Raw genomic sequence first — 54,407 nt, 5'->3', positions numbered from 1 at the left:
TCCATCCCTCTCCGACCGGTCATCGGCCAACGATAGCATCGGCTGGCGCGTGCCGCGGAATCCGGGCCCGGCAGTGCCCGGATCGCGAACTGCACGGTCGGGAGCGGTCCTGCCGGATCACGCTCGCCGCAGACCCCGCGAATGCCGTGGTCGACACCTTCCCTGTCGGACAGTCTCCATACAACTACAGCGACATGACCGGCCGCGTGGTGCGCACGATCACCAACCGGCAGGGAACCTGGGAAGCGACCTTCGACGGCGGCGAAGCGGACTTTGCCTGGACGAAGATTCGTGTGGACCTTCGCCCAGGTCTTGCCCGACAAGACCGCCGCCGCCTTCGAGATCAGGACTGCCAACGACAAGGTCTCGCTCGGCGCGCTCGACTGCGTCGAAGTGCAGAACGACACCGAGTCGACAGGGGTCGTCGGGCGCTACCTGAAGCTTCGGGTGCGGCTGACCTCGGAAAGCGACTCGGTCACGCCCGAAGTCGCCTCGATCGGCATCAAGTGATGCCCTGCGCGAACCGGTCCGTCGGGGACCGGTTCGCGCCCTACCATTGCCCGAAGAACACGCCCGCCTGCTTGTGGCGGTCGGTGCCCGCCTCGACGAAGTCGTGCGACACCGAAGTCCTGCGCTTTCGCCGCGTGAACCAGTCGAGCAGCCGACCACGCAACTCGCGCCTGGTTTCGACCGTCGACTCGTCTCGGCCGAGGTCGTGGAACTCCTCCGGGTCCCGCTCCAGGTCGAAGAGCTGCTCGGGCGCGTCCAGCCAGTAGACGTATCGCCAGCGCGGCGTGCGCACCGACCACGCGTAGCACCTGTCGACCTCGCGGCCAAGGCGCCGCCTGGCGGCCTTGAAGCTGTAGTCGAGCTCGGAGAACACCGCATCCTTGCGCGATGCATTCGCCGGGTCGCGCAACCAGGGCAGGATGCTCTCGCCCTCGATCCGATGCGCGGGGATGTCCAGCTCCAGCGCGTCGAGCACCGTGGGCACCAGGTCCACGCCCTCGACGAAGGCGTCGCAGTGCGTGCCCCGGGTCGCATCCGCCGCGGGATCCGGATCGCAGACGATGAAGGGCACCCGCTGCACCGTGTCGTGAAACAGCTCCTTCTCGCCCAGCCAGTGATCGCCGAGGAAGTCCCCGTGGTCGGAGGTGAAGACGACCAGCGTGTTCGCGAACAGCCCGCGTCGCTCCATGTATTCGAAGAGCCGGCCGAGCTCGTCGTCGAGCTGCCGGATGAGGCCTTGGTAGGCAGGCCGAACCGTGCGGATGCAGGCGTCCATCTGGAAGCTGACGCTCTCCTCGCTCTGCCGGTACGCGGCCACGACCGGATGCGGATCCACCAGCTCGTCCTCGCTTCGCACCACGGGCAGGCACTGGTCCGGAGTGAACACCGCGTGGTAGGGGGCGGGCGCCATGTAGGGCCAGTGCGGCTTGACGTAGCTCAGGTGCAGCACCCAGGGTTCGTCGCCCATGCGCTTCATGAAGCCCAGGGCCTGGTCGGTCATGTAGGCGGTCTCGGAGTGCGCCGCCTTGACCCGGGCCGGCAGGCCGACGTTGCGCATGTGCCAGCCGCTGACGACCTTCCCGCCGGCGTCGACCCCGGAGATCACGTAATCGCTCCAGGGATCGTCGCCCAGGTAGCCATTGCGCCGAAGGAAGGCCGGGTAGCCGCTTTCGTCGCCCGGGGTGTGATGGCCATCGTAGCGATCGATCTCCTCGAAGCCGCCCCGGGCGAGCAGCGTGCCGAGCTCCGACTCGCCGTCGATCCGCAAGCGATCGAGCCCGACCCGGTCGATCATCACGTGGGTCTTGCCGGCCAGCACCAGCTTGCGACCCGCCCCGCGAAGGTACTCGCCGAGCGTGACCTCCCCGATCGGCAGCGGCACGCGGTTCCAGGTGGCGCCATGGCTGCTCGGGTAGCGCCCGGTGTAGTAGCTCATCCGCGACGGGCCACACACGCCGCTGTTCACGAAGGCCCGGTCGAAGCGGACCCCGCGCGCGGCAAGCGCATCGAGATTCGGCGTGCGCAGCCAGGGGTGGCCATAGCAGCCCAGGTGGTCCCACCGGAGCTGGTCGCACATGATGAAGAGGACGTTCCTCATTGCCGGTAGCCGGAGCGCTGCACCACCGGCGCCCACTGCGCCCGATAGGCATCGAGCGAGGCGGCGGTCCGCGCGGCATTCGCCGAAACCGGCTCCATCTTCGCGGCCGCGAACCGGGCGCGAACCGCCTGCTCGGACATGACTCGCGCCACGGCCTCCGAGAGCAGCCGGATCTTGTCCGCGGGCATCCCGGCCGGGGCGAACAAGGTGTTCCATCCCGTTGCGACCAGGTCGATGCCGATCTCGCGGAAGGTGGGCACCTCCGGCGCCCCCGGCGAGCGCCTCTCGCCCGACACCGCCAGGATGCGCAGCCTGCCGCCGGCGTGCTGCGGCTCGAGCGTGTCGAGCGTATCGACCGCGAGCGGCACGTGCCCGCCGATCAGATCGGTGGCGAGGGGCGCGGAGCCCTTGTAGCCGATCACCTGGGCATCGACGCCGGTCTTCTCGCCGAGCATCAGGGCAAAGAAATGCGGCAGGCTGCCCGTGGCGGGCACCCCGAAACTGCTCTTCTCCGGATTGGCCCGCATCCAGGCAAGAAGATGGCCGAACTCGCGTACCGGCACCGCGCTGCCGACCGCGACCGCGAACTCGTAGTTGGTGACCTGCGAGACCGGCTGGTAGTCCTTGACGGGATCGTAGCCCACGTTGCCGAACACCAGCGGCGCCACGACCATGATCGCCGGGTTGGCCAGCAGCAAGGTGTTCGACGCCCCTTCGTTGCGGACCTGCTGCGCTGCCAGCCTGCCGCCCGCGCCCGGGCGGTTCTCGACGATGACCGGCACGCCGATCTCGGTGGACAGCCGCTCCGACAGCAGCCGCGCCGCGCGGTCCGAGGACCCCCCTGGCGGATACGGCACCACGATCTTCAGGGGACCGCCCTGAAGGGCCTGCGCGCCTGCGGGCACGCCGGCGACCAGCAGGGCAAGTGCAAACAGGCTCGCCGTCCACTTCTTCATCCCAATCTCCTCGCGGGCGTCGCGCCCGATGCGCGGGCCTTGGGCCCGTCTTGTCGCTGGACCGGCCGGGATCAGGCTCCCGCGCCGAGGTCAAAGGCCGGATCCACCGGCACCTGCAGCCCGGTCGCGAGCTGGTTCGTCTTCGCCGCCAGCGCGATCACTCGCAGCAGGTCGGCGTGCTGGGCGTCGGTCATGCCCCTGGCGCGCGCCGCGGCGGTGTGCGAGTGCACGCAGTACGAGCAGCCGTTGGTGACCGACACCGCGATGTAGACCAGCTCCTTGGTCAGCGGATCGAGGGCCGAGGGCGTGGCCATCACGGCCTTGGCCTCCGCCCAGGTGCGCTCGAGCAGCTCGGCGTCGAAGGCGATGTAGCGCCAGAAGGCGTTGATGAAATCCGACTTGCGGGTGGCCCGGATGTCGTCGAAGACCGCCCGCACGCGCGGATCGGACTCGGGGTCGGGACGCGCTGCAATCGTGGACATGCTCAGCTCCTTCCGATCTCTGCCAGGATTTCGTAGGACCGCAGCCGCGCCGCGTGGTCGTGGACCGCGCCGCTGGCCATCAGCTCGTTCGCGCCGGTCTGCTCGACGAAGCGCGCGAGCTCGCGCGTCACCGTTTCCTTCGAGCCCACGAACGAGCAGGCCAGCATCCGCGTGACCTGGGCCTTCTCGGCGGGGCTCCAGTAGCGCTCGATGTCGTCGATCGGCGGCGACAGCTGCCCGCGCTGGTTGCGGACCATGTCCACGAAGCGCTGCTGGATGCTGGTGAAGAGCCGGCGCGCCTCCTCGTCGGTGTCGGCGGCCACCACGTTGATGCCCGGCATCACCCAGGGCTTGTCGAGCTGCGCGGAAGGCTGGAAGCGCTCGCGGTAGATGCGGATGGCGTCGTACAGCGCATCGGGCGCGAAGTGCGAGGCGAAGGCGTAGGGCAGCCCGTAGTGGGCCGCCACCTGCGCGCCGTACAGGCTCGAGCCGAGGATCCACAACGGCACCCGCAGGCCTGCCCCCGGCACCGCCCGGATCCGCTGGCCCGGCTGCACCGGCTCGAAGAAGGCCTGCAGCTCGAGCACGTCCTCGGGGAAGCGGTCGGCCGAGTGGAAATCGCGGCGCAGCGCGCGCAGCGTGGCCTGGTCGGTGCCGGGCGCGCGGCCCAACCCCAGGTCGATGCGCCCCGGATAGAGCGATTCCAGGGTGCCGAACTGCTCGGCGATCACCAGCGGCGAGTGGTTCGGCAGCATGATGCCGCCTGCGCCGACGCGGATCGTGCTGGTGCCGCCGGCCACGTAGCCGATCACCACCGAGGTGGCCGCGCTGGCGATGCCGGTCATGTTGTGGTGCTCGGCCATCCAGTAGCGGCGATACCCCCAGCGCTCGCAATGCCGGGCCAGGTCGAGCGTGTTGCGCAGCGCGTCGCCGGGCGTGTCGCCGACGCGGATGGGAACGAGGTCGAGTACGGAGAGCGGGATCATCCCGCGATGCTACCGCGACAAGCGCGCCAGCACGAAGGTGAGCGCCAGCGTCGGCAGCGCCGAGCCCAGTTGCGTGGACACCTGCGGCAGCAGGTGGAAGCAGGCCACGCCCAGCAGCCAGATCGCCACCGCGCCGCGGTTGACCCGCGCGGCGCCGACCAGATTCGCCACGTCGCCCCGGCCGCCCAGCCGGCCCAGGATCACGCCGTACAGCGGCACGAAGACCGAGCTGAGCATCAGCAGGAAGGGCTCCAGGCTGTGCATCGGCAGCACCATCGCCAGCCCGGTGCAAAGCACCGCCAGCGCGATGCCCCAGGCCCGGGTCCCCCACTTCGGCACCAGGCTGTGCCCGGCGACCGAGCCCGAGTACAGGTCGCCGTAGGCGTTGTCGACCTCGTCGACCAGGATCAGCCCGAGCGCGATCAGCCCGCCCTGCGCCAGCAGCAGCGCGGCCACCAGGTCGGTCGAAGGCGTGGTCAGCGCGACCAGCACGCCCAGCGTGTAGCACCAGGCGTTGGCCACCGCGTAACCCAGCCAGGTGCCGCGCAAGGCGCTCGCGCCGTCGCGGCCGTGCCGCGAGAAGTCGGCCACCAGCGGCAGCCAGGAGATCGGCATCGCGATCACCAGGTCGAGCGCGCCCATCGTGCTCATGCCGCCCGAGCCGCCGCGGTTCCAGATCTCGCTCCAGCCCATGGCCTGCGCCTTGCCCAGGAACTGCCAGCTGAGCCACAACAGCGACAGGATCACCAGCGGCAGCGCGAAGCGGCCGATGAACTTTCGAACCAGCGTGACCATCGAACCGGTCAGCAGCCCGATCAGCAGCAGGCCGAACGCGATGGTGACGAGCGCCAGCGGCAGCGCCACGCCGGCCCGCTGCCCGATCGCGAGCACCCCGTCGCGCATGACGACCATCTCGAAGGTGGTCCAGCCGATCAGCTGCACGATGTTCAGCAGCACCGGCAGGCGGGCGAAGCTGCTGCCGTAGGCCGCGTGCATCAGCCCCGCGCTCGACAGGCCGCTGTCGCAGCCGAGCTTCGCGGTCCAGGCGAGCAGGCCGGCGCCCAGCACCGAGCCCGCCACGATGGCCAGCATCGCGGCCTGGGTGCCCAGCGCCGGCACGAGGAAGGAGCCGACCTGCATCACCAGCAAGCCGACGCCCAGGCTCAGCCAGAGCGATGCGTGGTCGCGCCAGCCGAACAGGCGCTCGGCGGCGGAAAGCGGAATGAGGGCGGTGTTGCGGGCGATCGTCGTCATGGTGGCTTCCCTGCGCGGGCATTACCCCGATCAGGTTCGAAGGGTTTGCTCTCAGCCGCGCGCAGACAGGCAGGTTCGCGCGCAGCACCCCCAGCAGAACACCGGCGACCGAGAGCGGCCACCGGGCAGGCGCAAGTGTAGCCGAAGACCTCGATCGCCGAAGGTCCCGGCTCAGGGCCGTACCGGGAAGTCGGGGAAGACGATCCCCTCGCGCTCGAGTTGTCCGACCAGGCCGACCTCCCAGCTCAGATACTCGGTCATCGCCTTGCCGAGTTCGTCGTGGTCGTAGGGGCTGTACCAGACGTCGTCGGGTTCGCTGGCGAGCCGCTCGAAGCCGGTGGCCAGCGGCAGGCCCGCGGCTGCCCAGGCCCGCGTGCCGCCGGCGAGCACGCGCAACTTTCGCCCGGGCGCGGCCGCGATCGCGTCGGCGGCGGCCAGCCTGGCGAAATCGCCATCGTCCGATGCGAGCACCAGCTCGCCTTGCGGGGGCAGCTTGGCGAAGGCCTCGCCGAAGCGCGCGCGCACCGCGAACCAGGCCCCCGGGATGTGCCCCACGCGATAGCGAAGGCTGCTGGCCAGGTCGAGGACGACCGCCGCGCCCGCATCGACCAGCCGCTGCAGCTCGCCGACCGAGACGCTCTCGCAGGCCGGGAGTCCGTCGCCGCCGAGCGTGGCCGCCGGCCCGGGCCCCTTCTCGAGCGCGAGCCCCGCGGCCCGCAGCCCGCCGCCGAGCACGCAGGCCTCTTCCCAGCCCATTTGCCTGAGCCACGACGCGGTCATTCGCGCGCGCACGCCATTGTCGTCGACCAGCACGATTCGGGCGCCGCGCGTGCCGGCATAGAAATCGGTCGATTGCACCAGCTGGCCGCCGGGCGCGTGACGCGAACCGGAGAGGTGTCCTGCCTCGTACTCCTCGGGCGTGCGAACGTCGAACAGGTACAGCGTTCGCCGGTCCGCCTCGCGCTGGAGGGCCCGCAGTCGCTCGGCGTCGATCTCCCGAACCCCGAAGCGCTCGGCCACCCGGCGCGAGGCCTCGATCGCCTGCGCGAGGCCCTCGGGCGTCGGGGGCGGTGCGACCGCCCGGCTGCCGTGCGCGAGCGTCTCGCCGGCGAGGTGCCAGCCGCCCGTTCCGTTCCGCAGCGCGACGACCCGGTTCGGAACCCCGGCGTTGATCAGCGACTGCGCCCCGATGATGCTGCGCGTGCGCCCGGCGCAATTGACGACGATCGTCGTCGCCTCGTCGACCAGGCCGAAGGCACGGTGGACCAGCTCGGCGCCCGGACAGTCGATCCCGCCCGGCAGGCTGAAGCGATGGAACTCGTCGAAGGGCCGGCTGTCGAGCACGACCACGGGTCGTCCCTCGGCCCGCCAGGCAAGGAGCTCGGCGGGATCGATGCTCGGCGTGCCGTCGCGATGCTCGATCACCTCGCCGAAGGCCTTGCTCGGCACGTGCACGCCCGAGAACACCTCGAAGCCGGCCGCGCGCCAGCCCTGGAGGCCGCCCTCGAGCATCGACACGTCTTCGTAGCCCCAGGCTGAAATCCGCTCGACCGCGCGCCGCGCGAGCTCGCCGCCATCGCCGTCGGTCAGCACGATACGGGTGCCGAGCCTCGGCACCAGCAGGCCGAGCCGGCGCTCGAGGTGGCTGAACGGCGCGGGCACCGCCCAGAACGCATGACCGCGGCTGAACACGCCTTCCTCGCGCACGTCGAGGAAGGCGATCTCCTGCCCGTCCGAGAGCATGGATCTCAGCCGGCTGGCCGGCACCCTGCGGCTCTTCTTCATCGGGGTCTCCTGGGACGCGTCACGCGGCAACGAGCACGATCTTCACATGACTTCTCGGCCGCCCCCGACCGGCGTCCCGCTAAGGCACCAGGGCATCGAGCTCCGGTCGCATCGAGACGCTCTCCTGCGCGGTCGCTTCGTTGCGCACCCCCACGAACACCGCCGGGACGGCGCTCCGGTTGACCGCAACGTGCGGCACCTTGGCCGGCACGAACAGGTAGTCGCCGGGCCGGGCGAGCGCGCGATGCGCGAGGCCCTCGCCGCTCCACAGCTCGACCTCGTCGCCCGAAAGCATGTAGAAGGCCGATTCGTGGCGCTCGTGGACATGCGCCCGGGTTCTCTCGCCCGGCGGGAGCGTGACCAGGCCGAGGAACAACGAGGTCGAGGCCACGGTCTCGGCGCTGATCCCCGGGGCGTAGACGGTTCCCTGCTCGCTGCGATAGGGCGTGGCGCCGTCGACGACCCTGCAGGTCGCGCCGGTGATGTCGGTCGAAGCGTTCATGCTGCCTCCTTTCGCGGTGGACGCGAAGCCGCACCATCGCGGCCCGCGACGCCCAGCATCGCGCCGCCGCTCGCCACAGTCCCGAAGCGCGGCCGAAATCCTGCAAAATCTTCCAAAGCCCATCCCCGGAGATGGCCGATGCGCGCAAGGCGATTCCAGTTCGGGCCCTACGTCCTTGACCCCGGCCGGAGCGTGCTGCTGCGCGACGGCGCGCCGGTGGCGATCGGAAACCGCGCGTTCGCCCTGCTGCGGGCGCTCGTCGAGGCAGACGGCCGGGTCGTCACGAAGGAAGGACTGCTCGAGGCCGCGTGGCCCGGCCTGATCGTCGAGGAGGGCAATCTTTCGGTCCAGGTCGCCGCGCTGCGCAGGCTGCTGGGCGAGGCACCCGGCGGCGGCGAGTGGGTCGTCACCGTTGCGCGAGCCGGCTACCGCTTCGCGGCGCCGGTCGCGGCGCTGGACGACCCGGCCGACGACCTGACCGGCCCTGTCTCGGCAGGCCTCGCGGGCAGGCCCTCGATCGCCGTCCTGCCCTTCGCCGACCTGGGCGGCGACCCCGGCACCGAGTACTTCGCCGACGGCATCGCCGAGGACCTGATCACGGCGCTGTCGCGCTTCCGCTGGTTCTCGGTGGTCGGCCGCAGCGCCAGTTTCGCGTTTCGCGGCAGCACGCACGGTCCCGCCGAGATCGGCCGCCGGCTCGGCGTGCGCTACGCGCTCGAGGGCAGCGTTCGGCGCTCGGCCGGACGGATCCGGATGTCCGTGCGCATGCTCGAGACCGCAAGCGGCAACCAGCTTTGGGCCGATCGCCACGACATCGCCGAGGGCTTCGCGCTCGACGAGATGTTCGCGGTGCAGGACCGCATCGCCCTGCAGGTCGCCGGGGCGATGGAACCCGAGCTGCTCAGGTCCGAGTCGGCGCTCGCGGCCCGGCGGCGACACAGCGGGAGCGCGACCGCCTGGGACCGGGTCCACCAGGGCGCGTGGCTGTTCCACCACGTCGTCCGCGACGACCACCTGCGGGCCCGCGAGCTGTTCCGCGAGGCCGCCCGGCTCGACGCGGACCTGCCCGAGGCCCGCGTGTGGCTGGCGCGAGTCAGCGCGGGGATCGTCGCCTACGGCTGGAGCAGCGACGAATGCGCCGACCTGCGCGAGGGCGTCGATGCAGGCCTGAGGGCCGTCCAGCTCGATGAGCTGAACCCTTACGCGCACTACGGGCTGGCGATCGCGAGCGTCTACGCCGACGCCTTCGAGCCGGCAATCCGGGCCGCCAGGCAGGCGATCGAGCTCAGCCCCGGGTTCGCGCTCGGACACCTCGTGCTCGGCATGGCCCGCCTGTTCGCCGGCGATGCGCGCGGCGCGCTCGCGCCGCTTCGGAAAGGGCTCGCTCTGAACCCGCACGACCCGCAGAACTTCGTCTGGAACAACCTGCTGGCCTGGGCACTGCTGTTCGCCTATGAGCCGCGCGACGCGCTGGCCGCCGCGACGCGTGCGCTCACGATCCGGCCCGACTGGGCACCGGCCGCCGAGGCCGCAGCGGCCTGCCACGCCGAGCTCGGCGAGCTTCAGGTCGCACGCCCCTTCCTCGGACGCGTCGTCGCGAACGCTCCCGGCGACGTCATGGCGCCCCTCAGGCGCCAGAACCCCGACTGGGCCGAACGGATGCGTGCCCTCGCCACGCGCGGCGGCCTCTGACCCGCCGCGGCCGCGGGTCCGCATCGCCGCCTCGCAAGGCTGCCCTTCGCTCAGCCGAACAGCCAGCTGCAGATCGCCACCGTGGCGATCACCGCCACCACGTCGGCCGTCAGCGCGGCCGCCAGCGCGTGCCGCATCCGCCGCACCTGGACCGCGCCGAAGTACACCGCCAACACGTAGAAGGTCGTCTCGGTCGAGCCCTGCAACGTGGTCACCAGGTAGCCCACGTAGCTGTCCGGCCCGGTGGCCGGATCCTGGATGATCGCGGCCATCACGCCGTAGGCGCCCGAACCCGACAAGGGTCGCAGCAGCGCCATCGGCAGCGCCTCGGCCGGCAGCCCGAAGCGCGCGGTGAAGCCGCCGAGAAAGCCCACCATCGCGTCCAGCGCGCCGCTCGCCCTGAACATGCCCACCGCGACCAGGATCGCCACCAGGTAGGGAATGATCCGCAGCGCGACCTGGAAACCCTCCTTCGCGCCGTCGACGAAGACCTCGTAGACCGCGACCCGGCGCAGCGCGCCGAACAGCAGGAAGCCGACCATCAGGCCCGGCAGGATCCACGGCGACACGACGCGCCCCCAGACGATCGTGGCCGGGATCAGCGCCACGATGCCGGCCAGCGCGAGCACCGACGCCCAGAGCGGATAACCGCGGCCGGCCGCCGCGAGATCAGCGCCGCCGGAGCCGCCGCCCGACCCGGCGCTCGCGTCGCCGGCATCCGCCCCGCCGCCCTCGCGCACCCAGGGCCGGTCGATGGCCGCGGCAGCCGGGTCCGCCGGTCCGAGCGGGGCGAAGCGCTGGTAGAGCTTGGCGGCCACGATCGCCGCGATCGTCGAGCAGGCGGTCGCGAACAGCGTGGTCGGCAGGATCGCCGCCGGGTCGGCCGAGCCGGCCGCCGCGCGGATCGCGATCACGCCGGTGGGCAACAGCGTGACGCCCGAGGTGTTGATCGCCAGGAACAGCGCCATCGCGTTGGTGGCGGTCCCCGGGCGCGTGTTGAGCTTGTCGAGCTCCTGCATCGCGCGGATGCCGAAGGGCGTGGCCGCGTTGCCCAGGCCCAGCGCATTGGCCGACATGTTCAGGATCATCGCGCCCATCGCCGGATGGTCGGCCGGCACGTCGGGAAAGAGCCGGGTCATCAGCGGTCGGATCAGCTTCGCGATGATGACCAGCAGGCCGCCGGCTTCGGCCACCTTCATGAGGCCGAGGAAGAGCGTCATCACCCCCACCAGGCCGATCGCCAGCTCGACCGCGCCGCCGGCCGAGGAAATCATCGCGGCCGACAGCGCCTCCATCGGGGACTTCGCGCCGGCGGCCGGCACGTGGCCGAACTGCCGCCACGCAGCGGCGCCGAAGGCGATCAGGACGATTCCGAGGAAGATCCGGTTCATTGCGGGCCGTGGCTGGAAAATGCCCGATCATAAGGGTCCGCCCGCCTCCCAGGACTGGCCATCCCGTGATCAGGTTCTACCGCAACACCGCCCCGGACCCGATGAAGCTCGCGCGGCTGCTCGACGAGATCGGCGCGCGGCCGGGCGCGCCGCCCGAGGGCGCCCGAACGGAGCGCGCATGAGATCCGTGACACTTCCCTCCGGCAAGACCGTGCCCTGTCTCGGCCAGGGCACCTGGACGATGGGCGAGGGGCCGTCGGCCCGCGCGCGCGAGATCGCCGCGCTGCGCACTGGCCTGGATCTCGGCCTCACGCTGATCGACACCGCCGAGATGTACGGCGAGGGCCTCGCCGAAGCGCTGGTGGCCGAGGCCATCGAGGGCCGCCGCGACGAGGTCTTCATCGTGAGCAAGGTCTACCCGCACAACGCCTCGCGCCGCGACGTGGCGGCGGCGTGCGAGCGCAGCCTGGCGCGCCTGGCCACCGACCGGATCGACCTCTACCTGCTGCATTGGCGCGGATCGGTGCCGCTGGCCGAGACCGTGCGCGGCTTCGAGGACCTGCAGCACGCCGGCAAGATCCGCCACTGGGGCGTCAGCAACCTGGACCTGGCCGACATGCGCGAGCTGTGGTCCGTGCCCGGCGGCGCGCAGGCCGCGACGAACCAGCTGCTCTACAACCTGGAGCGCCGCGGCGTCGAGTGGGACCTGCTGCCGTGGCTGCGCGAGCGCGGCGTGCCGGTGATGGCCTATTCGCCGATCGAGCAGGGCCGGCTGCTTCGGCACCGCGGCCTGCGCGCCTTCGCACAGCGGCACGGCATGACGCCGGCGCAGGCCGCGCTGGCCTGGCTGCTGCGCCGCGAGGACGTCATCGCGATTCCGAAGGCCTCGAGCCCGGAGCGGGTGAAGGAGAACGCCGGCGCGATCGCGCATCGGCTCGATGCGGCGCAGCTCGCGGAACTGGATGCCCTGTTCGCCCCGCCGGAACGGGCGGTGCCGCTCGAGATGCTCTGAAAGGTCGCTACGCGTTCCCCGGCCCGCACCCCGTCCATGCCTGCCGGGGCCGAGGCGGCTTAAGATCCCGGATTCGACCGACCGACAACGACGAGGAACCTTCGCCATGGCCCTGAAGCTTCACGTGATCACCGTCAGCACCCGCCCCGGCCGCGTCGGCCCCTCGGTAGCGAAATGGTTCTCGGGCTTCGCCGCCGCACACGGCAAGTTCGACGTGCGGTCGGTGGACCTGGCCGAGTTCGCGCTGCCGGTCTACGACGAGCCCAATCACCCGGTCATGCAGAAGTACCAGCACGAGCACACGAAGAAGTGGGCGGCGAGCGTGGCCGAGGCCGACGCCTACGTGTTCGTGACCCCCGAGTACAACTTCAACCCGCCGCCGGCCTTCTACAACGCGCTGAACTACGTCTACAAGGAGTGGAACTACAAGCCGGCCGGCTTCGTCAGCTACGGCGGCGTGTCCGGCGGCCTGCGCGCCACGCAGATGGCCAAGCAGCTGGTCACCACCCTGAAGATGATGCCGATGTACGAAGGCGTGATGGTGCCGATGGTTGCCCAGCTGCTCGACGAGAACAAGGCGTTCAAGTCCAACGAGCTGATCGACAAGTCGGCCGCCGCCATGCTCGACGAACTCCTCAGGTGGGCCACGGCGATGAAGCCGATGCGCGGCTGAGCATGAGCGCCCTGCCGCCGGCCGACAGGCGCGCCGTTGCGCGCCCAGCCCGCGCACGCCGGGTCGCCCTGCCCGCGTTGACGGCCTGTTTGCTGGGCCTGGGCCTGGCCCCGATTCCGGTCCCTGCCGAGGACCTGCCGGCCGGCGCCGCCCTCGCCGTCGAGATGGGCTGCCACAACTGCCACCGCCCGGGCTCGCGCCACGCCGATGCGCCCACCTTCGAGCACCTGGCCCGCGAGCTCGCGAAGCATCGCGGCGACCCGCAGGCGGCGGCCCGGCTCGGCGTCGAGCTGCGCAAGGGCGAACCCTTCCATCCCCGGGTCGTCGCCCACGAACAACTTTCGCCCGAGACGGCGGCGAAGCTGATGCAGTGGCTCGTCGACGGGGCGAAGCGGAGCCAGTAGACCATGTCCGCGAAAGCCGCCGCCTCGACTCCTTCCCGGAAAGTCGCCCTCGTCACCGGAGCCGCCCGCGGCATCGGACTCGCCGTCGCCCGGCGCTTCCTGCGCGAGGGCTGGCGCGTGGGGCTTCTCGACATCGACGGACCCGAGCTGGCGAAGGCGCTGGCCGCGATCGGCGAGCCCGACCGCACGCTGGCGCTGGAATGCGACGTGGCGATCGGCGCGCAGGTCGACGCCGCGGTCACCGAGCTCGCCGCCCGCTTCGGCCGCATCGACGCGCTGGTCAACAACGCCGGCGTCGCCGTGTTCAAGCCGATGCTCGAGCACACCGCGGCCGAGTGGGAGCGGGTGATCGCGGTCAACCTGACCGGCCCCTTCCTGTGCACGCAGGCCTGCGCGCCGGTCATGCTGCGCCACGGCGGCGGCAGCGTGGTGAACATCGCGTCGATCTCGGGGCTGCGTGCCAGCATGCTGCGCGTGGCCTACGGCACCAGCAAGGCCGGCGTGATCCACCTGACCAGGCAGCAGGCGGCCGAGCTCGGCAACCTCGGCATCCGCGTCAATGCCATCGCGCCGGGCCCGGTCGACACCGCCATGGCGAAGAAGGTCCACACGCCGGACATCCGCGCCGACTATCACGACGCCATCCCGCTCAATCGCTACGGCAGCGAAGACGAGATCGCCAATGGCGTCTGGTTCCTGTGCAGCGACGAAGCCAGCTACGTCAACGGCCAGACGCTCGCGGTGGACGGCGGCTTCGATGCCGTGGGCATCGGGCTGCCGAGCCTGCGGGGCGCGCGGGCCCGGTAGACTCCGGATTCCCCGCGGGACACCCTGGAGCATCGACCGTGTCAGACACGACCGAATTCGGCCGCTTCGGCAGCGGCAAACCCGTGCGCCGGATCGAGGACGCGAGCCTCGTCAGCGGCCGCGGCGCCTTCGTCGACGACTTCAACCTGCCCGGCCAGGGCTGGCTCTGCTTCCTGCGCTCGCCCCATGCTCACGCGCGGATCGTCTCGGTCGACGCCTCGGCGGCCCGCGAGATGCCCGGCGTCGTCGCGGTCTTCACCGGCCAGGACCTGGTCGAGGCCGGCGTCGGCGTCTTCCCCGGGCCCACCGGCTTCCAGCGCCCCGACGGATCGCCCGGGGCCACGCCGCCCCGCCGCCTGTTGGCCCACGAGCGGGTCCGCTACGTCGGCGAAGCCGTGGCCGCGATCGTGGCCGAGAGCCGGGAGAGCGCCATCGAGGCGCGCGACGCGATCTTCGTCGACTACGAGGACCTGCCCGCGGTCGTCGACCTGGCCGGCGCGACCGCCCCCGGCGCGCCGCTGCTGTGCGACGAGGCCCCCGGCAACCTGTCGGCGCGGATGCGGCACGGCGACGCCGAGGCCGCGGCCAAGGCCTTCGCCGCCGCCGCGCACGTGGTCGCCATGGACCTGGTCAACCAGCGGCTCGTGCCGGCGCCCCTGGAGCCGCGCGGCGCGCTGGCCAGCCACGACCCCGCCACCGGGGTGATCACGCTGCGCCTGAGCACGCAGATGCCCGGCGGGGCGCGCAACACGCTGGCGAAAGACATCCTGGACATGGCGCCGGAGAAGATCCGCGTCGTGGTCGGCGACGTCGGCGGCGGCTTCGGCATGAAGACCGGCCTGTACCCCGAGGACGCGGTCGTCGCCTGGGCCGCGCGCCAGCTGGGCCGCCCGGTCAAGTGGACCGCCGACCGCAGCGAGGAGTTCCTCGCCGCCACGCACGGGCGCGACCTGGAGAGCCACGCCGAGCTCGCGCTCGACGCCGACGGGCGCATCCTCGCGCTGCGCGTGCGCTCGCGCGCCAACGTCGGCGCCTATGCCACGCCCACCGCGGTCGCGATCCAGGTGCTGATCGGCCCCTGGGTGCAGACCAGCATCTACGACATCCGGACGATCGACTTCGACTTCGAGGCGATCCTGACCAACACCACGCCGGTCGGCGCCTATCGCGGCGCCGGCCGCCCCGAGGCGATCTACATCATCGAGCGGCTGCTCGACAAGGCGGCGCGCCAGCTCGGCATCGAGCAGATCGAGATCCGCCGCCGCAACATGATCCGCCCCGAGCAGATGCCCTATCGCAACCAGATGGGCCAGACCTACGACAGCGGCGAGTTCGAGAAGATCATGGACCAGGCGCTGGCGCTCGCCGACTGGCACGGCTTCGAGGCCCGCGCCGCCGGGTCGAAGGCGCGCGGACGCCTGCGCGGGCGCGGCCTGGCGACCTTCCTCGAATGGACCGGCGGCAACGCCTTCGAGGAGCGGGTCACGGTCAGCGTGTCGGCCGACGGCTTCATCGAGATCTTCTCGGCCACGCAGGCCATGGGCCAGGGCATCGCCACCAGCTATGCGCAGCTGGCGGTCGACGTGTTCCAGGTGCCGATCGAGCGGATCCGCATCGTGCAGGGCGACACCGACCGCGGCACCGGCTTCGGCAGCGCCGGCTCGCGCTCGCTGTTCACCGGCGGCTCGGCGGTCAGCGTCGCGTCGAAGCAGACGGTGCGCAAGGCGCAGGACCTGGCCGCCGAAGCGCTCGAGGCCGCGCCCGACGACATCGAATACCAGGCCGGCGCCTTCCGCATCGTCGGCACCGACCGATCCATCGACCTGTTCGACCTCGCCGCCCGCCAGCCCGAGCGGCAGATCTGGATGGACTCGACCAGCTCGGTCGAGGGCCCCAGCTGGCCCAACGGCTGCCACGTGTGCGAGGTCGAGGTCGACCCCGACACCGGCGAGGTCGCGGTGCTCGACTACAGCTCGGTCAACGACGTCGGCCGCGTGGTCAACCCGGTCATCGTGCGCGGCCAGCTCGACGGCGGCGCGGTCCAGGGGATCGGCCAGGCGCTCGGCGAGCAGGTCGTCTACGACCGCGAAAGCGGCCAGTTGCTGTCGGCCAGCTTCCTCGACTACTGGATGCCGCGCGCCGACGTCATGGGGCGCTTTCGCACCGAGATGGACCCGTCGGTGCCCTGCCGCACCAACCCGCTGGGCGTCAAGGGCGTGGGCGAGCTCGGCACGATCGGCGCCACCCCCTGCGTGGTCAACGCGGTCGTCGACGCGCTGTCGCGCGCGGGCGCCGGCGAGCGCGCGCTCGCGCTGCAGATGCCGCTGACCGCCGAGAAGGTCTGGCGGGCGCTGCATGGCTGAGGAGCGCGGCAAGGGCGCGCGGCAGGCGCCGGCGCGCTTCGACGAATCGAAGCGCCGCATCGAGGCGGCGTGCCGCTTCATGCCCGGCGGCGTGTCGAGCAACTTCCGTCACGGGATCTCGCCCACGCCGCTGGTCTTCGAGCGTGCCGAGGGTCCCTGGCTGTTCGACGTCGACGGCAATCGCCTGATCGACTACTACCTGGGCATGGGGCCGATGATCCTCGGGCACACGCCCGAGCCGGTGCTCCGCGCGGTGGCCGGGCAGCTCCAGCGGGGCATCCTCTATGGCGGCCAGAGCGCGCTCGAGGCCGAGGCGGCCGAGCTGTTCTGCTCGCTGGTGCCCTGCGCCGAGAAGCTGCGCTTCGCCAGCTCGGGCAGCGAGGCGGTGCAGGCCGCGCTGGCGCTGGCGCGCGCGGCCACCGGCCGGCGCATCGTGGTCGACTTCGAGGGCCACTACCACGGCTGGATTCCGCGCGGCGAGGTCGAACTGCTGACCTGGAACGACCTGGCCGCGCTCGAGGCCCGTCTCTCGGATGGCGACGTGGCCGCGGTCATCATGGAGCCGGCGATGTGCAACGCCGGCGCGATCGCCCCGGCGCCGGGCTATCTCGAGGGCGCACGCGCGGCCTGCAGCCGGCACGGCACCGTGCTGATCTTCGACGAGGTGATCACCGGCTTCCGGGTCGCGCCCGGCGGCGCCCAGCAATTGTTCGGCGTCACGCCCGACCTGGCCACCTTCGGCAAGTGCGTCGCCAACGGCTTTCCGGTCGCGGTCGTCGCCGGGCGGGCCGATCTGCTCGACCTGTTCGTGACCGGCGCGGCGATGCACGGCGGGACCTACAACGCGAACCCGGTCAGCATGGCGGCCACGCTCGCCACGCTGCGCGCGCTGGCCGACGGCAGCGTGCTGAGGGCGCTCGAGGCGCCCGGCCGCAGGCTGATGCAGGGCCTCGACGCGGCGCTGCGCGCGGCGGGCGTGCCGGCCGTGGTGACCGGCTTCCCGCAGATCTTCCACGTGGGCCTCGGCCTGACCGAGCCGGCCCGCGACCATCGCGACCTGGCGCGGGTCGATCGTGTGCGCTACGTGCGCTTCTGCGGCGAGCTGCTCGCGCGCCGGGTGCGCGCCCTCGAGCGCGGCGCCTGGTTCCTGTCGGCCGCCCACGACGACGCGGTCATCGACGAGACGATCGAGGCGGCCGCCGCAGCGGCCATGGCGATCCGCGGCTGACGGCGGCGTTCGGAGCGCCCCGTGAAAGTCCTCTGGCGCTACCTGAAGCCGCAGCGCAAGCTGATCGCGCTGGCGCTGCTGCTGGCCGGCGCGAGCCAGGTGCTGGCGCTCGTCGACCCGATCATCTTCGGCTGGATCATCGACGACTACGCGATCGACCGCGCGGGGAAGTCCGACGACGAGCTGATCCGGGGCGCCCTGGGCCTGCTGGCGCTCGCGGTCCTGGTCGCCGTGCTGTCGCGGCTCGCGAAGGCCTTCCAGGAGTACGTGACCCGGCTGGTGGTGCAGAAGTTCGGCGCGCAGATCTTCAACGACGGACTGCGCCAGACGCTGCGGCTGAACTACCAGGAGTTCGAGGACCAGCCCAGCGGCGAGACGCTGGCGCTGCTGCTCAAGGTGCGCACCGACACCGAGCGCTTCATCAATGCCTTCATCAACACGGTGTTCGCATCGCTGGTCGGCATGGCCTTCCTGGCCTGGTACGCGCTGACCCGCCACTGGGCGCTGGTCCCGGTGTTCCTGATCGGCGTGCTGGTGCTCGGCGGCTTCACCGGCCTGCTCAGCCGGCAGATCCGCAGCCAGCAGCGCTCGATCGTGCGCGAGACCGGCCGCAATGCGGGTTTCATCACCGAGGCGCTGCGCAACATCGAGCTGATCCGCAGCCTCGGGCTGACCTTCCCCGAGATCCGCCGTCTGCAGGCGCGCACCATGGCGCTGTTCGAGCTCGAGATGGCCAAGGTCAAGCGGATCCGCGTGCTGTCCTTCCTGCAGGGCACCACGCTCAGCCTGCTGAAGCTGTCCATCCTCTTCACGCTGCTGTGGCTGATCTTTCGCGACGTGCTGAGCACCGGCGAGCTGATCGCGATGCAGTTCATCTCGGTGTCGATCTTCGCGCCGCTGCAGGAACTGGGAAACATCATCATCGCCTGGCGCGAAGCCGAGGCCTCGCTGTCGAGCTTCGGCGCCCTGATGGAGAAACCGGTCGAGCGACGGCCTGAATCGCCGGTGGACATCGGCCCGATCGAGCGCATCCGCTTCGAGAACGTGAGCTTTCGCCACCGCGGCGCCACCGAGAACGCGCTCGACGACGTGTCCTTCTCCGCCCGGCTCGGCGACAGCGTCGCCTTCGTGGGCCCCTCCGGCTCGGGGAAGTCCACGCTGGTCAAGCTGCTGGTGGGTCTGTTCACCCCGCACGAGGGCGAGGTTTTCTACAACGAGGTGTCGACCCGCAGGCTTCGCCTCAATCGCGCGCGCCGCCAGTTCGGCATCGTGACCCAGGCGACCCACCTGTTCGCCGGCACGATCCGCGAGAACCTGCAGTTCGTGAAGCCCGACGCCACCGACGAGGAGATGGTCGCCGCGCTGCGCGACAGCGCCTGCGCCTACCTGCTCGACAAGACCGGCGAGGGGCTCGCGACACGCATCGGCGAGATGGGGATGAAGCTGTCGGGCGGCGAGCGCCAGCGCCTGGCCATCGCCCGCGCGCTGCTGCGCCAGCCGCAGCTGCTGATCTTCGACGAGGCCACCTCGGCGCTCGATTCGCTGACCGAGGAGCAGATCACCGAAACGGTCAGGCGCATCGCCCGGGAAAAGGAGCGGATCACGATCATGATCGCCCACCGCCTGTCCACGATCATGCACGCCGACACGATCCACGTGCTGGAGAAGGGGCGCATCGTGGAGAGCGGCGCCCACGACGACCTGGTGGCGCGCAAGGGGCTCTACTACGCGATGTGGCGCCAGCAGATCGGCGAGCGGCCCGGGCCGCCCGAGCCAAAGCGCGGCTCGCCCGAGCCGCCGCCCGGCTGATTCTTTGCTTATTCGCTTCCGGCACTTGCTCGCCTGATCGCTCGTCGCTCCCTAGTCTTCGCGGCTTCCTCCGATTCCTCGAAGACAAGGGAGCCATCAGATGGCCCATCCTTCCTCGCAGGCGCTGCGATCGCCGCTGCGCGGCGTTCTGTCCTTGCTCCAGCCTGTCCCGGCATCCGGCGCGGTTCCGGTCGCGCGCGGCGACGGCCCCGCGGTCGCCGCGCTGGAAGACATCGACCTGTCGGTGGCCCGCGGCGAGATCGTTGGCGTCATCGGCCGCAGCGGCGCCGGCAAGTCGACGCTGATCCGGCTCGTCAACGGACTCGAGAGCCCGACCTCGGGGCGCGTCGTCGTCGACGGGATCGACGTCGGCACGCTCGACGAGCGGGCGCTGGGCCCGGTGCGCCGCTCGATCGGGATGATCTTTCAGCACTTCAACCTGCTGTCTTCGCGCACCGTCTTCGACAACGTTGCATTGCCGCTCGAGATAGCCGGCGTGGACCGCGCCGGCATTCGCCGTCGCGTGGAGCCGCTGCTCGAGATGGTCGGCCTGGCCGACAAGCGCGATCGCTATCCGGCCGAGCTGTCGGGCGGCCAGAAGCAGCGCGTCGGCATCGCGCGCGCGCTCGCCACCCAGCCCAAGGTGCTGCTCTCCGACGAGGCGACCTCGGCGCTCGACCCCGAGACCACCACGGCGATCCTCGACCTGCTCGCAGGCATTCAGCGCGAGCTGGGCCTTACGATCCTGCTGATCACGCACGAAATGGCGGTGATCCGGCGGATCGCGCATCGGGTCGCCGTCATCGATGGCGGCCGAATCGTCGAGCAGGGAGAGGTCGCCGACGTGTTCGCGGCGCCGGCCCACGCGACGACGCGCAGCTTCCTCGGCGCCGAGACCGGCCGCGGCGTGCCGGCCTGGATCGCCGAGCGGCTGCAGACCGAGCCGGTCGAGGGCGGCAAGACGGTGCTGCGAATCGTGTTTCGCGGCGAGCACGCGACCGATCCGGTGCTGTCGCAACTGTCGCGCGAGCTCGGCATCGACGTGAACATCCTGTCGGGCTCGATCGAGCGGATCGGCGGGAGCCCTTTCGGCATCCTGCTGGTCGCCCTGCCCGGCGATGCCGCCGCGCAGGCGCGCGCGGCCCGGTTCCTCGCCGACCGCGAACTCCACACCGAGGTGATCGGCCATGTCCGCTGAACTGCTGCAACTGATCCTGAACGCCGCGCTCGAGACCCTCTGGATGGTCGCGGTGTCGGGCGGCATCGCAATGGCGCTCGGCCTGCCCCTCGGCGTCTTCCTCGCCACCAGCGGCCGCGGCGAGCTCTTCGCCGCGCCAATCGCCAACCGGCTGCTGGGCCTGGTCGTCAACGTCACCCGCTCTACGCCCTTCATCATCCTGGTGGTCGCGATCATCCCGTTCACACGGCTCGTCGCCGGCACCTCGATCGGCACCAACGCCGCGATCGTGCCGCTGACCGTCGCCGCCACGCCCTTCATCGCACGCCTCGTCGAGACTGCGATCCGCGAAGTCGACCCGGGCCTGGTCGAGGCCGCTCGCGCGATCGGCGCGCGGCCGTTGCAGATCGTGACCAAGGTGCTGATCCCTGAGGCGACCCCGACCATCGTACTCAGCATGACGCTGGCCATCGTCAGCCTGATCGGCTTCTCGGCGATGGTCGGCGCGGTCGGTGGCGGCGGACTCGGCGACCTCGGCATCCGCTACGGCTACCAGCGCTTCATGCCCGAGACGATGGCCATCGTCGTCGTCGTGCTGGTCGCGTTGGTCCAGGCCGTCCAGTCGACCGGCGAGCGGCTCGCACGCCGGCTCAACCGGCGCATCCGCCACGCGTGATGGGCAGCCTGCCCACCCACTCTCGTTCCCCCCTCGAATCAAGGAAATCCAAGATGACCGCGAAGCTCCCGGCGCGCCGCATCCTTCTGTCGCTCGCCGCTGCAGGCGCCGCCCTGCTCACCCTTCCGCTTGCCACGCCCGCGTTTGCGCAGGACAAGCCGATCCGCGTCGGCGTCACGGCCGGCCCGCACGCCGAGATCATGGAAGTGGTGAAGAAGGTCGCCGCCGAGCGCGGCTTCCGGATCCAGCTGGTCGAGTTCACCGACTACGTGATCCCGAACCAGGCGCTGGCCGCCGGCGAGACCGAAGCCAACTCCTTCCAGCACGAGCCCTACCTGAAGAACCAGCTGTCGAAGACGAACTGGAAGCTGGCGAAGGTGGCCTACACGATCTCGTCCCCGATGGGTTTCTACTCAAACAAGTACAAGCGCTTCGACGACCTCCCGAACGGCGCGCGCGTTGCGATCCAGAACGACCCGACCAACGGCGCCCGCTCGCTGCAGCTGCTGCACAACAACGGGATCATCAAGTTGCGCGACCCGAAGAACGTGACCGCCAGCGTCGCCGACATCGTGGAGAATCCGAAGAAGCTTAAGTTTGTCGAACTCGATGCCGCCCAGCTCGCGCGCTCGATCCCCGACGTCGACGCCGCCGCGGTCAACAACAACTACGCGGTTCAGGCCGGCCTGAACCCGGCCAGGGACACGATCCTGGCCGAGCCGGCCGACAACCCCTGGGTCAACATCATCGCGGTGCGCGAGGCCGACAAGGACCAGCCCTGGGTCGCCAGGCTGGTCGAGGCGTACCGCTCGGAGCCGGTGAAGCAGTTCATCGACCAGCGCTTCAAGGGCACCTACCAGGCGACCTGGTAACGGCGCCATACTGCAATTCATGGGCGGGTCGTCGCGCCACGCGGCGACGCCCCCGCACCCGGAGACCGAAGATGAAAGTCGACAACGTCCTGCAGACCATCGGCAACACGCCGCACATCCGCATCCAGCGCCTGTTCGGCCGAGGGCGCGAGGTCTGGATCAAGTCCGAGCGGGCCAATCCCGGCGGGTCGATCAAGGATCGCATCGCGCTGTCGATGGTCGAGGATGCCGAGCGCTCCGGCACGCTGAAGCCGGGCGGAACGATCATCGAGCCGACATCGGGCAACACCGGCATTGGCCTGGCGATGGTGGCCGCTGTCAAGGGCTACAGGCTGGTGCTCGTGATGCCCGACAGCATGTCGATCGAGCGGCGCCGGCTGATGCTCGCCTACGGCGCCAGCTTCGAGCTGACGCCTCGCGCCCTGGGCATGCAGGGCGCGATCGACAGGGCGCGCGAAATGGTCGCCGCAACGCCCGGCGCCTGGATGCCGCAGCAGTTCGACAATCCGGCGAACATTGAGGGGCACGCCCGCACGACAGCCCGAGAGATCCTCGCCGATTTCCCCGGCGGCATCGACGCGCTGGTGACCGGCGTGGGCACCGGCGGCCACCTGACCGGCTGCGCGCGGGTCCTCAAGACCGCCTGGCCGAAGCTGAAGGTGTTCGCGGTCGAGCCGGTGGCCTCGCCCGTGATCTCCGGCGGGGCGGCAGCGCCGCACCCGATCCAGGGCATCGGCGCCGGCTTCATCCCGGCGAACCTGGACACCTCGCTGCTCGACGGCGTGATCCAGGTCGATGCCGAAGACGCGCGCGAAATGGCGCGTCGCTGCGCGCGCGAAGAGGGCCTGCTGGTGGGCATCTCTTCGGGCGCCACGCTGTCGGCGATCGCCCAGAAGCTGCCCGAGCTCGCAGCGAACGCCACGGTGCTGGGCTTCAACTACGATACCGGCGAGCGCTACCTGACGGTCGAGGGCTTCCTGCCGGCCTGAGGCCCCTCGCACCGGCCGGGACATCGCACCAGCCGGGACATCGCACCGGCGAATGTAAAGGACCCGCCGGCTGTGTAATCCGAAGTAACGGCGCGAGGCAAGGTGCAGCGGCTGAGCGATCATCGTTGCACTTCTCGAGGAGACCCAAGGATGAAAGCCAGCAAGCTCGTATCCGCCGTCACCGCCGCCGCACTCGCCCTGGGCTCGGTCGGCGCCATCGCCCAGCCGCGCGGCGACCAGCCGCGCCAGTACCAGGACGACCGCCGCGGCCCGCCGAACCGGGCAGACCAGCCCCGGCGGCCCGATGCGCGCGACCAGCAGCGCTACGAGCGGCGCGAGCGCGAGCAGCGCCAGTTCCGCGAGCATCGCCGCGAGGAATACCGGCGCGACGACCGCTACCGCGGCGACGCTCGCCCGGGATATCGTCCCGGCCCGCCACCGCACGCGAGCCGCCCGGGCCCGCCGCCACATTCCAATGCCGGAGGCCGCGGCGCCGGCCCGCGCCACGACATCTACCGCGGCGCGCGGCTGCCCGCCTACTACCGGACCCAGCACTACGTGGTGACCGACTGGCGCTATCACCGCCTGCCTCAACCGCCGCGCGGCCACTACTGGGTCCAGGTCGGCGCCGACTACCTGCTGGTGGCGATTGCCACCGGCATCGTCGTGCAGCTGATGCTCGGGTACTGAGGAATCGTCGGGCGGCGTTACGACCGCCCGGCTTCCTCAATCGATGCCGACGATCTTGTGCGTCTGCAGGCTCAGCCGCCAGCGCGGGTGGGCCAGGCAGTACGCGATCGCGGCGCGGGTGTTCGCTTCCTGGTCCGGGCCGTCCATCGGCTGCAGGAAGAAGTGCGTGAAGCCCAGCGACTCGAAGCGCTCGGGCATCGCCAGCGGCTGCGGGTAGACGAGCTTGAGCTCGTCGCCTTCGGTCAGCACCACCGGCGCCCCGGCCTTGGGGCTCACGCAGATCCAGTCCAGGCCCTTCGGGGCCGGCTGGGTGCCGTTGGTTTCCACCGCCACCTCGAAGCCCTCGGCGTGCAGCGCGTCGATCAGCGGCTCGTCGAGCTGCAGCAGCGGCTCGCCGCCAGTGCAGACCACGTAGCGCCTGCCCGAGTCGTCGTCGGCCGGCCACTTCGCGGCGATCGCCCGCGCGAGCTCGGCGGCGGTGCGGAACTTGCCGCCGCCCTGCCCGTCGGTGCCCACGAAGTCGGTGTCGCAGAAGGTGCAGACCGCGTCGGCCCGATCTTCCTCGCGCCCGCTCCACAGGTTGCAGCCGGCGAAGCGGCAGAACACCGCGGGCCGGCCCGCCTGCGCGCCCTCGCCCTGCAGCGTGTAGAACATCTCCTTGACGCTGTAGGTCATACCGGCAGCGCGGGGCCTTCCTCGCCCCACGACAGGATCGCGCCGCTGCCGCGCGTTTCGTAGAGGTCGATCCGGTCGAGCGCCGGCAGCGCGGGCAGCGCGCGGTCGCGGATCCACTTCGCCAGGCTGGCTGGGTCGTTGTCCTCAACGCCCTGCAGCTCGTGCAGCGGCTGGTGGTCCAGGTCGCGGAAGATCGGGTCGAACAGCGCCTTGACGTCGCCGAAGTCCACCGTCCAGCCCCGCACCTCGTCCAGCGGCGCGCACAGGTGCAGGCGCAGGTTGTAGGTGTGGCCGTGGATGCGCCGGCGCGGATCGCCCTCGGGCGCGCGGCGCAGCCGCAGCGAGCTGTCCAGGCTCAGCTCCTTCCAGATCCGGTAGTGGCGGCCATCGTAGTGCGCGCCGCAGGTCGCGGTCTCGTACACCGTCACCCAGGACAGCTCGGGCAGCCGCGGTTTGAGCCGCTCCCAGATCCAGGCGCCGATGATCTCGCTGGTCGGGTTCTCGAGCCCCGGGATGTCGTTCAGGCAGGCGTGGTGGAACTGCGCGTGGATCGGCGCCCAGCAGGCGTCGAGGTGGTCGTAGTCGATGCCCAGGTCGCGTGCGCCCAGGTCCTGGTCGGCGTGCAGGATCACCTCGAAGCCGTGGCCGTGCATGCGCCCGCACTTGTGGCCGGCCGGCACCCCGGTGAGCTGGTGCGCGGCCTCGAACACGTAGCGGCGCCAGACGTGGGCGTGGTCCTTGGCGTCGAGGTCCACCCCGCTGTGCAGCGTGCTCTGGATGCCGACCTGCTCCAGGCCGGGCACGCCCCGACCCGCGGCCGCGAGCCGCCCTCGGATCCAGCGGGCCAGGTTCTCGTCGGTGGGGTGGGCGACCCGCTCGTTGAGCAGCGCGTAGTCGAGCGGCGCGATCGCCTCGGACAGCCGCGCGCGCAGGTCGTCGACCTCGCCGCCGGGGAAGGAAGCCCAGCCCTGCGGCAGGCGCGCGCGGACCTTGGCCAGGAAGCTGTGGCCGTGCAGGCGGCGCGAGCGATGGCCTTCCGGCAGGACGTCGATCCGGCAGGCGGACTCGAAGCCGGCGGCGGCCACGTGGAGGAGGTGATCGGGCATGAGTTGCGACAGGCAGGCAATCCGGGATTTTACCGGGGCAGCCCGGCGCGAGGCCCTCCGACCGCCAGCGGTCGGCCGCAAGACGCCCCTCGGCGGGCTGGACGCCCCGCTCCGGGCTCGTGCGATTAGTTTTGGCGAAACGCGGCTCGCAAGGCAGGAAGTCACGAGATGTCCCGGACACGACACGCAATTCGGCGCCAATCGCTGGGCCACGCCAGCTGCGCCGTCCAGCTCCTGGCAGGCGCCGGCCTGCTGACCCTGATGCCTTCGGTGATGGCGGAATCCCCGTTCACCCAGGCGCTCCAGCACGCCCAGCCCCTGTCGTGGGTGATGCTCGCCGCCGGCGCCGGTGTGCTGCTCGCGCAGCGCTGGCTGGGCGGCAGGCGCGCCCCCAGCGTCGGCATCGCCGAGTCGGGTCGCGATCGCCAGTTCGAACAGGCGGCAGCGAGCACCACGCGCTCGCACCCCGCGCGCCTGGACTCGGGCCTGCTGAGACGAATTCCGGAGCATGGCTTCGAGGCGGTGATCGAGGCCCTGCTCGAGCGGTCCGGCTACCAGGTCCGGTCCCGCAGCCCGCTACCCGACGGCGGGGTGGATGTCGGGCTCGCCCCCCGCGGCGCAGGGGAAGGGCAGGCAAGCCTGCTGCGCTGCCGGCAGCGCGCCGGGAAGACCGTCTCGATCGACGACATCCGCGATCTCGAGCAGGCCATGCTCGAGCGGGGCGCGGTCACCGGCCACTTCGCCACGACCTCGCTGCTCACGCCCGGGGCGATCGCGTTCGCGCGCACCCGGGGCATCCAGCTGCTCGACGTGGACGGCATCCTGCGCATGGCGGCGAAACTGTCGGCAGGCGACCAGCGGGCCCTGGCCGCCGCGGCCGCGGACGATCACGCGGTCGCCGGCGTTCGCGCGGCCGCGGAGGCCCGCCCGGCAGGTCCGGCGCGGCAAGTCGGCGAGGCGGCGAGGCCTGCGGCGCTCGATGCCGCGCCCGCCTCGCGCGCCTCGGTGGTCCGGCTGCCCGAGAGGTTCCGGACCGATCGCGTCGCCGCCTGAGCCTGCCGAACCGGCTCAGCCCGCCGCCTGGAGCCGCAGGCGGCGCTCCGCCTCTTCCTCGCGGGCATCCTCGATCTCGCGCAGCACCCCTTCCAGGTCCACCGCGCCGCTTGCCCGCTCGAAGCGGCCGGTGAGCGGCACGCCCGGGCGCAGTTCCCCCCGGCGATAGAGGTCCCAGATCTCCAGGCCGTACTCGGTGTCGAGCAGGTCCGGTGCGAAGCGCCCGAAGAAGGCCCGCAGGTTCGCCACGTCGCGCAGCAGCATGCGCGGGGCGTGGTTGTTGCCGGCCGCGTCCACCGCCTGGGGCAGGTCGATGATCACCGGGCCGTCGGCGCCGAGCAAGATGTTGAACTCCGACAGGTCGCCGTGCACGACGCCGGCACACAGCATCCGCACCACCTCGCCCAGCAGCGTGGCGTGGTGCCTGCGCGCGTCCTCGGGCGCGAACACCACGTCGTTGAGCCGCGGCGCCGCGTTGCCGTGCTGGTCGGTCACCAGGTCCATCAGCAGCACGCCGTCGCAGAAGTTGTGCGGCCGGGGCACGCGCACGCCGGCGGCGGCGAGCCGATGCAAGGCGTCGACCTCGGCGCTCTGCCAGGCCGCCTCGGTGGCCTGCCTTCCGTAGCGGGTGCCCTTGGCCATCGCGCGGGCCTGGCGGCTGTTCCGGACCCGGCGGTTCTCGGTGTAGTCGACCGCCTGCCGGAAGCTGCGCTCGGTCGCCTCCTTGTAGACCTTGGCGCACAGGGTCCGGCCGCCGCTGCGCACCACGTAGACGGCGGCTTCCTTGCCGCTCATCAGCTGGCGCACGACCTCGTCGATCAGGCCTTCGTCGACGAGCGACTGCAATCTCTTCGGTGGTTTCATGGCCGCCATTCTGCGCCCGGCCGGCGCGTCTGCCACAATCCGGGATGAACGCAGACTCGACCTCCCCGCGCTCCGACGCGATCTCCGCTCCCGCCGACGCTCCCTTCGGCACCCTTCCCCTCTCTCCCGCCGTCCTGGCCAACCTCCAGCGGCTCGGCTACGAGCGCATGACGCCGATCCAGGCCGCCAGCCTGCCGCTGGCCCTGGCCGGCCGCGACCTGGTCGCCCAGGCCAAGACCGGCAGCGGCAAGACGGCGGCTTTCGCGCTGCCGCTGCTGGCCCGGCTCGACGCCCGCAGCTTCGCGGTGCAGGCGCTGGTGCTGTGCCCCACCCGCGAGCTCGCCGAGCAGGTCACCCAGGAGATCCGGCGGCTCGCCCGGGCCGAGGACAACATCAAGGTGCTCACGCTGTGCGGCGGCGCCACGATGCGCCCGCAGGTGGCCAGCCTGGCCCACGGCGCGCACGTGGTCGTGGGCACGCCGGGCCGCATCATGGACCACCTGGCGCGCGAGTCGCTGTCGCTGGCCGCGCTGAACACGCTGGTGCTCGACGAAGCCGACCGGATGCTCGACATGGGCTTCGCCGACGACATCGGCTACGTGGTGAACCGGTGCCCGTCGGATCGCCAGACCCTGCTGTTCTCGGCCACCTATCCGCCGGGCGTGATCGGGATGGCGAAGCGCTTCATGCGCAACCCCGCCGAGGTCAAGCTCGCCGAGCGCCACGCGGCCACCAAGATCCGCCAGCGCTTCTACGAGGTGGCGGAGGATCAGCGCCTGCAGGCGGTCGGCCTGCTGCTCGACCACTTCCGGCCGGTGAGCACGCTGGCCTTCTGCAACACCAAGCAGCGCTGCAGCGAGCTGGCGGCGCTGCTGCAGGCCCAAGGCATCGTGGCGCTGGAACTGCACGGCGACCTGGAGCAGCGCGATCGCGACCAGGTGCTGGTGCAGTTCGCCAACCGCAGCTGCAGCGTGCTGGTGGCCACCGACGTGGCCGCGCGCGGCCTGGACATCGCCGGCCTCGAGGCGGTGATCAACGTCGACGTGACCCCCGATGCCGAGGTGCACGTGCACCGGGTGGGCCGCACCGGCCGCGCCGACGAGGCCGGCTGGGCCTTCAGCCTGGCGAGCCCGAACGAGATGGGCCTGGTGGCCCGCATCGAGAAGATGCAGGGCGCGGAGTGCGACTGGCACCCGCTCGCCGAGCTCGTGCCCTCGCCCGACCCGCAGCCGCTGCGCCCGCCGATGGTCACGCTGCAGATCCTGGGCGGCCGAAAGGAAAAGATCCGCCCCGGCGACGTGCTGGGCGCGCTGACCAAGGACCTGGGCTTCCCGGGCGACCAGATCGGCAAGATCAACGTGAACGAGTACTCGACCTACGTGGCGGTGGCGCGCGAGATCGCCCGCGACGCGCTGCGCGGGCTGAATGCCGGGAAGGTCAAGGGCAAGACGGTGAAGGTCAGGCGGGTCTGAGCCAGGCTCCGTTCACAGGCCCTTGCCGAAGCTGACGACGCGAACGTCGAGCCCGACGTCGCGTGCGAGCACCAGCGCGCGCTGCATGGCCGCTGCGATCCACTCGGGCTCGTTGCCGAAGGCGCCGCCGCCCAGCCGGGTCAGGTAGACGAGGTTCGAAGCGCCGCGCGCCGCATTGAGCGCCGCCGCCCACAGCGTGGCCTCGTAGGCGCCCTCGAGCACCAGCGTGGCGAAGGCCCGCCAGTGGCCCGCGGGAATGCCGGTATAGGCCACCGGCAGCGCCGAGCAGAAGGCCTGCGAGACCACCGGCCGGGGTTCGTGAGGGGCGTCGGTGACCTCGACGTCCCAGTGCAGCCCGATGCGCAGCAGGTCGCGCAGCGCATCGACCTGGGAAGGACTCGCGGCCGCGAGCCGGGCCTCGATCTCGGCCAGCCCCTCCCGGGTGCACAGCGCGTAGCCGTTGCGCATCCGCCAGAGCCGTTCGGCGTGGTTTCCGAGCGCCGCGCCGAGATCGGCGAGCGCATCGATCTGGCGCGTGGCGGTCTGCCCCGACTGTCCATTCACCGGCGCGAAGTAGTTGCGAAAGATGGTCGCCGCGCCGGCGGCCACCGCGCAGGCCGGGCCCTGGGTAGGGTCGCCGGCGTAGCGCGACACGCCGTCCTCGGGGGTCACTTCGGGACCGACCATCTCGAGCAGGTTGAACTGCGAGGCGACCTGGAAGAGCGCGCCCTGGTTGGCGGGGTCGGCGTGCATGGCGCGGACGTCGCCGGTGACCTTCGACAGGCGCAGCGAACCCTTCGGCGCACCGAGCGCCCGCACGCGCAGTTCGGCCACCGACGCCAGCTCCAGCCTGCCGACGCCGTAGGAGCCCCCGTTCACCCGAGAATTCAGTCGATCGCCGCGAACCTCGAGCCGCGCGCGGGTCTCTTCCCAACGCGACTCGCGAAAGCCGGTCAGCCGTCCGAACCAGTCCATGCCCCTTCTCCCGATGTCGCCTGCGATCCGCGCCCGGATGTTTCCCGCGGCCTGCGCCAGGGTCTCGCGCCCAGCCTGCGCGAGCCGAGGCTCATGCGATGAGCCAGCGCGCCGCATCCGGAACCAACGATGCGCCAGTGCGCCGACGAGAACGCGCCGGTGCCGCGCGCGCTGCCGGCGGCCGGGATCGCCGAGTGCGCGCGCGCGAGCCGGCCCGGGGACAGGTCCGTGTCCATGCGGCTGCCGGCCAGGCGGAACGAGGTCGTCATCGCTGCGCCCGCCGATCGCCCGCCGCAAACGCCGCCGCGAACAGCCCGAGTCCCCCGCCCAGCACCACGAAGCTCGCCGCGTAGTCCCCGGTGACCCCCTGCAGCCAGCCGATGCCGGTGGCACCGAACACGATGCCCAGCAGCCGCGTCACGCTGATCAGGCTGCCGGCCACGCCGCGCTCCTCGATGGGCAGCATCGTGGTGGTCGCTTCCATGTACCCGACCTGGAACAGCCCCTGGCCGATGCCGCTGGCCAGCATGCTCAGGCCGAGCAGCCAAGGGACGGGCCAGGCGAAGAGAATCGCCGAAGTCAGCAGCAGCCCGAGCGCCGCGCCGGCCAGCCCTGCCGCCATCAGCCGCGCGGGCCAGGTCGCGTCGCCCTGAGCGCCCCCGCCGAAGCGCCGCACCAGCCGGCCCGCCAGCAGGCTGCCCAGCACCGACCCGGTGGGATAGGCCGACAGCAGCAGGCCCGCCGCGGCGATCGAGGCGCCGGCATCGCGGGTCAGCACGTAGGGGATCAGCATCAGGTTGCCGAAGCAGGCGAGGTTCACGATCACCGACGCGATCTGCACCCCTGAGAAGCGACGCGACCGGAACGCCGCCACCCGCAGCACCGGATGCGCCGCGCGCGATTCGTGGCGCGCGAAGCGCCAGGCGCCCCCCAGCCCGAGCGCGAGCAGCGGCAGGGCGAAGGCGCCGATGCCGTCCGGCCGGGTCAGCTCGACGAAGGCCAGCACGAAACAGGTCATCAGCCCGGTGAGGCCCAGCGCGCCGGCCCAGTCGAAGCCCGCGTGAGCGGTCGCGCATCCGGCGCCGCTCGCACCGCGCGAACCGGCATGGGCGGCATGCCGGTCCGCACCGCCTGCAGCCGGCGACGGCTCCGGACGTGGCAGCCGCGGCACCACCGGCAACAGCAGCAGCGCCGCCAGCGCCACCGGCGCCCGGAACCAGAACACGCCCGGCCAGCCGAAGGCCTGCAGCAGCAAGCCGCCCAGCCAGGGTCCCACCGCGGTGGCCAGGCTGAACGCCGCCGCGTACCAGACCAGCACCCTCGCCTTCTCGGCCGGCGGAAAAAGAAGCGTGGCCAGCGCCGGCGCGCAGGCGACCGCGATGCCCACCGCGGCCCCCTGCAGCACGCGCAGCCCGGCGAGCGCCGGGTAACTCGTCGCCGCTCCCACGGCCAGGTGGGCGATCACGCTGGCCGCGAGCCCCAGCGCGAACACCCGCCGATGGCCCCACCGGTCGCCCAGGTGCCCGAAGATCAGCGCCATGCTCGATTGCGCCAGCACGAAGGGAATCACCACCCACTGGATGTCGCGCAGCGGCAGCGCGAAGGCCTGGGTGATCACCGGGAAGGCGGTGTTGACGGTGGTGTCGAGCGGCGCGACCAGCGAGCCGAGACAGACGACGAGGAAGGCGAGGCGGGCCCGCTGCGAGCGAATCATGACGCGCATTATCAGGGCCGGCCGCCGTTCCACAACTCGAGGCAGCGCACCCGCCTCCGCAGACCCGCGCGGCGAAGTCGGCAACAATGTCGGGTTGACCGAACCCGTCGGCGCGCTTCGCGCGCCCGCCCGACCCGACCATGCCGTCTTCCCCCGACCCGCAGCCCGGCACGCTGCCCGATCCGGCCGCCCCGGCAGTCGCCGGCGCCGAGCGCAGCCCCTGGACCATGCTGCTCGCGCTGGTGTCGGCCTTCGCGATGAGCCAGGCCTACCGGACCGTGGCGTCGATCATGGCGCCATCGCTGCAGCAGGAGTTCGGCCTGTCGGCCCAGGCGCTCGGGCTGTTCGCGGCCACCTTCCACTTCTCGTTCGCCGCGCTGATGCTCGCAATGGGCATCGGCGTGGACCTGCACGGCTCGCGGCGCACCGTGCTGACCGTGTTTCCGCTCGCGATCGCGGGCGGGGTCGTGGCGGCGCTGGCGCCGGACTTCGGCACCCTCCTGCTCGCCCAGGCGATGATCGGCATCGGCTGCTCGCCGGCCTTCGTGGCGAGCACCGTGTTCATCTCCCGGAGCTTCCCGAGCGAGCGCTTCGCGGCGATCTCGGGCATCGCGATGGCGACCGGCACGATCGGCATGCTGCTCACCGGCACGCCGCTGGCCTGGCTGATCGAGGCCAGCTCGTGGCGCGCGGCCTTCGGCGTGCTGGCGGGGCTGTCGGTGCTGTCCTGGCTCGCGATTCACCAGCTGGTGCGCGAGCCGACTCGCGGCGACGGCCTGGCGCCGCAAACCCTGGCCGACGCGCTGCGCGGCTTCGCGGCGCTGCTGCGCATGCCGCACACCTGGGGCATCGTGGCGATCGGCGGCGTGTGCTACGCCTCGTTCGTCACGCTGCGCGGCCTGTGGCTGGGGCCGATGATGGTCGATCGCTACGGTCTCACCCTGGTCGACGCCGGCAACCTGGCGGTGGCGGCCACGCTGGCCGCGCTGTTCGGCCCGCCAGGCTTCGGCCGGATGGACCCCGGACCGGGGCGGCGCCGCAGGGTGATCGTGGCCTTCTCGCTGGCGGCCGTCGTGTTCTTCCTGGTGCTGGCCGCCGACCCCGGCGTGCGCTTCACCGTGGTGAGCATCCCGATCTTCGCGCTGATGTCGGGCTACTCGATCCTGCTCTACACCGAGGCGCGCGGCGCCTATCCGCCCGCGATGGCCGGCCGCGCGATCTCGCTCTACACGATGTCGATGTTCCTGGGCGTGGCGATCATGCAGTGGCTGACCGGCGCGGTGGCGTCGGCTTCGGCCGGCTGGGGCGTGCCGACCTTCACCGCGGTGTTCGTCACCGTGGCGGCGATGCTCGCAGCCGGCACCGCGGCGTTCGCGTGGTCGCCGAAACCGGATACCGGAGCCTCCCGATGAGCGCCGCACCTCCCTCTTCCTCGACGATCGCCGCCCCGACCGGAGAGCTCGATCGCCTGCGCGCGAACCGCGCCGGCATCGGCTTCATGGTGGCGGCGATGGCCTGCTTCGTCTGCAACGACGCGCTGGTCAAGTACGCGAGCCAGAGCATGCCGGCCGCCCAGCTGATCTTCGTACGCGGACTGATGACGATCGCCTGGATCGTGCTGGTGGCCCGCGCCACCCGCTCCTCGATCCGGCCGACGGCCGTGTTCCATCGGCCGGTGGCGATGCGCTCGGCCTTCGACGCGGCGGCCACCTTCGCCTACCTGCTGTCGCTGTTCCAGATGCCGATCGGCAACGCGATCGCCATCAACATGGCGTCGCCCATCTTCATCACATTGCTTGCGGTGCTGATGCTGCGCGAGCGGGTCGGCACCGGCCAGTGGGCGGCCATGCTGGTCGGCTTCGGCGGCGTGGTGCTGCTGGTCCGGCCCACCGCCGATGGATTCAACGCCTTCGCGCTGCTGTGCCTGGCCGGCGCGCTGCTGCACGCGCTGCGCGACCTGACCGTGCGCCGGATCCCGGCCGACGTGTCGTCGGCAACGATCACGCTTTCCACCGCTTTCGCGGTTACGGCGATCGCGGGGCTGATCACCGCCGTCCAGGGCTGGCAGCCTTTCGGCGGATTCGAGTTCGGCCTGCTCGCCGGCGCCTCGCTCTTCCTGGCCGCCGCCTATCACCTGCTGATCCTGGCCACGCGAAAGGGCGAGCTGTCGGCGGTTGCGCCCTTCCGCTACAGCGGCCTGCTGGTGGCGCTGACGATCGGCTGGGCCGTCTGGGGGGAGATGCCCGATGCGATCGGCTGGGCGGGCATCGGGCTGCTGATCGCGGCCGGACTCTACCTGTTGCGGCGGCAGCAGCGGCATTGAGCCAGGCGGGCGCCGGGGCCCGAGCCAGCGGCCCCGGCCTCGCCCGCTCAGACCGCCAGCACGCGCTCCAGCGGCACGCCCCGGCAGTCCATCTCGTACTCGAGCTCCAGGATCGGCGGGCGGTTGAAATGCCAGGTCAGGCCGGCACGCATCGCGCCTCGGCGCACCAGTTCGTCGCCGATGAACGGATGGATGTCGTGCACCGTGTAGACCTGCGTTGCGGTGCAGTCGCCCCAGCCGAAGCCCAGCGTGCGCAGCCGGTTCTCCATTTCGCCCAGCACCCAGCGGGCCTTGGTGCGCAAGCCCTCCGGCGACAGGTCGCCACGCGCGATCACGTTGTCACGGTAGTCGCCCTTGCCCTCGGGCGCCTCGCCGCTGCCGGCCACGATGAACGAAGGCGCGGCGTTCGCATCGGGAACCGTATAGCTGAATGCATGGAAGCCCGGCTCGGCGGGCGGGTCGAGGTCCGGGCAGACGTTGCTGCGGGCGACCGGATTCACGCCGTCGTCGCCCATCAGGCCCCAGCGGCGCAGCGTGACGAGGTAGACCGCGTTGAATTCGCGAAAGCCCTGTTCGGTGAACGGCGCGGGCGAACGCAGCTCGCAGGCGCAGAAGGCGGTGCCGGGCCGGCCGATCGAGGCGAGGTGGCGCTCGATCCGCTCGAAGCCCTCACGCAGCGGCACGACCTTCGAGAATCGGGCCCGCTCGATCCGGAAGCCGGGCTCGGCGGCGACACCGCCGGAATATTGCGAAACCGCCGGGATGAAGCGAAAGCCGCCTGCGGCGAGTACCTGGGTAGTCACGTTCATGGTCTCCTTGAAGAGTGGATTGCCTGGTCGTCGCACCGCGCCGGTCAACCGGCGAGCACTCCGAGATACGCCTGACGAACTGCCGGGTCGCGAAGCAGCTCGCGACTCGGCCCATGCTGCACGACCCGCCCGGTGTCCATCACGTAGGCCGACGTCGACAGCTCGAGCGCCGTCACCACGTCCTGCTCGACGACCAGGATCGTCAGGCCCTCGCGATTGAGCGCATTCAGCGCGTCGATCAGTTGCTCGACCAGCAGCGGCGACAAGCCCAGCGACAGCTCGTCGATCATGAGCAACCGGGGAGCGCTCATCAGGCCCCGGCCGATCGCGCACATCTGCTGCTCGCCGCCCGACATCGTGCCGGCGGCCTGCGAGCGCCGCTCCCTGAGCTTGGGGAAGATGGTGTAGATGCGATCGAGGTCGCGCTGCATCTCCGCTCGCCCGATCTTGCGCAGATAGGCGCCCATGATCAGGTTGTCCTCGACCGACATCGCGCTGAAGAGGCGTCGCCCTTCGGGGACGTGGGCGATGCCGAGATCGAGGACCCGAGCGGGACTGTCGCCCTGGATCTCCTCGCCGTTCCAGGTGACCTTACCGCCGCGCGCAGGAACGAGGCCCGACAAGGTGCGCATCAAGGTGGACTTGCCCGCGCCGTTCGAGCCGATCAGCGCAGTGATCTCGCCCTCTCGCACCGCCAGGTCCACACCCCAGAGCACGGTGATCTCACCGTAGCCCGACTGCAGGCCCTGGACGCGGAGCAGGTCACGGCCCGCCGGTCTTTCTGCACGAACGCCCATCACGCTCCCTCCGATGCGACCTGCGCGTACTTCTTGCCCAGGTAGGCCTCGACGACCCGCCTGTCTGACACGACCTCCGATGGCGAGCCGTCCGCGATCAGCGCGCCGTTCTGCAACACGACGATGCGGGAGCACACGGACATGACGACTTTCATCAGGTGCTCGATCAGCACGATCGTGACACCCCCCCCGGCGATCTGCCGGATGAGGCCCATCGCCTGCTCGACCTCGGCCGAGTTCAGGCCGGCGTTGACCTCGTCGAGGAACAGGAGCTTCGGATTCATCGCCAGCGCCTTCGCCAGCTCGAGGCGCTTGCGCATCGCCAGGGTAAGGCTGGCGGCGGGCTTGTCGGCCACGGCTGAAAGGCCGACGAACTCGAGCTTCTCGGCGGCCACGCGATTCGCTGCGCGAAGGCCGTCGCCGCCGGAGAAGAGCGCTGCCGCCGCCACGTTCTGCAGGACGCTCAACTCCGGAAACGGCTGGACGATCTGGAAGGTCCGGGCGATGCCATTGCGAGCGGTCTCGTAGGGCCGGTATCGGGTGATGTCGCGCCCTTCGAAGACCACGCGCCCGGCGGAAGCTCGATGCACGCCGGTGATGACGTTGACCAGCGTCGTCTTGCCCGCGCCGTTCGGCCCGATCAGACCGAGCACCTCGCCCCGACCGATGCTGAGCGTGACGTCCTGAAGGGCCTGCAATCCGCCGAATCGGCGCGAGACTGCCTCGAGTTTCATCAGCTCAGACATTGCGCGCCCCGAGCATCTTCAATCTGCGTCCGATCGACACGATCCCGTTCGGCAGGAACAACAGCAGGACCACCACCAGGAAGCCGAGCACCCCGGTGTGAACCTGCAGGTAGTTCCTCCATACGATCTCCTCGATGCCGAGGAAGGCGAAGGCGCCGAGCACGGCTCCCGTGGTGGACCCCATGCCGCCGAGCAGGGCCATCACGATGGGCTTCACCGAGAACAGGATGTCGTAAACGTCGGGGGGTTCGATGTAGTGGACCCAGCCCGCATACAAGGTGCCCGCCATCGCGACGAACACGCCGGAAAGCGCGAACGCCAGGCTCTTGTAGAGCGTCGCGTTCACGCCGATCATGTCGGCTGCCGACTCGTTCTGCCGGATGCAGGTCAGGCCGAAACCGAGCTTCGACCGCTCGACGGCGACGACCACGACCAGCGTCAGCAGCAACAGGCCCCACATGGCGAGGAAGAAGAACGACGCCTCGCCGGCCACGCCCACGGTGCTCGCCGTGTCCAGCGGGATGTTCAGTCCCATGCCGCCGCCGGTGAGATCGGTGGCCGTGTTCGTGAGCTCGCGCAGGACTTCCGCCACTGCGAGGCTCGCAATCGCGAAGTAGTGTCCGCGAAGACGGAGCAGCACCGCGCCGAGCAGCATGGCGCCGCCGAAGGCGAGCGCGCCGGCGAATGCGATCGCGACGGCCAGGGCGGCGCCCTTCGCGAGCAGCACGCCGCCGGCATAGGCGCCCAGCCCGAAGAATGCGGCGGTCGCGAACGAGGGGTAGCCCGCCATGCCGCCGATGACGTTCCACGAGACGGCCATGACCGCGTACATGCAGGCGAAGGTGCCGAGGCGCATCGTGTACGGCTCGCCGACGAGCGGCAACGCCCCCAGAAGGAGGACTGCCGTGAAGAGGATGAGGTCGCGGCGATTCATTCGAAGCCCCTCTTTCCCAGCAGGCCCTGGGGGCGAAAGATCAGGAACAGGATCAGCAGCGCGAACGAGAGCGTGACCGCATGCTCCGGCCCGAAGGCCATCGCACCGAAGCTCTCCACCAGCCCCAGCACCAGGCCGCCGACCACCGCACCCGGAACGCTGCCCAGGCCGCCGAGCACGCATACGACGAACGCCTTGCCCAGATAGGGCGTGGCCGACAGCGGCGAGATCGGGAAGATCAGCGCGAGCAGCACGCCGGCGCAACCGGCCATGGCCGCACCGAGCCCGAATGCCGCGGCGTAGGTCGACTTGACGTTCACGCCCATGAGCGTCGCCGCGTCGCGGTCGAGGCGCACCGCAATGATCGCGCGGCCGACCTTCGACTTCCGCAGGATCAGGTAGAGGGCCCCGGTCAGGACCAGCGCGAAGCCCATCGCGACGAGCCGGTCCACCGGCACCACCACGGAGCCCATCTGGATGGTGCCCAGGGCGGGCTCGAGGATCAGCCTTCGATAGTCCGCCTTGAAGCCCAGCAGCATCGCGTTGTTCAGGATCAGGTCGAGACCGAAGGTGAGCGTCAGGGTGACCAGGACCGGCGCCGCGATGACCCGGTTGAGCAGGCCACGCTGGACCAGGTAGCCCGCCGCGTAGAACAGCGGCGCCGCGATCGCGAGCGTCACCCAGGGGCTGAAGCCGAGCGAGTTGTAGGCGCCCCAGGCGAGGTAGGAGCCGAGCACGATGAACGAACCGTGCATCAGGTTGATCACGTTCAGGACGCCCCAGACGAGGGAGAACCCCGCCGCGATGCAGGCGTACAGGCAGCCGAGCACGACGCCGTTGACCAGGATTTGCAGTGTGAACATGGTGATCCGATGCGCGAGTCAGGACATGCCGGACCGCGGACGCGGCCCGGCAGTGGCGATGCCGAGACCCCTTACTTCACACCGAGCTTGAAGTCGCCCTGCTTGATGGGCTGCGGATGCACGACCACGGTCTTGCCGCCCTGGATCTGGAACACCGGGGGCTCGAGCGAGGTGATCTGGCCGGTCGGACCGAACTTCACCGGCCCCCAGAAGGTCATCACGTTCATCGCCGCGAGTTCGTCACGCACCTTGGCCTTGTCGAGCGTGCCGGCCTTCTCGATCGCCATCTGGAACAGCGCGCCGGAGACCGACGCCGAGGCTTGCGCATAGTCGGGATCCGACTTGTACCTGGCGCGGAACGCCTTCACGTAGTTCTCGGTCGTGCCGAAGATGTCCGAACCCTTGTAACGCGCAGCCGGATGCCACCACGAGGCGCTGCTGATGTTCTCCGCGCCCGGGCCCGCCGCGTCGATGAACTCCTGGTAGGCGGGACCGGCGATCATCGTGACGACAGGCGCCTCGATCCGCTGGTCGGCCATCTGTTTCTTCAGCAGCACCAGGTCATTGATGTAGCCCGTCGCGAAGATCCAGTGCGGGCTCGACGCCTTGATCTGCGCAAGCGCCGAGGAGTGGTCCATCGTGTTGATCGCGTACTTCTCGAACACGACGACGTTCATGCCCCGCTGCTTGGCCGACTTCTCCATTTCCTGGGCGATCGCCAGGGGGAAGAGGTCGTTGCGTGCGAGGATCGCCACCCGCTTCACGCCGGGCGCCTTCTGCACGACGATGTCGGACAGGGGGTTGGTCAGCGTGTCGTTGGGCGTGAAGGTGCCGAAGAGGTACTTGTAGCCCTGGTCGTAGACTTGCGACGAGGACGCGGTCGAAGCGATGGTCGGTACGCCATATCGCTCCGAAACGGTGCTGGCCGCCTTCGCCGCGCCGGACCCGAAGGGCGAGAAGAGGAAGTCGACCTTCTCCTGGGTGATCAGCTTCTCGGCCGCCTGCACCGCTCGCGGCGTGTTCGACTGGTAGTCGGTGTAGACGATCTCGACCTTCATCTTCTTGCCGCCGACGTCGATCCCGCCGGCCGCATTGACGGTCTCGGCCCACAGGTCGTAGCCCTGCTGCTGTTTCACCGCCTCGGGCGCCAGGGCGCCGGTCAAGGGCAGCGGCGCGCCGAACCGGATGGTCCCTTGCGCCGAGGCCTGGACAGCGAAGAGCGCCGGCGCGACTGCCACCGCTGCCGAAAGCGCGAGCTTCGCGAGGGATCGGGTCGTTCGCGTCTGATGCGTGACAGTGCCAGGCATGCGGTCCTCCGGGATTTCTTTGAATGGGGAATTCAGTCTAGCGACAGCTCCGCTTCGCGAGAATCATTGATTTTCGACCTTTGCCTTCTGATTTCGAGAACGCTTCCCGGCGCGCGCGACCGGCGCCATCCGCGCGCCGGCGCGCCTGGCGCCCTCGCTCATCCGTGCCTCGAGCGACTCGGCCACGCGTTGCGCGGCGGCCGACAGCGTGCGCGAGGCGCTCGCAACCAGGGTGACCCGTGTGCCGCGGAACAGGGCGTCCTCGAGCGGCACCGCCACGAGTCGGCGCGCCGCCACTTCGGCCCGGACCGAGTCCATCGGCAGGAAGGTCACGCAATCGGTGCGCTCGGCCATCCGCCACGCGAAGCTCAGGGTATTGGTCTCGAGCGCCACGTTGAGCGCCAGGCGACCGTTTGCCCGCACCCGGTCGATCAGCTGTCGGATTCCGAAGGAGCGGTCCGGCAGCACCACCCGGTATGCCGCAGCGTCGGCCAGCCGGCAGGCGCGCCTGGCGGCGAGCGGATGGCCCGGGGACACGATCGCGCACAAGGGCTGGCTCATCCTGGCCAACTCGATCAGGTCGCGCCGCGGCGACTGGCCGAACAGGATGCCGATGTCCACGCGATGCTCCGCCACGGCCTCGGCGACCGCCTGCGAGCCCATCGCCGACACGGTCAGTGACAGGCCGGGATGCTCGGCCAGGAACGGCTCGACGAAATCCGGCATGAATCCGGACAGCAGGCCCTCCACGCAGGCGATCTCGACGTGGCCGCGCTCCAGCACCTCGAACTCGTGGATCAGGCCCCGCAGCTTCTCCAGCCGGGCGCGCGAATCGTCGGCGTACTGCAGCAGCAGGCGGCCGGCCTCGGTGAGCGCCATGCCGCGCGCTCGCCGCTCGAAGAGCGCCACCCCGAGCTCCTCCTCGAGCGCCGAGATCTGGCGGCTCAAGGCGCTCTGCGCCACGAACAGGCGCTCGGCCGCATGCCGCAGCGAGCCCTGCAGCGCGACCTCCCGGAAGTACCTTAGACTCGTCGTCTCGATCACCGCCCGCCCCTTTCGATCTCCACGGATGATGCAACCGCAGGCCCTCAAGTACTTCGCCGAGGTGGCCCGCTCGGGCTCGCTCAGACATGCGTCCGAGGTGTTCGACATAGTACCGAGCGCGATCAGCCGGCAGATCGCCCAGCTCGAGCAGCAGCTCGGGGGCATCCTCTTCGAACGCTCCAGCCGAGGCATGGCGCTGACCGAAGCGGGACGGGTCCTGCTCGAGCACGTCGACGACACCGACCGGCGGATCGGCTCGCTGCGCCGCAGGCTCGACGACCTCAGCGAGCTCAGGCGCGGCACGATCCGGCTCGCCGTCGTCGAGGCGGTCACCAACGACTTCCTGCCGCGCACGCTCGCGCGCTTCGCCGAGCGTCATCCGGGCATCGAGTTCCACGTGTCCGTCTGCGGCACCGGCGACATCGCCGAGCGGCTGGCCTCGAACGCGGCCGAGGTGGCGCTCGCCTTCAACTCCCCGTCGCGCGACGACCTGCTGTTGCGCGCGCGGATCCCGCAGCCGCTGCAGCTCGTGTGCGCGCCGGGCCATCCGCTGCTCGCCCACCGCACGCTGTCGATGAAGCAGCTCGACGGCGTGGCGGCCGCATTGCCCGACCGCAGCTTCGGCATCCGGCGGCTGATCGAGCAGGCCGAGGCTGCAGCGCGGGTGAGGCTCCGCGTTGCGCTCGAGAGCGACTCGCTGCAGCTGATCAAGAACGTGGTGGCGAGCACCTCGCTGGTGTCGTTCATGCCGCCGATGACCTTCACCCGGGAGCTCGCGAGCGGCTCCCTCGCCGCGATCGACCTTCAGGGGCCGGTGTTCGCGAGGGCCTCGATCGACGTGCTCACCGCGCGCGGACACGAGATCTCGCACGCCGCGCGCCGCTTCCTCGACTTCCTGGTGCGCGCGGCCCGACGGCCCGACTGAAGGCGTTCTCATTCCAGCAATGCACCGTTGCCGCTCCACGCCTTTCCCAGCCGCGACAACGCGCGTCAAATAGCGCCTTTGCACAGTTCCGGAGCACGCGAATTGCAGACTGAAGCCATCCTCTCCCCCTACGACGGCGCCAGGGTCGGCGACATGCCGGTCTGTTCGGCACAGGACATCGAGCGCTCGATCGGCCGTGCGCAGGCCGCGTACGAGGTCATGCGCAAGCTGCCGCGCTTCGCCCGCGCCGACATCCTCGCCCGCGCCGCCGAGATCCTGCGCCGACGGCGCGAGGAGTTCGCGCGCCTGATCGCGGCGGAAGCCGGAAAACCCCTGTACGACGCGCGCGGCGAAGTCTCCCGCGCCACCTTCAACCTGTCGAACGCGGCCGCAGAGGCCCGGCGCTTCGGCGGCGAGGAAGTGCCGCTCGACATGGATGCGGGCGTGTTCGAATACCAGACGACCGACAGCGAGGGCCGCGCGGTCTCGCTCGACAGGCTCGACCTCGAGGCGCTGGCGAAGATCCGCCGCCGCGTCGGCATCGCGCGCCGTTACCCGATCGGGATCGTGCTGGCGATCGCGCCCTTCAACTTTCCGCTGAACCTGGTGCTGCACAAGGTGGCGCCGGCGCTGGCGGTGGGCAACAGCGTCGTGCTGAAGCCCGCACCGCAGACGCCGCTCACCTCGCGCCTGCTGCAGGAAGTGCTGGCCGAGGCCGGCCTGCCCGACGGCGCGCTCGAGGTCTGCCACTGCCCGGTGCCGCTCGCCGAGGCGATGGTGCGCGACGAGCGCTTCGCGATGGTCAGCTTCACCGGCAGCGCGAAGGTCGGCTGGCACATCAAGGACATCGCCGGCCGCAAGAAGGTCGCGCTGGAGCTCGGCGGCAACGGCGCGGTGATCGTGGCCGAGGACGCCGACCTCGACTATGCGGCGGCGCGCTGCGTGCGCGGCGGCGTCGTCTACGGCGGGCAGTACTGCATCGGCGTGCAGCGAATCCTCGTGCATCGCAGCGTCGCGGCGCGCTTCACCGAGCTGCTGGTGGAGAAGGTGAAGGCCTGCAAGGTCGGCAACCCGATGGAGGAAGGCATCGACGTGGGGCCGGTCATCGACGAGAAGGCGGCGATCCGCATCCAGTCCTGGGTCGACGAGGCCGTCTCGCAAGGCGCCCGCCTGCTCTGCGGCGGCAAGCGCGAGCGCGCCGTCGTCCTGCCCACCGTGCTGACCGACACCCGGCCCGGCATGAAGGTCGAGGACGACGAGATCTTCGGCCCGGTGCTCACCGTGAACGCCTACGACGGCTTCGAGGAAGCGGTGCAGCGCGCCGCCGACTCGCGCTACGGCCTGCAGGGCGGGCTCTTCACCCAGGACCTGCGACGCGCGTTCCGCGCGATCGAGGACTGGGAAGTGGGCGGCCTGATGATCAACGACGTGCCGATCTACCGCATCGACAACATGCCCTTCGGCGGCTGGAAGGAGTCCGGCTTCGGCCGCGAAGGCACCCGGTACGCGATGGAGGAGATGAGCGACATTCGGCACCTGGTGGTCAACTATGCCTGACGCAGGCCCGCGCGCCGACCGTTCGCCCGCCGCAGCAGCGGGTGGCGGGTCTGCCGCGACGCTCGCCGTCGGCATCGCCGGCCTCGGCAACATCGGGCTCGACGTCGCCCGCTGGCTCCTGGCGCACGCGCCTGCCGGCCTGAGGCTCGCCGCGGCGGGCGGTCGCGACCCGGCGGCCGTCGCCGAGCGGCTCGTCTCGCTGGGCGCACGGGCCCGGGCGGTCGCGCTGCCGGAATTGATCGAGCACTGCGACGTGCTCGTCGACTGCCTGTCGCCCGAGGCCTCGGCGGACTTGCTGGACGCCTGCGTGGAGCGCGGCAAGACGATCGTGCCGGTCAGCGTCTGCGTGCTGCTGCTGAATCCGGGGCTTCTCGAGCGCGCGAAGCGATCCGGCACCCGAGTGATCGTGCCCTCGGGCGCGGTGGCCGGCCTCGACGCGCTGCGCGCCGCCGCGATCGGCGAGCTGCGCGCGGTGCGGGTCAAGACCAGCAAGCCCCCCGCGGGTCTCGACGGCCAGGCAGCCGCCGGGCCCCAGCAGCTGTTCGCCGGCAACGCGCTCGACGCCTGTCGCGCCTGGCCCCGCAACGTGAACATCGCCGCCACGCTCGCGCTGGCCGGCCTGGGCGGCGAGCGCACCGAAGTGCAGATCTGGGGCGACCCGGCGCTCGCGCGCAATGTTCACGAGATCGAGATCGACAGCGACGCCACCTCGATCCGCATCCGGATCGAGAACCGGCCGAGCGCGGCGAACCCGCGCAGCAGCGCGCTGACCGCGCAGAGCGTCTGCGAGGTGCTGCGGGGACTGGTCGAGCCGGTGCGGGTGGGGACCTGACCCGGACCGTCGCGTTACGCGGAACAGCCGCTCAGCGCGTCGCCGCCACCAGGCCGCCATCCACCACGATCTCGGTCGCGGTGACGTAGCGGCTCTCGTCGGCCGCGAGGAACACCACCGCGTTGGCGACGTCCCAGCCGCTGCCCATGTGCTGCATCGGCACCTGCTTGTGACGGTGCGCGATGAAGCCCTCGGTGTCGCCCTTCGCGTACTTGGCGGCCAGCCCTTCGATCAGGGGCGTGTGCATCAGGCCCGGCACCACGCAGTTCAGGCGGATGCCCTCGGCCGCGTGGATGATGGCGGTGGTGCGGGTGAACTGCATCAGCGCCGCCTTGGCCGCCGCGTAGGCCACCTGCGGCTTGCCGATGTAGCGCAGGCCGGCCACCGACGAGATGTTGACGATCGAGCCGCCGCCCTGCTTCTGCATGATCGGGATCACCCGCTTGCACGACAGGAAAACGCCCTTCAGGTTGACCTGCATCTGCTGGTCCCAGGTCTCCTCGGCCATGTCGACCGGGCCGCCGGGCTGCGACAGGCCCACGTTGTTGACCAGGATGTCGATGCGGCCGAAGCGCGCCAGGCAGTCGTCGACCACGCCGAACACTTCCTCGGCGCGGGTCACGTCGCAGGCCTCGACGTGGATGGCCTTGCCCTCGGCCTCGATCGCCTTCTGCGTGACCTGCGCGTTCTCGAGCTTCAGGTCGGTGCCGTAGACGCGCGCGCCCTGGCGAGCCAGCAAGGCCGCGGTGGCGCGACCGTTGCCCCAGCCTTCGGCGACCGAGCCGCAGCCCATGACCAGGGCGACCTTTCCGGTGAGATCGAGCATGAGGGAGTCCTTGGGAATGCGATGATGCCGGGATGCTATCAAGGGGCCGGAAGAGCCTCCGAACCCTCGTCCTGGATTCGTTCCGGTATGTCTCGCCTGACATGCAGCACACGCCAGACGTCGATGCACTCCGTACGCTCGACATAGAAGAGCAGGTACGGATGGGGTGACAAGCGCCAGCTTCGAAGCCCGGGCAGGTTCAGTTCGAGTGCGAAGCGCGGCGAGCCGGTGGCGGGGTAACGGGCAACATGGGCAAACGCGCGCTCGAGGGCCTCGAGGAAATCGAGTGCAACAGCCTCGCCACCCTCCTCGAGGTAGTGGTCCAGCGCCGCCTCGACATCAGCCCGTGCGCGTTCCCGCGGCACGATAGGCCGCGCCTTCACCCCCGCCGTCCGGGCCTGGCCGCCTTCCGCACCCGGCCACGCAGCGCGTCGAACCAGGCCGCATCGGCCGGGGAGCCCGGGGCCGAGGTCGCGCCCTCGAGCAACAGTCCGCGAAGTTGCTGACGATCCTGCTCCCTGCGGAGCAACTCGCGCATGTACTCGCTGCTGCTCCCATAGCCGCGGTCGGCGACTTGCTCGTCAACGAAGGCCTTCAAGGAGTCCGGAAGGGAGATATTCATCGTGGCCATGCTCCGCAGGCTAAGCGCAATGGCAAAACTTGGCAAGAGTGCTCACTTTAGCCCGGGGCGACGGCAAGCGCATTTCCCCATACGGCTTAGGCCAAAGGGTCGCATCGACTGGCGGGTTGATCCCGCTCAATTCCATGCCGCCCGCAGGCGCCTACGGTTCCGGACATGGCCAAGCGATTCCCGCTGAACCCTGCCAGGCCGCACCTGATCTGCTGGGGCTGCGACCGCTACTGCCCGGCCGACTCGATGGCCTGCGGCAACGGGTCGGTGCGTGCGCAGCACCCGGCGGAGCTGTTCGGGGAGGACTGGCACGAGTGGGGGATGGACGCCAACTCGGCGGAACCCTCGAAACGCCCCGCGTTTACCGCTTCCGAACCGCCAGGCTCTGCGTCGCCCGACCGATGAAGCCGCGCGCGTCGTAGAGCGCCGACTCGGCCAGGCCGCCGCCGTCCGACCCGAGCGCGGTGCGCGCCTCGAGGCAGATCCACTCGCCCACCGGCTTGCGCAGCAGGTTGACCGTGAGGTCGGAGTTCACGAACAGGAAGCGCTCGTAGTCCAGCACGGCGCTGATGCCGTTGCCCGAATCGGCCGCGACCGCCACGCGCGCATAGAGGCTCGGCGCCTCGCCGGCCACGAGCGGATGGCGCATCCGGAACCACACGGCGCAGGGGCCCTGCCACATGGCCCCCTGGGCGAGCCGCGTTTCCACGAAATCGGCATAGCCGACGTTCTTGCCCGCGAACGGGAAGTGCGCGGGCGGGGAATCTTCCGGCGCGCGCGGCGCCATCGGCAACGGATGACCAGGAAGCGTGTCGGGCAGCTCCAGCGGCGACTCGCGCTGCGCAAGCGCGGTGAAGCGCGCGATCTCCTTGCCACCGGCCGACAGCTGCGCCGAGAAGTGACCCGCGTTGCGGCCCACGTAGTCGGCCTTCACCTCGACGGTCAGCTCGCCGATGGGCACCGGCCGCAGCAGGTTCGCGGTGAGCCGTGCCATATGCCCCAGCCCGTGCGAAGCAGCGGCCGCCTCGATCTCGCGGCACACCAGCGCGATCGGCGGGCCGGCGTGCTGGTGGGCGGGGTCCCAGGGGCCGCGGGTGAGCTCGGAGGAGGCGAAGCGGCCGGGGGCGGAGGCGGTGTAGGCGGCGGCGGGAACTGCGCGACCGTGGGAGGGGGCGTGGGTCATCGTGGCGAAGGATCGGGCGAGTGGGTCACGCGGCCTTGCGCGGCGCGACGCGGCGCAAGATCTCGTTGCGTGTCGGGAGCGTCTTCAGGTCGTAGGTCGCCTGGAGGTTCAGCCAGGACGCCGCGTCTCCGCCGAAGTAGCGCGCCAGACGCGCCGCGGTGTCGGCAGTGACCGACCGACGCTCCTTCACGATCTCGTGGATTCGAGTGGCCGGCACGCCCAGGGCGAGGGCGAGTGCGTTGACGCTCAGGCCGAGCGGGGCCAGGAAGTCTTCGCGCAGCACCTCGCCCGGGTGGACCGGGCGCATGCGGTTGACGGGGCTTTTCATTGCGGCAACTCGTTGATGGTCGACGACACCGGGATCGGCCGAAGCGAGCCAGGGGAATTCCAACGCGGCGGCATGCGAGGTTCACCCAGGGTGCGAGCACGCAATATTACGTTCTGCGTAATACGCGTGACAACAAGGGTGGCTCCAGCCACGTGGAGCCGAGATTGCGAGCGCTTGCGTGCGCCGCATGGCGCCGGCAACGAACTTCAGGTACCGGCAGGCCTCGTTCCCCTGCACGCGGGATAGCCCGCACAACCCCAGAAGTCACTCCCGGAGTTCGCGCCTCGCCTGGCGCGCCGCATGACCATTCCGCCGCCGCAACGCGGGCACTGTGGCGCCACCGAAGGCGCTGCGACCTGTCCCCGATCTTGCACGGGCGCCGGCCGCGGTACGCTGTCGAGCAACTTCGTCAGGGCATCGCCATCGACCAGCTTCACGTTGCGCCCTTCCGCGAATCGGCGCGCATCGTCGGTGAAGCGGCCCGACGTCACCACGAATCCGCCTGCGGCGCCCCGGGCCGCCATCACGCCATAGAGCTCGCGCACGACATCGACCCCGACCTTCAGCGCCTTCCACTGCTTACACTGCACCAGGAAGGTTTCGGCGCCCTTCTTCAGCACGAGGTCCACCCCGCCATCCGGTCCCGCGCCGCCGCTCTCGGCCACGCGGAAGCCCCGCAGACGGAAGGCCTCGCCGACCAGCATCTCGAATTCGCGCCAGGACATGGCGTCGAGCGCGCGTGCCGCCCTGCTGCCCGTCACGCCCGCGACGAGGGCATCCCGCTTCGATCGGCGCCATGCCGACATGCCAGCGCCAATCAGGCACACGAACGGCGCCAGGTACTGACCGATGGAGGCCAAGGTTCGCAGCATCGTCCCGCCAACGAGCACGCCTGTTTCGCCTGGCCGCGCCGGCGACCGGGGTTCGAGCCCCGCGAACGGGCTCAGCAACAGGTACGCGAGAACCGCAAGCGCCACGCCCGCCCACCACGGCAGCCTCGACACGAGGTCGGCCATGTCCTCCAACGCGCTCGATCGTCCTTTTCGTGCCACCGGTCCTCCCGATTCCTCGCGATCAGTCCAGGCGAGTATCGAGAGTGCGGGGCGAGCGCGCAGCGGAGAATCGTCGAGCGGCAGGTCTGTCGAAACCAGCGGCCGGTCAGGCGGTGCTGTGACAAGATCCCCCGGTACGCCAAAGAAGGAACCCCCATGCCCACCCTCGCCACCCGCCTGACCCGCGCCCTCGGCCTGCGCCACCCGATCGTCTCCGCGCCCATGGCCTTCGCGGCGGGCGGCGCGCTGGCCGCGGCGGTCAGCCGCGCCGGCGGCCTGGGCCTGATCGGCGGCGGCTACGGCGACCCCGCCTGGCTCGACGAGCAGTTCCGCGCGGCGCAGGGCGAGCGGGTCGGCGTGGGCTTCATCACCTGGTCGCTGCGCAAGTCGCCGTCGCTGCTGACCGACGTGCTGAAGCACCGCCCGGCGGCGGTCATGCTGTCCTTCGGCGACCCGCGGCCCTTCGCCGACGAGATCCGCGCCGCGGGCGCCAAGCTGATCTGCCAGTGCCAGGACATGGCGCACGTGATGGACGCCATCGAGGTCGGCGCCGACGTCGTGGTGGCGCAGGGCTCGGAGGCCGGCGGGCACGGCGCCCTGCGCGGCACGCTGAGCTTCGTGCCGGAAGCGGCGGACTGGCTGGCCGTGCACGCGCCCGACACGCTGCTGCTGGCGGCGGGCGGCATCGCCGACGGCCGTGGGCTGGCCGCCGCGCTGGTGCTCGGCGCCGACGGGGCGCTGGTCGGCACCCGGCTGTGGGCCTCGCGGGAAGCGCTGGTTGCCGAACGCCACCACGGCGCCATCCTGGAAACCGACGGCGACGGCACGCTGCGCACCACGGTGCCGGACATCGCGCGGCAGCTGGCGTGGCCGCGAGGCTTCACCGCGCGCGTTCGCCGCAACGCGTTCACCGAGCGCTGGCACGGCCGGGAGGCGGAGCTCGAGCGACAGGTCGCGGTGGAAGGGCCGAAGTACCGGCAGGCCTTCGCCGCCGGCGACCCCGACAACACCGCGGTGTGGTTCGGCGAAGCGGCCGGGATCATCCACACGATCGAGCCGGCGGGCGCGATCGTGGAGCGGATGGCCGAGGAGGCCGCGCAGCGGCTGGGGCGTGGCTGACCGGCCGGCCGAGATAAGGCTATAATCTCTCTTACTATGTAAGAGGTTTGCGATGTCGACTGCCACCGTTTCCGAGAAGGGCCAGGTCGTGATCCCGGTCGAGATCCGCAAGCTGCTGGGGATCGCGCCCGGCACGCAGCTCGACTTCACCGTCGAAGGCCAGAGCTTGAGGGTGGAGGTAGCGCGACGCGCGGCGCCCACCCGTCTCGAGGACGGCTACGGACTGCTGGTCTGCAAGAAGCCCGGCAAGCGCCGCCTGGCCGATTTCGATGTCGCGCAGGCGATGCGGGAACGCGGCAAGTGATCTCGGTCGACACCAACATCCTCGCCCGCTTCTACGTCGACGACCCGGACGATCCCGAGGCACGCAAGCAGCGACCCGCCGCGCGTCGCGCGATGGAGAGTCCGTCGGTCTTCGTGCCGGCCTCGGTCCTGCTGGAGCTCGAATGGGTGCTGCGCGCCTTCTACGAGTTCGGGCCGGCCGACTTCGCCGCGGTGGTCAACCACCTGCTCGGGCTGCCGAACGTGGCCGTCGAATCGCGCGCCGCCATGACACAGGCGATCGACGCACATGGCGCCGGCCTGGATTTCGCCGACGCGCTCCACCTTGCTTCGAGCCGCCACTGCGAGGCGTTGGTCACATTCGACGACAGGCGCTTTGCGCGGCGGGCGGAAAAACTCGGCTTGCAGCCTGCAGTATCGGTGGCGCGCTGAACGCCGAAGGGGGCTCGGGCCCGCCCCCGTCCGCGTTACTCCTTGAAGTACACCACCTGGTGACTCGTCGCCAGCAACTCCCCGGCCTCGCTCCAGATCTCGGCCGACTGGTCGTGATAGCCGAGCCCAAAGCGCGAGGCGCGCGCGGTGGCCAGCACGTGCTTCGCGCCCACCCTGGCCAGGTGCTTCGCGTCTGCGTGGAAGTAGGTGGTCAGCGACACGGTGCCGGCCGGTACCCGGCGCGGGCGGCGGATCATCACCCGCGGGAAGAAGGAGTCGCAGATCGCGGCCAGCGACACGAAGTCCATCGGGCGCGGCGGATCGTCGCGGATCCACAGCGTGCTGACCGAGTCGAGCTCCTGCTCGGGTTTCGAGCCCTCGGGCCAGAAGCCCTTCACGAAGCGCATGTCGTAGCAGCAGGTCCAGGGCGCGAAGGCGCTGCTGTCCATGCGCGGCAGCGAGTCCGCCGCCGGCACGGCCGGGAAGCCGGCCTCGGTCGACGCCCAGGTCTCGCGGCGCAGCGCGAAGAAGGCGGTGGCGGTGGTGGTCACCGCGTCGCCCTGGGTCATGGTGATCGACCAGTGCTGGGTGGAGCGGTTGGTGCGCATCGGCACCGCGTCGATCCGGAACTCGCCGTCGGCCACCGCGCCGGCGTAGTTCACGGTAAGCGCCACCGGGTCGCCGAGGCGGTCGGGGTGGGTGAGCACGGCGTTGAGCATCGCGGCCGCGGTCGTGCCGCCGAAGGGGCCGACCATGTTGGCGTAGGCCGGTTCGGTGTGGCCGGCGAGCGAGCCGTCGGGGTGGCGGGCCAGGCGGGTGGCGCGGTCGAGGGGGTGGGTGGGGTCGGTCATGTGAGGGACGGTTCTTTCATTCGTCGTGACGGGCCCGGAAGTCCGCGGACGTCACGAATCTCTTCAACGCCGCATTCGCACTGCTGCCACGGCCTTGTCGATTTCCGCCACGCATTCCTCAGCCGGCACGTCGGAGTACGCCTGAGCGATGCGGTCGCTGAGCGCATCGAAACGCTCGCGCATTCGCAGGATTCGCGCGAACAGCGCCGCATCAACCAGTGCGGCAACCTGCTTGCCGTCCTGGATGATGACGATGCTGTCCTTTCGGTGCTGCACCTGTTTGAGCAGTTCGCCCAGGTTCTGCCGTAAGTTGACGGCGCCGACTTCGGTGATCATGGCTGGCCTTCGATCACCACGATCATACTGCCCAAGTAGCCGAGCGGCATTCATGTGTCGGCGGGTCCGGGCGGCCCGGCAGCTCCGAGGGTAGGGCAGCGGGGGCGGCTGTCACCCCCGTGTCGGGCAATCGGGGATCGAGAGCCGGAAGGGGCATCGACGCGATTGCGGGCGAGTCGACAGCCCCGGAGGCGGATGTGAAACGCGACCAAGTTCGACCGGCGATCGCTGGATCGATGACAAACGGCACACACTTGCCTACAATCTTCGAATGAAGCCCTTCAGGTGGAATCCCGACAAGAACAGCGAACTGCTGGCCGAGCGCGGCGTTTCGTTCGAGCATGTCGTGATAGCGATCGAAGGGAGTGGGCTCCTCGACTTGCTGGCGCATCCGAATACACGGAAATACCCGAACCAACGGATCATGGTCGTTGCCTGGGACGGCTACGCCTACCTGGTGCCTTTTGTCGAGGAAGTCGAGTACTACTTCCTGAAGACGGTCATTCCGAGCCGGAAGGCGACCCGGGACTATCTTCAGACCGGAGAGCAAGATGAAGCGGACTGATCCTTTCGAACTGGAACTCGTCGAGGCGTACGAGTCCGGCAAGCTGAAGTCGATCGCCACCAGGCGCGAACTGGACCGCCTGAGGGCAGCGGCACGGGCTACGGCCACCAAGGACCGTCGGGTCAACATCAGGCTTTCTTCCGGCGACCTGCAGGACATCCAGGTGAAGGCGCTCGAGGAAGGCGTGCCTTACCAGACCTTGATTGCCAGCGTGCTGCACAAGTACGTGACAGGACGATTCCAGGAGCGCGGCCCTGTTGCCCCCCCGACCGCCCCGAAGGCCAAGGCGACCAGGCGCGGTACGGCGCGCAAGAACGCCTGAGCGGGGTCAGCCCGGCGCCGCCTCAAGGCCAGGGAAGGACGGGGCTTCGTCGAGGCGCCCGGCGAGTTCGCGCAGGGCGCGCGCCGGCCCGCGCAGTACTACAAGCGGGCCAGGGGGTTCAGGTTTTGAGGACGAGCGAGACCCATCCGCTGCGGATCGACGAGATCGCCGCGGGCAGCGCCGGCGGCGTCATCGGCATCACCTTCTGCCCCGGCAAGCAGGGCGACAGCTACTCGGGCGCGCCGTGGGCGCGCGACCTCGAGGCCGACCTCGACGCGATCGCGCGCTGGCAGCCCGGCGCGATGCTCACGCTGATCGAGGACCACGAGTTCGACATGCTGGGCGTGCCGCGGCTCGGCGAGCGGGCGCGGGCCCGCGGGATCGCGTGGCACCACCTGCCGATCGTGGACGTGCAACCGCCCGACGAGCGATTCGAGTCGCTGTGGGTCGAGCGGAGTCCGGGGCTGGTGCGGTTGCTGCGCGATGGAGGAAGGGTGCTGGTGCACTGCCGAGGCGGGCTCGGCCGGGCAGGCACGGTGGCGGCGCTGCTGCTGGTCGGGATCGGGTTGCCGGGCGGCGAGGCGGTGCGGCGAGTGCGGGCGGCGCGGCCGGGGGCGATCGAGACGGCAGCGCAGCTGCGATACGTCATGGATCGGTAAGCCCGGCGACCCGTGTGTCGTTCAAGCGTAAGGCGCGAAATCGTTGCGGTCTTTCACGAGCAGGTGCATCAACTTCGGGTGAATGAAGAGCTTCTCCCGCCCGACGTCGAGCTCGACCAGGACCTCGATCCGAGTGAGCTGCTGAAGGTAGCGGGACGCCGCCTGACGCTGTCCGAGCCCTTTCTCGACCACGTTCGCGATCCGGCAGTACGGCTGCTCGAAGATTACGTCGACCAGCTCTCGAGAGTAGATCTTGGGGAGCCGTTCGCGGACGTGGCTCACGGTATGCGCGGCCAGTTCGCGAATGGCCAGGATCTTTGCGGTCGTCCACCGTGCAGTCTCCTCGACTGCAGCCAACATGAACAACACCCATTGTTCCCAGGCCTGCTCGCGCGTCACCGCGAGCAGGAGCCGGTAGTAGTCGCTCTTGTTGGCTATGATGTAGCGGCTCAAGTACAGGATCGGGAGTTGCAGCAACGCCTCCTGGACAAGGAACAGGATGTTGAGGATCCGTCCCGTGCGGCCATTGCCGTCGACGAACGGATGAATGGCCTCGAACTGGTAGTGCCCGACTGCAAGACGAATCAATGGATCCAGCTCGCGCGCCTCGTGCATGAAGCGCTCCCAGTTCGCCAACAGGTCTCGGAGATGCGCCTCGCCCTCGGGCGGGGTGTAGATGACCTCGCCGGTCCGGTCATTCACCAGTTGGGTTCCAGGCGAACGACGAACATCGATGTCGACGCCCTTCAGAGTCCTGCAAATGTCGACAGCCGTGGCCGTGCACAGCGGACGCTCGGCCAGCGACTGAAAGCCGCGGCGCAGCGCCGAACGGTAGCGCAGGGCTTCCTTGGTCGCCGAGTCTGCGTGTCCGTCGAGGTGCGCGTACTGGAACAGCTTGTCCGCAGTGGTGACGATGTTCTCGATCGCCGAACTGTCCTTCGCCTCGAGCAGCGGGATCGTGTTGATCAGCATTGCCTGGTTCGGGATCAGCGCCGCCGCCTGCTTGAGCTCCGCCAGGGCAGCGCGGGCCTCGATGCAAGCCTTCAGGACGGACCGCGTTTCCAGCTCGAACGCAGGCGGAAGCTTCGGCAGCCCGTTGTAGGGCGCCTCGGGTTGCCAAGGCAGCGCACGCCCGGAAAGCGACATGTTCTCAAAATTAGATTCTTGCGACATATCTGCAGAATATGTCGCAGCCGACGACAGGTCAACGCAACGTGTCGCAAAAACTCGGTTTTAGCGACATATTCTCGGGTAGGCCCGCCGGTGCGCGGGCATCAGCCCAGCGCAAGCAGCGCCGCCTCGGGCGCCTTGTCCAGAACCTTGAGCAAGGCCTTGGCCGCCCCGGTCGGATAGCGCTTGCCCTGTTCCCAGTTTCGGATCGTGTCGAGAGGCACGTCGATCCGGCGGGCGAACTCCTGCTGAGTGAGGCCCAGGCGCCGGCGCACGCGCCTGACGAATCGGGCGGCATCCTGCATTGCCTCGGCATCGTCCTCGGCCTGCTGAAGGGCCAGGTCTGCCTCCGTAGTGCCGTCGAGCCGACAGCGGTCGACTCGCCCCTTCGGCAGGGTCGAGGGCTGGCGGAAATCAACGCTGACGCGGACGGTCTTCATGGTGGAACCTCGCCGGGCACTGTAGTTCACTGGCCGACATGAATCAACCTTCTGCGCGAACTTCCACTCACCCCGCAGACCCCCCATACACCGCCACGCACTCACGCATCGTGTTCACATGGATCTCCACGATCCGCCGGCGGTCTTCCTGGTACCCGCCCGCCAGGTTCCAGGCGACCGGCAGGCCGAGCCGCCGGCACGCTTCGAACACAAGTCGGTCGCGGCGGTGCAACGTATGCGTCCGGGCAACCCATCTTGAATCGAGTCGCCTGAGATAGGAGCCTCGTGTCCGCGTAACTCTTATGCGGACACATGGACACTTATCCCGTAGAACTTCCGGATCGCCGCCGCCGGCGCCGG

General features: G+C 70.3%; 58 protein-coding genes and 1 riboswitch. Of the genes, 28 read left to right on the top strand and 30 right to left on the bottom strand.

The window, feature by feature from the left end; all coding sequences use genetic code 11:
- The first annotated feature begins 291 nt into the window (after positions 1–291).
- Positions 292–510 carry a hypothetical protein gene (locus FHP08_RS14555; RefSeq protein WP_187272314.1) on the top strand — a complete coding sequence of 73 codons (219 nt, stop codon included), beginning with the start codon at positions 292–294 and terminating at the stop codon, positions 508–510.
- 40 nt (positions 511–550) lie between these two features.
- Here the strand turns inward: FHP08_RS14555 and FHP08_RS14550 are convergent, their stop codons facing one another.
- From FHP08_RS14550 to FHP08_RS14520, 7 genes are all read right to left on the bottom strand, one after another.
- Positions 551–2,107: a sulfatase-like hydrolase/transferase gene (locus FHP08_RS14550; RefSeq protein WP_147705220.1), complete on the bottom strand. Its 1,557-nt coding sequence runs from the start codon at positions 2,105–2,107 to the stop codon at positions 551–553.
- Positions 2,104–3,063: a tripartite tricarboxylate transporter substrate-binding protein gene (locus tag FHP08_RS14545; protein WP_147705219.1), complete on the bottom strand. Its 960-nt coding sequence runs from the start codon at positions 3,061–3,063 to the stop codon at positions 2,104–2,106. The genes FHP08_RS14550 and FHP08_RS14545 overlap by 4 nt, the downstream gene beginning before the upstream one ends.
- Positions 3,064–3,134: 71 nt before the next feature.
- Complete coding sequence (locus FHP08_RS14540; RefSeq protein ID WP_147705218.1) at positions 3,135–3,545, bottom strand: carboxymuconolactone decarboxylase family protein; 411 nt, start codon at positions 3,543–3,545, stop codon at positions 3,135–3,137.
- 2 nt (positions 3,546–3,547) lie between these two features.
- Entirely contained in the window at positions 3,548–4,531 is a 984-nt protein-coding gene (locus tag FHP08_RS14535) for an LLM class flavin-dependent oxidoreductase (protein ID WP_147705217.1), read from the bottom strand.
- A 9-nt stretch (positions 4,532–4,540) separates the two neighbouring features.
- Positions 4,541–5,785, bottom strand: a complete 1,245-nt coding sequence (locus FHP08_RS14530) for a purine-cytosine permease family protein (protein WP_147705216.1) — start codon at positions 5,783–5,785, stop codon at positions 4,541–4,543.
- Positions 5,776–5,887: riboswitch (TPP riboswitch) on the bottom strand. Its footprint overlaps the gene before it by 10 nt.
- Before the next feature lie 69 nt (positions 5,888–5,956).
- The gene (locus FHP08_RS14525; RefSeq protein ID WP_147705215.1) at positions 5,957–7,570 is read right to left on the bottom strand and encodes a rhodanese-like domain-containing protein; all 1,614 of its coding nucleotides are present in this window, start codon (positions 7,568–7,570) and stop codon (positions 5,957–5,959) included.
- Positions 7,571–7,649: 79 nt separating this feature from the next.
- Entirely contained in the window at positions 7,650–8,072 is a 423-nt protein-coding gene (locus FHP08_RS14520; protein ID WP_147705214.1) for a cupin domain-containing protein, read from the bottom strand.
- 138 nt (positions 8,073–8,210) lie between these two features.
- Here FHP08_RS14520 and FHP08_RS14515 point away from each other — a divergent pair, with 138 nt between their 5' ends.
- Complete coding sequence (locus FHP08_RS14515) at positions 8,211–9,764, top strand: winged helix-turn-helix domain-containing protein (RefSeq protein ID WP_147705213.1); 1,554 nt, start codon at positions 8,211–8,213, stop codon at positions 9,762–9,764.
- A 50-nt stretch (positions 9,765–9,814) separates the two neighbouring features.
- On the opposite strand, the gene FHP08_RS14510 is transcribed toward FHP08_RS14515, so the two are convergent.
- The gene (locus FHP08_RS14510; RefSeq protein WP_147705212.1) at positions 9,815–11,155 is read right to left on the bottom strand and encodes a nucleoside recognition domain-containing protein; all 1,341 of its coding nucleotides are present in this window, start codon (positions 11,153–11,155) and stop codon (positions 9,815–9,817) included.
- 178 nt (positions 11,156–11,333) lie between these two features.
- On the opposite strand from FHP08_RS14510, the gene FHP08_RS14505 reads away from it, so the two are divergent.
- The 12 genes from FHP08_RS14505 to FHP08_RS14450 all read left to right on the top strand — a co-directional run bounded on the left by FHP08_RS14505 (position 11,334) and on the right by FHP08_RS14450 (position 23,855).
- Complete coding sequence (locus tag FHP08_RS14505; RefSeq protein ID WP_147705211.1) at positions 11,334–12,167, top strand: aldo/keto reductase; 834 nt, start codon at positions 11,334–11,336, stop codon at positions 12,165–12,167.
- 106 nt (positions 12,168–12,273) lie between these two features.
- Positions 12,274–12,840, top strand: coding sequence for an NADPH-dependent FMN reductase (locus FHP08_RS14500; protein ID WP_147705210.1), 567 nt, complete (start codon positions 12,274–12,276; stop codon positions 12,838–12,840).
- A 2-nt stretch (positions 12,841–12,842) separates the two neighbouring features.
- Positions 12,843–13,244 (top strand): hypothetical protein, encoded by a 402-nt coding sequence (locus tag FHP08_RS14495; protein ID WP_147705209.1) that lies wholly within the window; start codon positions 12,843–12,845, stop codon positions 13,242–13,244.
- Positions 13,245–13,247: 3 nt separating this feature from the next.
- Positions 13,248–14,051 carry an SDR family NAD(P)-dependent oxidoreductase gene (locus FHP08_RS14490; protein WP_147705208.1) on the top strand — a complete coding sequence of 268 codons (804 nt, stop codon included), beginning with the start codon at positions 13,248–13,250 and terminating at the stop codon, positions 14,049–14,051.
- Positions 14,052–14,089: 38 nt separating this feature from the next.
- Positions 14,090–16,414, top strand: coding sequence for a xanthine dehydrogenase family protein molybdopterin-binding subunit (locus FHP08_RS14485; protein ID WP_147705207.1), 2,325 nt, complete (start codon positions 14,090–14,092; stop codon positions 16,412–16,414).
- Entirely contained in the window at positions 16,407–17,642 is a 1,236-nt protein-coding gene (locus FHP08_RS14480; RefSeq protein ID WP_222707907.1) for an aspartate aminotransferase family protein, read from the top strand. The genes FHP08_RS14485 and FHP08_RS14480 overlap by 8 nt, the downstream gene beginning before the upstream one ends.
- Before the next feature lie 21 nt (positions 17,643–17,663).
- A complete protein-coding gene (locus FHP08_RS14475) occupies positions 17,664–19,451 on the top strand; it encodes an ABC transporter ATP-binding protein (RefSeq protein ID WP_147705206.1) in 1,788 nt (595 codons plus the stop codon).
- Between the two features lie 100 nt (positions 19,452–19,551).
- Positions 19,552–20,649 (top strand): methionine ABC transporter ATP-binding protein, encoded by a 1,098-nt coding sequence (locus FHP08_RS14470; RefSeq protein WP_147705205.1) that lies wholly within the window; start codon positions 19,552–19,554, stop codon positions 20,647–20,649.
- Positions 20,639–21,304 (top strand): methionine ABC transporter permease, encoded by a 666-nt coding sequence (locus FHP08_RS14465; RefSeq protein WP_147705204.1) that lies wholly within the window; start codon positions 20,639–20,641, stop codon positions 21,302–21,304. The genes FHP08_RS14470 and FHP08_RS14465 overlap by 11 nt, the downstream gene beginning before the upstream one ends.
- Positions 21,305–21,357: 53 nt before the next feature.
- Complete coding sequence (locus FHP08_RS14460; RefSeq protein ID WP_147705203.1) at positions 21,358–22,176, top strand: MetQ/NlpA family ABC transporter substrate-binding protein; 819 nt, start codon at positions 21,358–21,360, stop codon at positions 22,174–22,176.
- A 71-nt stretch (positions 22,177–22,247) separates the two neighbouring features.
- A complete protein-coding gene (cysK, locus tag FHP08_RS14455) occupies positions 22,248–23,165 on the top strand; it encodes a cysteine synthase A (protein ID WP_147705202.1) in 918 nt (305 codons plus the stop codon).
- Between the two features lie 150 nt (positions 23,166–23,315).
- Positions 23,316–23,855, top strand: coding sequence for an RcnB family protein (locus FHP08_RS14450; RefSeq protein WP_147705201.1), 540 nt, complete (start codon positions 23,316–23,318; stop codon positions 23,853–23,855).
- A gap of 36 nt (positions 23,856–23,891) precedes the next feature.
- Here the strand turns inward: FHP08_RS14450 and queE are convergent, their stop codons facing one another.
- Both queE and FHP08_RS14440 read right to left on the bottom strand, forming a co-directional pair.
- A complete protein-coding gene (gene queE / locus FHP08_RS14445) occupies positions 23,892–24,530 on the bottom strand; it encodes a 7-carboxy-7-deazaguanine synthase (RefSeq protein WP_147705200.1) in 639 nt (212 codons plus the stop codon).
- A complete protein-coding gene (locus FHP08_RS14440) occupies positions 24,527–25,636 on the bottom strand; it encodes a 6-pyruvoyl trahydropterin synthase family protein (protein ID WP_147705199.1) in 1,110 nt (369 codons plus the stop codon). The genes queE and FHP08_RS14440 overlap by 4 nt, the downstream gene beginning before the upstream one ends.
- Before the next feature lie 168 nt (positions 25,637–25,804).
- Here FHP08_RS14440 and FHP08_RS14435 point away from each other — a divergent pair, with 168 nt between their 5' ends.
- Complete coding sequence (locus tag FHP08_RS14435) at positions 25,805–26,689, top strand: restriction endonuclease (RefSeq protein ID WP_147705198.1); 885 nt, start codon at positions 25,805–25,807, stop codon at positions 26,687–26,689.
- 15 nt (positions 26,690–26,704) lie between these two features.
- Here FHP08_RS14435 and FHP08_RS14430 read toward each other — a convergent pair whose 3' ends face one another.
- Complete coding sequence (locus tag FHP08_RS14430) at positions 26,705–27,553, bottom strand: PA4780 family RIO1-like protein kinase (RefSeq protein ID WP_147705197.1); 849 nt, start codon at positions 27,551–27,553, stop codon at positions 26,705–26,707.
- Positions 27,554–27,597: 44 nt separating this feature from the next.
- On the opposite strand from FHP08_RS14430, the gene dbpA reads away from it, so the two are divergent.
- Positions 27,598–29,025 carry an ATP-dependent RNA helicase DbpA gene (dbpA, locus tag FHP08_RS14425; protein ID WP_147705196.1) on the top strand — a complete coding sequence of 476 codons (1,428 nt, stop codon included), beginning with the start codon at positions 27,598–27,600 and terminating at the stop codon, positions 29,023–29,025.
- 12 nt (positions 29,026–29,037) lie between these two features.
- Here the strand turns inward: dbpA and FHP08_RS14420 are convergent, their stop codons facing one another.
- Entirely contained in the window at positions 29,038–30,000 is a 963-nt protein-coding gene (locus tag FHP08_RS14420) for a hypothetical protein (protein WP_147705195.1), read from the bottom strand.
- A 265-nt stretch (positions 30,001–30,265) separates the two neighbouring features.
- The gene (locus tag FHP08_RS14415; RefSeq protein ID WP_187272313.1) at positions 30,266–31,714 is read right to left on the bottom strand and encodes an MFS transporter; all 1,449 of its coding nucleotides are present in this window, start codon (positions 31,712–31,714) and stop codon (positions 30,266–30,268) included.
- Between the two features lie 140 nt (positions 31,715–31,854).
- Between FHP08_RS14415 and FHP08_RS14410 the strand changes: the two genes are divergently transcribed.
- Both FHP08_RS14410 and FHP08_RS14405 read left to right on the top strand, forming a co-directional pair.
- On the top strand, positions 31,855–33,126 hold the full coding sequence (locus FHP08_RS14410; protein WP_147705193.1) for an MFS transporter: 1,272 nt from the start codon (positions 31,855–31,857) through the stop codon (positions 33,124–33,126).
- Positions 33,123–34,037, top strand: coding sequence for a DMT family transporter (locus FHP08_RS14405; RefSeq protein WP_147705192.1), 915 nt, complete (start codon positions 33,123–33,125; stop codon positions 34,035–34,037). Before FHP08_RS14410 ends, FHP08_RS14405 begins: the two co-directional genes overlap by 4 nt.
- A 47-nt stretch (positions 34,038–34,084) precedes the next feature.
- On the opposite strand, the gene cnbZ is transcribed toward FHP08_RS14405, so the two are convergent.
- The 7 genes from cnbZ to FHP08_RS14370 all read right to left on the bottom strand — a co-directional run bounded on the left by cnbZ (position 34,085) and on the right by FHP08_RS14370 (position 40,537).
- Positions 34,085–34,840, bottom strand: a complete 756-nt coding sequence (gene cnbZ / locus FHP08_RS14400) for a 2-amino-5-chloromuconate deaminase CnbZ (RefSeq protein ID WP_407704037.1) — start codon at positions 34,838–34,840, stop codon at positions 34,085–34,087.
- 50 nt (positions 34,841–34,890) lie between these two features.
- On the bottom strand, positions 34,891–35,643 hold the full coding sequence (locus FHP08_RS14395) for an ABC transporter ATP-binding protein (protein WP_147705190.1): 753 nt from the start codon (positions 35,641–35,643) through the stop codon (positions 34,891–34,893).
- Positions 35,643–36,377: an ABC transporter ATP-binding protein gene (locus FHP08_RS14390; RefSeq protein WP_225879150.1), complete on the bottom strand. Its 735-nt coding sequence runs from the start codon at positions 36,375–36,377 to the stop codon at positions 35,643–35,645. Before FHP08_RS14390 ends, FHP08_RS14395 begins: the two co-directional genes overlap by 1 nt.
- Before the next feature lie 4 nt (positions 36,378–36,381).
- Positions 36,382–37,323, bottom strand: coding sequence for a branched-chain amino acid ABC transporter permease (locus FHP08_RS14385; protein WP_147705188.1), 942 nt, complete (start codon positions 37,321–37,323; stop codon positions 36,382–36,384).
- Entirely contained in the window at positions 37,320–38,186 is an 867-nt protein-coding gene (locus FHP08_RS14380) for a branched-chain amino acid ABC transporter permease (RefSeq protein ID WP_147705187.1), read from the bottom strand. The genes FHP08_RS14385 and FHP08_RS14380 overlap by 4 nt, the downstream gene beginning before the upstream one ends.
- A 71-nt stretch (positions 38,187–38,257) precedes the next feature.
- Positions 38,258–39,493: an amino acid ABC transporter substrate-binding protein gene (locus tag FHP08_RS14375; protein ID WP_147705186.1), complete on the bottom strand. Its 1,236-nt coding sequence runs from the start codon at positions 39,491–39,493 to the stop codon at positions 38,258–38,260.
- 63 nt (positions 39,494–39,556) lie between these two features.
- Positions 39,557–40,537: a LysR family transcriptional regulator gene (locus FHP08_RS14370; RefSeq protein WP_147705185.1), complete on the bottom strand. Its 981-nt coding sequence runs from the start codon at positions 40,535–40,537 to the stop codon at positions 39,557–39,559.
- A 28-nt stretch (positions 40,538–40,565) separates the two neighbouring features.
- Between FHP08_RS14370 and FHP08_RS14365 the strand changes: the two genes are divergently transcribed.
- The 3 genes from FHP08_RS14365 (at position 40,566) to FHP08_RS14355 (ending at position 43,851) form a co-directional block, all read left to right on the top strand.
- Positions 40,566–41,462 (top strand): LysR family transcriptional regulator, encoded by an 897-nt coding sequence (locus FHP08_RS14365; protein ID WP_222707906.1) that lies wholly within the window; start codon positions 40,566–40,568, stop codon positions 41,460–41,462.
- A gap of 102 nt (positions 41,463–41,564) precedes the next feature.
- Positions 41,565–43,019: an aldehyde dehydrogenase family protein gene (locus tag FHP08_RS14360; RefSeq protein WP_222707905.1), complete on the top strand. Its 1,455-nt coding sequence runs from the start codon at positions 41,565–41,567 to the stop codon at positions 43,017–43,019.
- Positions 43,012–43,851 (top strand): aspartate dehydrogenase domain-containing protein, encoded by an 840-nt coding sequence (locus FHP08_RS14355; RefSeq protein WP_147705182.1) that lies wholly within the window; start codon positions 43,012–43,014, stop codon positions 43,849–43,851. Before FHP08_RS14360 ends, FHP08_RS14355 begins: the two co-directional genes overlap by 8 nt.
- Before the next feature lie 31 nt (positions 43,852–43,882).
- On the opposite strand, the gene FHP08_RS14350 is transcribed toward FHP08_RS14355, so the two are convergent.
- Genes FHP08_RS14350 through FHP08_RS14340 form a run of 3 tightly spaced genes read right to left on the bottom strand, consistent with a single transcriptional unit; the run spans position 43,883 to position 45,308 of the window.
- The gene (locus tag FHP08_RS14350; RefSeq protein WP_147705181.1) at positions 43,883–44,677 is read right to left on the bottom strand and encodes an SDR family NAD(P)-dependent oxidoreductase; all 795 of its coding nucleotides are present in this window, start codon (positions 44,675–44,677) and stop codon (positions 43,883–43,885) included.
- 38 nt (positions 44,678–44,715) lie between these two features.
- Positions 44,716–45,060 (bottom strand): type II toxin-antitoxin system RelE/ParE family toxin, encoded by a 345-nt coding sequence (locus FHP08_RS14345; RefSeq protein ID WP_147705180.1) that lies wholly within the window; start codon positions 45,058–45,060, stop codon positions 44,716–44,718.
- Positions 45,057–45,308 carry a type II toxin-antitoxin system ParD family antitoxin gene (locus FHP08_RS14340; RefSeq protein ID WP_147705179.1) on the bottom strand — a complete coding sequence of 84 codons (252 nt, stop codon included), beginning with the start codon at positions 45,306–45,308 and terminating at the stop codon, positions 45,057–45,059. The genes FHP08_RS14345 and FHP08_RS14340 overlap by 4 nt, the downstream gene beginning before the upstream one ends.
- Positions 45,309–45,473: 165 nt before the next feature.
- On the opposite strand from FHP08_RS14340, the gene FHP08_RS14335 reads away from it, so the two are divergent.
- A complete protein-coding gene (locus tag FHP08_RS14335; RefSeq protein ID WP_147705178.1) occupies positions 45,474–45,713 on the top strand; it encodes a DUF3079 domain-containing protein in 240 nt (79 codons plus the stop codon).
- On the opposite strand, the gene FHP08_RS14330 is transcribed toward FHP08_RS14335, so the two are convergent.
- From FHP08_RS14330 to FHP08_RS14320, 3 genes are all read right to left on the bottom strand, one after another.
- Positions 45,670–46,491 carry a thioesterase family protein gene (locus tag FHP08_RS14330; protein WP_147705177.1) on the bottom strand — a complete coding sequence of 274 codons (822 nt, stop codon included), beginning with the start codon at positions 46,489–46,491 and terminating at the stop codon, positions 45,670–45,672. The two genes, FHP08_RS14335 and FHP08_RS14330, sit on opposite strands and share 44 nt — an antisense overlap.
- A 25-nt stretch (positions 46,492–46,516) precedes the next feature.
- Positions 46,517–46,819 carry a HigA family addiction module antitoxin gene (locus FHP08_RS14325; RefSeq protein ID WP_147705176.1) on the bottom strand — a complete coding sequence of 101 codons (303 nt, stop codon included), beginning with the start codon at positions 46,817–46,819 and terminating at the stop codon, positions 46,517–46,519.
- Positions 46,820–47,025: 206 nt separating this feature from the next.
- On the bottom strand, positions 47,026–47,871 hold the full coding sequence (locus FHP08_RS14320; protein WP_147705175.1) for a restriction endonuclease: 846 nt from the start codon (positions 47,869–47,871) through the stop codon (positions 47,026–47,028).
- Between the two features lie 156 nt (positions 47,872–48,027).
- On the opposite strand from FHP08_RS14320, the gene FHP08_RS14315 reads away from it, so the two are divergent.
- Genes FHP08_RS14315 through FHP08_RS14305 form a run of 3 tightly spaced genes read left to right on the top strand, consistent with a single transcriptional unit; the run spans position 48,028 to position 49,704 of the window.
- A complete protein-coding gene (locus FHP08_RS14315; protein ID WP_147705174.1) occupies positions 48,028–48,990 on the top strand; it encodes an NAD(P)H-dependent flavin oxidoreductase in 963 nt (320 codons plus the stop codon).
- Between the two features lie 52 nt (positions 48,991–49,042).
- Complete coding sequence (locus tag FHP08_RS14310) at positions 49,043–49,294, top strand: AbrB/MazE/SpoVT family DNA-binding domain-containing protein (RefSeq protein ID WP_147705173.1); 252 nt, start codon at positions 49,043–49,045, stop codon at positions 49,292–49,294.
- A complete protein-coding gene (locus FHP08_RS14305) occupies positions 49,291–49,704 on the top strand; it encodes a type II toxin-antitoxin system VapC family toxin (RefSeq protein WP_147705172.1) in 414 nt (137 codons plus the stop codon). Before FHP08_RS14310 ends, FHP08_RS14305 begins: the two co-directional genes overlap by 4 nt.
- Before the next feature lie 35 nt (positions 49,705–49,739).
- Here FHP08_RS14305 and FHP08_RS14300 read toward each other — a convergent pair whose 3' ends face one another.
- Entirely contained in the window at positions 49,740–50,555 is an 816-nt protein-coding gene (locus tag FHP08_RS14300) for an acyl-CoA thioesterase (protein ID WP_147705171.1), read from the bottom strand.
- Between the two features lie 63 nt (positions 50,556–50,618).
- Entirely contained in the window at positions 50,619–50,891 is a 273-nt protein-coding gene (locus FHP08_RS14295) for a type II toxin-antitoxin system prevent-host-death family antitoxin (RefSeq protein ID WP_147705170.1), read from the bottom strand.
- Positions 50,892–51,162: 271 nt separating this feature from the next.
- Here FHP08_RS14295 and FHP08_RS14290 point away from each other — a divergent pair, with 271 nt between their 5' ends.
- From FHP08_RS14290 to FHP08_RS14280, 3 genes are all read left to right on the top strand, one after another.
- Positions 51,163–51,456, top strand: coding sequence for a BrnT family toxin (locus tag FHP08_RS14290; protein ID WP_147705169.1), 294 nt, complete (start codon positions 51,163–51,165; stop codon positions 51,454–51,456).
- Complete coding sequence (locus tag FHP08_RS14285) at positions 51,443–51,778, top strand: hypothetical protein (RefSeq protein ID WP_147705168.1); 336 nt, start codon at positions 51,443–51,445, stop codon at positions 51,776–51,778. The genes FHP08_RS14290 and FHP08_RS14285 overlap by 14 nt, the downstream gene beginning before the upstream one ends.
- Before the next feature lie 125 nt (positions 51,779–51,903).
- Positions 51,904–52,437 (top strand): cyclin-dependent kinase inhibitor 3 family protein, encoded by a 534-nt coding sequence (locus FHP08_RS14280; protein ID WP_147705167.1) that lies wholly within the window; start codon positions 51,904–51,906, stop codon positions 52,435–52,437.
- A gap of 21 nt (positions 52,438–52,458) precedes the next feature.
- Here the strand turns inward: FHP08_RS14280 and fic are convergent, their stop codons facing one another.
- Positions 52,459–53,583: a protein adenylyltransferase Fic gene (gene fic / locus FHP08_RS14275; RefSeq protein WP_147705166.1), complete on the bottom strand. Its 1,125-nt coding sequence runs from the start codon at positions 53,581–53,583 to the stop codon at positions 52,459–52,461.
- A gap of 128 nt (positions 53,584–53,711) precedes the next feature.
- Positions 53,712–54,047, bottom strand: a complete 336-nt coding sequence (locus FHP08_RS14270; protein WP_147705165.1) for a helix-turn-helix domain-containing protein — start codon at positions 54,045–54,047, stop codon at positions 53,712–53,714.
- Positions 54,048–54,407: the final 360 nt, after the last annotated feature.

It is taken from the genome of Zeimonas arvi (genome assembly GCF_008039575.1).
Taxonomy (GTDB): Bacteria; Pseudomonadota; Gammaproteobacteria; order Burkholderiales; family Burkholderiaceae_E; genus Zeimonas; species Zeimonas arvi.
This window is presented reverse-complemented; position numbering and strand designations above follow the sequence as displayed.

Bases quoted from the DNA above. Each gene is read 5' to 3' on its own strand.
- FHP08_RS14270 (WP_147705165.1), bottom strand. From the start codon at position 54,047: ATGAAGACCGTCCGCGTCAGCGTTGATTTCCGCCAGCCCTCGACCCTG.
- FHP08_RS14325 (WP_147705176.1), bottom strand. From the start codon at position 46,819: ATGAAAAGCCCCGTCAACCGCATGCGCCCGGTCCACCCGGGCGAGGTG.
- FHP08_RS14450 (WP_147705201.1), top strand. From the start codon at position 23,316: ATGAAAGCCAGCAAGCTCGTATCCGCCGTCACCGCCGCCGCACTCGCC.
- FHP08_RS14395 (WP_147705190.1), bottom strand. From the start codon at position 35,643: ATGGGCGTTCGTGCAGAAAGACCGGCGGGCCGTGACCTGCTCCGCGTC.
- FHP08_RS14375 (WP_147705186.1), bottom strand. From the start codon at position 39,493: ATGCCTGGCACTGTCACGCATCAGACGCGAACGACCCGATCCCTCGCG.
- FHP08_RS14480 (WP_222707907.1), top strand. From the start codon at position 16,407: ATGGCTGAGGAGCGCGGCAAGGGCGCGCGGCAGGCGCCGGCGCGCTTC.
- FHP08_RS14300 (WP_147705171.1), bottom strand. From the start codon at position 50,555: ATGACCGACCCCACCCACCCCCTCGACCGCGCCACCCGCCTGGCCCGC.
- FHP08_RS14545 (WP_147705219.1), bottom strand. From the start codon at position 3,063: ATGAAGAAGTGGACGGCGAGCCTGTTTGCACTTGCCCTGCTGGTCGCC.
- FHP08_RS14535 (WP_147705217.1), bottom strand. From the start codon at position 4,531: ATGATCCCGCTCTCCGTACTCGACCTCGTTCCCATCCGCGTCGGCGAC.
- FHP08_RS14525 (WP_147705215.1), bottom strand. From the start codon at position 7,570: ATGAAGAAGAGCCGCAGGGTGCCGGCCAGCCGGCTGAGATCCATGCTC.
- FHP08_RS14550 (WP_147705220.1), bottom strand. From the start codon at position 2,107: ATGAGGAACGTCCTCTTCATCATGTGCGACCAGCTCCGGTGGGACCAC.
- FHP08_RS14335 (WP_147705178.1), top strand. From the start codon at position 45,474: ATGGCCAAGCGATTCCCGCTGAACCCTGCCAGGCCGCACCTGATCTGC.
- FHP08_RS14420 (WP_147705195.1), bottom strand. From the start codon at position 30,000: ATGGACTGGTTCGGACGGCTGACCGGCTTTCGCGAGTCGCGTTGGGAA.
- FHP08_RS14365 (WP_222707906.1), top strand. From the start codon at position 40,566: ATGCAACCGCAGGCCCTCAAGTACTTCGCCGAGGTGGCCCGCTCGGGC.
- FHP08_RS14405 (WP_147705192.1), top strand. From the start codon at position 33,123: ATGAGCGCCGCACCTCCCTCTTCCTCGACGATCGCCGCCCCGACCGGA.
- FHP08_RS14520 (WP_147705214.1), bottom strand. From the start codon at position 8,072: ATGAACGCTTCGACCGACATCACCGGCGCGACCTGCAGGGTCGTCGAC.
- FHP08_RS14430 (WP_147705197.1), bottom strand. From the start codon at position 27,553: ATGAAACCACCGAAGAGATTGCAGTCGCTCGTCGACGAAGGCCTGATC.
- FHP08_RS14315 (WP_147705174.1), top strand. From the start codon at position 48,028: ATGCCCACCCTCGCCACCCGCCTGACCCGCGCCCTCGGCCTGCGCCAC.
- fic (WP_147705166.1), bottom strand. From the start codon at position 53,583: ATGTCGCTTTCCGGGCGTGCGCTGCCTTGGCAACCCGAGGCGCCCTAC.
- FHP08_RS14465 (WP_147705204.1), top strand. From the start codon at position 20,639: ATGTCCGCTGAACTGCTGCAACTGATCCTGAACGCCGCGCTCGAGACC.
- FHP08_RS14470 (WP_147705205.1), top strand. From the start codon at position 19,552: ATGGCCCATCCTTCCTCGCAGGCGCTGCGATCGCCGCTGCGCGGCGTT.
- FHP08_RS14290 (WP_147705169.1), top strand. From the start codon at position 51,163: ATGAAGCCCTTCAGGTGGAATCCCGACAAGAACAGCGAACTGCTGGCC.
- FHP08_RS14340 (WP_147705179.1), bottom strand. From the start codon at position 45,308: ATGGCCACGATGAATATCTCCCTTCCGGACTCCTTGAAGGCCTTCGTT.
- FHP08_RS14385 (WP_147705188.1), bottom strand. From the start codon at position 37,323: ATGAATCGCCGCGACCTCATCCTCTTCACGGCAGTCCTCCTTCTGGGG.
- FHP08_RS14330 (WP_147705177.1), bottom strand. From the start codon at position 46,491: ATGACCCACGCCCCCTCCCACGGTCGCGCAGTTCCCGCCGCCGCCTAC.
- FHP08_RS14490 (WP_147705208.1), top strand. From the start codon at position 13,248: ATGTCCGCGAAAGCCGCCGCCTCGACTCCTTCCCGGAAAGTCGCCCTC.
- FHP08_RS14310 (WP_147705173.1), top strand. From the start codon at position 49,043: ATGTCGACTGCCACCGTTTCCGAGAAGGGCCAGGTCGTGATCCCGGTC.
- FHP08_RS14540 (WP_147705218.1), bottom strand. From the start codon at position 3,545: ATGTCCACGATTGCAGCGCGTCCCGACCCCGAGTCCGATCCGCGCGTG.
- FHP08_RS14510 (WP_147705212.1), bottom strand. From the start codon at position 11,155: ATGAACCGGATCTTCCTCGGAATCGTCCTGATCGCCTTCGGCGCCGCT.
- FHP08_RS14350 (WP_147705181.1), bottom strand. From the start codon at position 44,677: ATGCTCGATCTCACCGGAAAGGTCGCCCTGGTCATGGGCTGCGGCTCG.
- FHP08_RS14410 (WP_147705193.1), top strand. From the start codon at position 31,855: ATGCCGTCTTCCCCCGACCCGCAGCCCGGCACGCTGCCCGATCCGGCC.
- FHP08_RS14355 (WP_147705182.1), top strand. From the start codon at position 43,012: ATGCCTGACGCAGGCCCGCGCGCCGACCGTTCGCCCGCCGCAGCAGCG.
- FHP08_RS14530 (WP_147705216.1), bottom strand. From the start codon at position 5,785: ATGACGACGATCGCCCGCAACACCGCCCTCATTCCGCTTTCCGCCGCC.
- FHP08_RS14435 (WP_147705198.1), top strand. From the start codon at position 25,805: ATGTCCCGGACACGACACGCAATTCGGCGCCAATCGCTGGGCCACGCC.
- FHP08_RS14440 (WP_147705199.1), bottom strand. From the start codon at position 25,636: ATGCCCGATCACCTCCTCCACGTGGCCGCCGCCGGCTTCGAGTCCGCC.
- dbpA (WP_147705196.1), top strand. From the start codon at position 27,598: ATGAACGCAGACTCGACCTCCCCGCGCTCCGACGCGATCTCCGCTCCC.
- FHP08_RS14500 (WP_147705210.1), top strand. From the start codon at position 12,274: ATGGCCCTGAAGCTTCACGTGATCACCGTCAGCACCCGCCCCGGCCGC.
- FHP08_RS14515 (WP_147705213.1), top strand. From the start codon at position 8,211: ATGCGCGCAAGGCGATTCCAGTTCGGGCCCTACGTCCTTGACCCCGGC.
- FHP08_RS14460 (WP_147705203.1), top strand. From the start codon at position 21,358: ATGACCGCGAAGCTCCCGGCGCGCCGCATCCTTCTGTCGCTCGCCGCT.
- FHP08_RS14415 (WP_187272313.1), bottom strand. From the start codon at position 31,714: ATGATTCGCTCGCAGCGGGCCCGCCTCGCCTTCCTCGTCGTCTGTCTC.
- FHP08_RS14380 (WP_147705187.1), bottom strand. From the start codon at position 38,186: ATGTTCACACTGCAAATCCTGGTCAACGGCGTCGTGCTCGGCTGCCTG.
- FHP08_RS14285 (WP_147705168.1), top strand. From the start codon at position 51,443: ATGAAGCGGACTGATCCTTTCGAACTGGAACTCGTCGAGGCGTACGAG.
- FHP08_RS14390 (WP_225879150.1), bottom strand. From the start codon at position 36,377: ATGAAACTCGAGGCAGTCTCGCGCCGATTCGGCGGATTGCAGGCCCTT.
- FHP08_RS14505 (WP_147705211.1), top strand. From the start codon at position 11,334: ATGAGATCCGTGACACTTCCCTCCGGCAAGACCGTGCCCTGTCTCGGC.
- cysK (WP_147705202.1), top strand. From the start codon at position 22,248: ATGAAAGTCGACAACGTCCTGCAGACCATCGGCAACACGCCGCACATC.
- FHP08_RS14295 (WP_147705170.1), bottom strand. From the start codon at position 50,891: ATGATCACCGAAGTCGGCGCCGTCAACTTACGGCAGAACCTGGGCGAA.
- FHP08_RS14495 (WP_147705209.1), top strand. From the start codon at position 12,843: ATGAGCGCCCTGCCGCCGGCCGACAGGCGCGCCGTTGCGCGCCCAGCC.
- queE (WP_147705200.1), bottom strand. From the start codon at position 24,530: ATGACCTACAGCGTCAAGGAGATGTTCTACACGCTGCAGGGCGAGGGC.